55 protein-coding genes and 1 tRNA gene (2 of these 56 cut by a window edge) are annotated in these 56,365 nt (G+C 71.0%); 30 read left to right on the top strand and 26 right to left on the bottom strand.

Annotated features, from left to right (window positions below; genetic code table 11):
• A protein-coding gene (locus tag DEI85_RS03555; protein ID WP_027464452.1) for a carbohydrate ABC transporter permease crosses the window boundary here: on the bottom strand, nucleotides 1–135 show its beginning. 888 nt of this gene lie to the left of the window's left edge; 135 of the gene's 1,023 nt are visible here — the first part of the coding sequence; its start codon is at nucleotides 133–135; its stop codon lies beyond the left edge, outside the window.
• 2 nt (nucleotides 136–137) lie between these two features.
• Nucleotides 138–1,433, bottom strand: coding sequence for an ABC transporter substrate-binding protein (locus DEI85_RS03550; protein WP_110862647.1), 1,296 nt, complete (start codon nucleotides 1,431–1,433; stop codon nucleotides 138–140).
• 146 nt (nucleotides 1,434–1,579) lie between these two features.
• On the opposite strand from DEI85_RS03550, the gene DEI85_RS03545 reads away from it, so the two are divergent.
• Nucleotides 1,580–2,623 (top strand): LacI family DNA-binding transcriptional regulator, encoded by a 1,044-nt coding sequence (locus DEI85_RS03545; protein WP_181420176.1) that lies wholly within the window; start codon nucleotides 1,580–1,582, stop codon nucleotides 2,621–2,623.
• A 13-nt stretch (nucleotides 2,624–2,636) separates the two neighbouring features.
• On the opposite strand, the gene DEI85_RS03540 is transcribed toward DEI85_RS03545, so the two are convergent.
• The gene (locus tag DEI85_RS03540) at nucleotides 2,637–3,620 is read right to left on the bottom strand and encodes an AraC family transcriptional regulator (protein ID WP_111091415.1); all 984 of its coding nucleotides are present in this window, start codon (nucleotides 3,618–3,620) and stop codon (nucleotides 2,637–2,639) included.
• A 121-nt stretch (nucleotides 3,621–3,741) separates the two neighbouring features.
• Here DEI85_RS03540 and DEI85_RS03535 point away from each other — a divergent pair, with 121 nt between their 5' ends.
• Complete coding sequence (locus tag DEI85_RS03535; RefSeq protein ID WP_110862645.1) at nucleotides 3,742–4,188, top strand: MarR family winged helix-turn-helix transcriptional regulator; 447 nt, start codon at nucleotides 3,742–3,744, stop codon at nucleotides 4,186–4,188.
• Between the two features lie 95 nt (nucleotides 4,189–4,283).
• On the opposite strand, the gene DEI85_RS03530 is transcribed toward DEI85_RS03535, so the two are convergent.
• From DEI85_RS03530 to DEI85_RS03515, 4 genes are all read right to left on the bottom strand, one after another.
• Nucleotides 4,284–5,132, bottom strand: coding sequence for a carbohydrate ABC transporter permease (locus DEI85_RS03530; RefSeq protein ID WP_258370004.1), 849 nt, complete (start codon nucleotides 5,130–5,132; stop codon nucleotides 4,284–4,286).
• Nucleotides 5,132–6,100 carry a carbohydrate ABC transporter permease gene (locus tag DEI85_RS03525; protein WP_176708257.1) on the bottom strand — a complete coding sequence of 323 codons (969 nt, stop codon included), beginning with the start codon at nucleotides 6,098–6,100 and terminating at the stop codon, nucleotides 5,132–5,134. The genes DEI85_RS03530 and DEI85_RS03525 overlap by 1 nt, the downstream gene beginning before the upstream one ends.
• Nucleotides 6,097–7,416, bottom strand: a complete 1,320-nt coding sequence (locus DEI85_RS03520) for an ABC transporter substrate-binding protein (RefSeq protein ID WP_111123861.1) — start codon at nucleotides 7,414–7,416, stop codon at nucleotides 6,097–6,099. The genes DEI85_RS03525 and DEI85_RS03520 overlap by 4 nt, the downstream gene beginning before the upstream one ends.
• Nucleotides 7,417–7,644: 228 nt before the next feature.
• A complete protein-coding gene (locus DEI85_RS03515; protein WP_258370002.1) occupies nucleotides 7,645–8,661 on the bottom strand; it encodes a LacI family DNA-binding transcriptional regulator in 1,017 nt (338 codons plus the stop codon).
• 201 nt (nucleotides 8,662–8,862) lie between these two features.
• On the opposite strand from DEI85_RS03515, the gene DEI85_RS03510 reads away from it, so the two are divergent.
• From DEI85_RS03510 to DEI85_RS03475, 8 genes are all read left to right on the top strand, one after another.
• Nucleotides 8,863–10,098: a sugar ABC transporter substrate-binding protein gene (locus DEI85_RS03510; RefSeq protein WP_111091417.1), complete on the top strand. Its 1,236-nt coding sequence runs from the start codon at nucleotides 8,863–8,865 to the stop codon at nucleotides 10,096–10,098.
• A gap of 2 nt (nucleotides 10,099–10,100) precedes the next feature.
• Nucleotides 10,101–11,066 carry a carbohydrate ABC transporter permease gene (locus tag DEI85_RS03505; RefSeq protein ID WP_111033625.1) on the top strand — a complete coding sequence of 322 codons (966 nt, stop codon included), beginning with the start codon at nucleotides 10,101–10,103 and terminating at the stop codon, nucleotides 11,064–11,066.
• Nucleotides 11,059–11,946: a carbohydrate ABC transporter permease gene (locus tag DEI85_RS03500; protein WP_027464442.1), complete on the top strand. Its 888-nt coding sequence runs from the start codon at nucleotides 11,059–11,061 to the stop codon at nucleotides 11,944–11,946. Before DEI85_RS03505 ends, DEI85_RS03500 begins: the two co-directional genes overlap by 8 nt.
• A gap of 32 nt (nucleotides 11,947–11,978) precedes the next feature.
• A complete protein-coding gene (locus tag DEI85_RS03495) occupies nucleotides 11,979–12,770 on the top strand; it encodes a ThuA domain-containing protein (protein WP_110862640.1) in 792 nt (263 codons plus the stop codon).
• Between the two features lie 5 nt (nucleotides 12,771–12,775).
• Nucleotides 12,776–13,870, top strand: coding sequence for a Gfo/Idh/MocA family protein (locus DEI85_RS03490; protein WP_111123873.1), 1,095 nt, complete (start codon nucleotides 12,776–12,778; stop codon nucleotides 13,868–13,870).
• Between the two features lie 181 nt (nucleotides 13,871–14,051).
• Complete coding sequence (locus DEI85_RS03485) at nucleotides 14,052–15,422, top strand: sensor histidine kinase (RefSeq protein ID WP_111123860.1); 1,371 nt, start codon at nucleotides 14,052–14,054, stop codon at nucleotides 15,420–15,422.
• The gene (locus tag DEI85_RS03480) at nucleotides 15,419–16,042 is read left to right on the top strand and encodes a response regulator (protein WP_111123859.1); all 624 of its coding nucleotides are present in this window, start codon (nucleotides 15,419–15,421) and stop codon (nucleotides 16,040–16,042) included. The genes DEI85_RS03485 and DEI85_RS03480 overlap by 4 nt, the downstream gene beginning before the upstream one ends.
• A gap of 114 nt (nucleotides 16,043–16,156) precedes the next feature.
• A complete protein-coding gene (locus tag DEI85_RS03475) occupies nucleotides 16,157–17,038 on the top strand; it encodes a hypothetical protein (RefSeq protein ID WP_111123858.1) in 882 nt (293 codons plus the stop codon).
• A 65-nt stretch (nucleotides 17,039–17,103) separates the two neighbouring features.
• Here the strand turns inward: DEI85_RS03475 and opgC are convergent, their stop codons facing one another.
• From opgC to DEI85_RS03460, 3 genes are read right to left on the bottom strand one after another with little or no spacing between them, the layout of a single operon-like run.
• Nucleotides 17,104–19,593: an OpgC domain-containing protein gene (gene opgC, locus DEI85_RS03470; protein ID WP_146249007.1), complete on the bottom strand. Its 2,490-nt coding sequence runs from the start codon at nucleotides 19,591–19,593 to the stop codon at nucleotides 17,104–17,106.
• Complete coding sequence (locus tag DEI85_RS03465) at nucleotides 19,590–20,000, bottom strand: ATP-binding protein (RefSeq protein WP_110862635.1); 411 nt, start codon at nucleotides 19,998–20,000, stop codon at nucleotides 19,590–19,592. Before DEI85_RS03465 ends, opgC begins: the two co-directional genes overlap by 4 nt.
• Nucleotides 19,997–21,952, bottom strand: coding sequence for a glycosyltransferase (locus DEI85_RS03460; RefSeq protein ID WP_258370008.1), 1,956 nt, complete (start codon nucleotides 21,950–21,952; stop codon nucleotides 19,997–19,999). The genes DEI85_RS03465 and DEI85_RS03460 overlap by 4 nt, the downstream gene beginning before the upstream one ends.
• Nucleotides 21,953–22,289: 337 nt before the next feature.
• On the opposite strand from DEI85_RS03460, the gene DEI85_RS03455 reads away from it, so the two are divergent.
• Nucleotides 22,290–23,216 (top strand): NAD-dependent epimerase/dehydratase family protein, encoded by a 927-nt coding sequence (locus tag DEI85_RS03455; RefSeq protein ID WP_111123856.1) that lies wholly within the window; start codon nucleotides 22,290–22,292, stop codon nucleotides 23,214–23,216.
• 53 nt (nucleotides 23,217–23,269) lie between these two features.
• Here DEI85_RS03455 and DEI85_RS03450 read toward each other — a convergent pair whose 3' ends face one another.
• From DEI85_RS03450 to DEI85_RS03440, 3 genes are all read right to left on the bottom strand, one after another.
• Nucleotides 23,270–24,619, bottom strand: coding sequence for a fibronectin type III domain-containing protein (locus DEI85_RS03450; protein WP_146249006.1), 1,350 nt, complete (start codon nucleotides 24,617–24,619; stop codon nucleotides 23,270–23,272).
• Nucleotides 24,620–24,937: 318 nt separating this feature from the next.
• Complete coding sequence (locus tag DEI85_RS03445; protein WP_110862632.1) at nucleotides 24,938–26,758, bottom strand: DEAD/DEAH box helicase; 1,821 nt, start codon at nucleotides 26,756–26,758, stop codon at nucleotides 24,938–24,940.
• Nucleotides 26,759–26,849: 91 nt separating this feature from the next.
• Nucleotides 26,850–27,314, bottom strand: a complete 465-nt coding sequence (locus DEI85_RS03440; protein ID WP_181420175.1) for a MarR family winged helix-turn-helix transcriptional regulator — start codon at nucleotides 27,312–27,314, stop codon at nucleotides 26,850–26,852.
• 96 nt (nucleotides 27,315–27,410) lie between these two features.
• Here DEI85_RS03440 and DEI85_RS03435 point away from each other — a divergent pair, with 96 nt between their 5' ends.
• A complete protein-coding gene (locus DEI85_RS03435; protein WP_258376367.1) occupies nucleotides 27,411–29,630 on the top strand; it encodes an MDR family MFS transporter in 2,220 nt (739 codons plus the stop codon).
• 76 nt (nucleotides 29,631–29,706) lie between these two features.
• On the top strand, nucleotides 29,707–30,294 hold the full coding sequence (locus DEI85_RS03430) for a TetR/AcrR family transcriptional regulator (RefSeq protein ID WP_111123854.1): 588 nt from the start codon (nucleotides 29,707–29,709) through the stop codon (nucleotides 30,292–30,294).
• 296 nt (nucleotides 30,295–30,590) lie between these two features.
• Here DEI85_RS03430 and DEI85_RS03425 read toward each other — a convergent pair whose 3' ends face one another.
• A complete protein-coding gene (locus DEI85_RS03425) occupies nucleotides 30,591–31,349 on the bottom strand; it encodes an SDR family NAD(P)-dependent oxidoreductase (RefSeq protein WP_027464432.1) in 759 nt (252 codons plus the stop codon).
• A gap of 68 nt (nucleotides 31,350–31,417) precedes the next feature.
• Between DEI85_RS03425 and DEI85_RS03420 the strand changes: the two genes are divergently transcribed.
• A complete protein-coding gene (locus DEI85_RS03420) occupies nucleotides 31,418–31,996 on the top strand; it encodes a TetR family transcriptional regulator (RefSeq protein ID WP_110862629.1) in 579 nt (192 codons plus the stop codon).
• A 49-nt stretch (nucleotides 31,997–32,045) separates the two neighbouring features.
• On the top strand, nucleotides 32,046–32,456 hold the full coding sequence (locus DEI85_RS03415; RefSeq protein ID WP_110862628.1) for a VOC family protein: 411 nt from the start codon (nucleotides 32,046–32,048) through the stop codon (nucleotides 32,454–32,456).
• 19 nt (nucleotides 32,457–32,475) lie between these two features.
• Here the strand turns inward: DEI85_RS03415 and DEI85_RS03410 are convergent, their stop codons facing one another.
• On the bottom strand, nucleotides 32,476–32,745 hold the full coding sequence (locus DEI85_RS03410) for a hypothetical protein (RefSeq protein WP_071245932.1): 270 nt from the start codon (nucleotides 32,743–32,745) through the stop codon (nucleotides 32,476–32,478).
• A 94-nt stretch (nucleotides 32,746–32,839) separates the two neighbouring features.
• On the opposite strand from DEI85_RS03410, the gene DEI85_RS03405 reads away from it, so the two are divergent.
• Nucleotides 32,840–33,715: a DUF808 domain-containing protein gene (locus tag DEI85_RS03405; protein WP_110862657.1), complete on the top strand. Its 876-nt coding sequence runs from the start codon at nucleotides 32,840–32,842 to the stop codon at nucleotides 33,713–33,715.
• 95 nt (nucleotides 33,716–33,810) lie between these two features.
• Here the strand turns inward: DEI85_RS03405 and DEI85_RS03400 are convergent, their stop codons facing one another.
• Nucleotides 33,811–34,692 carry an SDR family oxidoreductase gene (locus tag DEI85_RS03400; RefSeq protein WP_110862627.1) on the bottom strand — a complete coding sequence of 294 codons (882 nt, stop codon included), beginning with the start codon at nucleotides 34,690–34,692 and terminating at the stop codon, nucleotides 33,811–33,813.
• Between the two features lie 84 nt (nucleotides 34,693–34,776).
• Here DEI85_RS03400 and DEI85_RS03395 point away from each other — a divergent pair, with 84 nt between their 5' ends.
• From DEI85_RS03395 to DEI85_RS03385, 3 genes are all read left to right on the top strand, one after another.
• On the top strand, nucleotides 34,777–35,355 hold the full coding sequence (locus DEI85_RS03395; RefSeq protein ID WP_110862626.1) for a TetR/AcrR family transcriptional regulator: 579 nt from the start codon (nucleotides 34,777–34,779) through the stop codon (nucleotides 35,353–35,355).
• 37 nt (nucleotides 35,356–35,392) lie between these two features.
• Nucleotides 35,393–35,827, top strand: coding sequence for a VOC family protein (locus tag DEI85_RS03390; RefSeq protein WP_111123853.1), 435 nt, complete (start codon nucleotides 35,393–35,395; stop codon nucleotides 35,825–35,827).
• A gap of 62 nt (nucleotides 35,828–35,889) precedes the next feature.
• Complete coding sequence (locus DEI85_RS03385; RefSeq protein WP_111123852.1) at nucleotides 35,890–37,275, top strand: FAD-binding oxidoreductase; 1,386 nt, start codon at nucleotides 35,890–35,892, stop codon at nucleotides 37,273–37,275.
• Between the two features lie 119 nt (nucleotides 37,276–37,394).
• On the opposite strand, the gene DEI85_RS03380 is transcribed toward DEI85_RS03385, so the two are convergent.
• Complete coding sequence (locus tag DEI85_RS03380; RefSeq protein ID WP_110862623.1) at nucleotides 37,395–37,790, bottom strand: hypothetical protein; 396 nt, start codon at nucleotides 37,788–37,790, stop codon at nucleotides 37,395–37,397.
• A 277-nt stretch (nucleotides 37,791–38,067) separates the two neighbouring features.
• On the opposite strand from DEI85_RS03380, the gene DEI85_RS03375 reads away from it, so the two are divergent.
• Nucleotides 38,068–38,751, top strand: coding sequence for a hypothetical protein (locus tag DEI85_RS03375; protein ID WP_110865654.1), 684 nt, complete (start codon nucleotides 38,068–38,070; stop codon nucleotides 38,749–38,751).
• 141 nt (nucleotides 38,752–38,892) lie between these two features.
• Nucleotides 38,893–41,316: an excinuclease ABC subunit UvrA gene (locus tag DEI85_RS03370; protein ID WP_110895287.1), complete on the top strand. Its 2,424-nt coding sequence runs from the start codon at nucleotides 38,893–38,895 to the stop codon at nucleotides 41,314–41,316.
• A gap of 64 nt (nucleotides 41,317–41,380) precedes the next feature.
• On the opposite strand, the gene DEI85_RS03365 is transcribed toward DEI85_RS03370, so the two are convergent.
• From DEI85_RS03365 to DEI85_RS03355, 3 genes are all read right to left on the bottom strand, one after another.
• Nucleotides 41,381–41,536: a hypothetical protein gene (locus DEI85_RS03365; protein WP_181419963.1), complete on the bottom strand. Its 156-nt coding sequence runs from the start codon at nucleotides 41,534–41,536 to the stop codon at nucleotides 41,381–41,383.
• A gap of 215 nt (nucleotides 41,537–41,751) precedes the next feature.
• Nucleotides 41,752–42,459: a 5'-methylthioadenosine/S-adenosylhomocysteine nucleosidase gene (mtnN, locus tag DEI85_RS03360; RefSeq protein ID WP_110858911.1), complete on the bottom strand. Its 708-nt coding sequence runs from the start codon at nucleotides 42,457–42,459 to the stop codon at nucleotides 41,752–41,754.
• 57 nt (nucleotides 42,460–42,516) lie between these two features.
• On the bottom strand, nucleotides 42,517–43,437 hold the full coding sequence (locus DEI85_RS03355; RefSeq protein ID WP_110858910.1) for a serine hydrolase domain-containing protein: 921 nt from the start codon (nucleotides 43,435–43,437) through the stop codon (nucleotides 42,517–42,519).
• A gap of 65 nt (nucleotides 43,438–43,502) precedes the next feature.
• Here DEI85_RS03355 and DEI85_RS03350 point away from each other — a divergent pair, with 65 nt between their 5' ends.
• Nucleotides 43,503–43,835: a hypothetical protein gene (locus tag DEI85_RS03350; RefSeq protein ID WP_110858909.1), complete on the top strand. Its 333-nt coding sequence runs from the start codon at nucleotides 43,503–43,505 to the stop codon at nucleotides 43,833–43,835.
• 144 nt (nucleotides 43,836–43,979) lie between these two features.
• Here the strand turns inward: DEI85_RS03350 and DEI85_RS03345 are convergent, their stop codons facing one another.
• Nucleotides 43,980–44,984 (bottom strand): SLAC1 family transporter, encoded by a 1,005-nt coding sequence (locus DEI85_RS03345; RefSeq protein ID WP_111123851.1) that lies wholly within the window; start codon nucleotides 44,982–44,984, stop codon nucleotides 43,980–43,982.
• Between the two features lie 8 nt (nucleotides 44,985–44,992).
• A complete protein-coding gene (locus tag DEI85_RS03340) occupies nucleotides 44,993–46,774 on the bottom strand; it encodes a molybdopterin-dependent oxidoreductase (protein ID WP_111123850.1) in 1,782 nt (593 codons plus the stop codon).
• A 191-nt stretch (nucleotides 46,775–46,965) separates the two neighbouring features.
• Between DEI85_RS03340 and bsh the strand changes: the two genes are divergently transcribed.
• Nucleotides 46,966–47,937 (top strand): choloylglycine hydrolase, encoded by a 972-nt coding sequence (gene bsh, locus DEI85_RS03335; RefSeq protein WP_111091486.1) that lies wholly within the window; start codon nucleotides 46,966–46,968, stop codon nucleotides 47,935–47,937.
• A gap of 49 nt (nucleotides 47,938–47,986) precedes the next feature.
• On the opposite strand, the gene DEI85_RS03330 is transcribed toward bsh, so the two are convergent.
• Nucleotides 47,987–48,280: a hypothetical protein gene (locus tag DEI85_RS03330; protein ID WP_111123849.1), complete on the bottom strand. Its 294-nt coding sequence runs from the start codon at nucleotides 48,278–48,280 to the stop codon at nucleotides 47,987–47,989.
• A 154-nt stretch (nucleotides 48,281–48,434) separates the two neighbouring features.
• Nucleotides 48,435–49,037: a TetR/AcrR family transcriptional regulator gene (locus DEI85_RS03325; RefSeq protein ID WP_110858904.1), complete on the bottom strand. Its 603-nt coding sequence runs from the start codon at nucleotides 49,035–49,037 to the stop codon at nucleotides 48,435–48,437.
• Between the two features lie 154 nt (nucleotides 49,038–49,191).
• Here DEI85_RS03325 and DEI85_RS03320 point away from each other — a divergent pair, with 154 nt between their 5' ends.
• From DEI85_RS03320 to DEI85_RS03300, 5 genes are all read left to right on the top strand, one after another.
• Entirely contained in the window at nucleotides 49,192–50,142 is a 951-nt protein-coding gene (locus DEI85_RS03320; RefSeq protein ID WP_111123848.1) for an alpha/beta hydrolase family protein, read from the top strand.
• Complete coding sequence (locus DEI85_RS03315) at nucleotides 50,139–51,116, top strand: SDR family NAD(P)-dependent oxidoreductase (RefSeq protein WP_110858902.1); 978 nt, start codon at nucleotides 50,139–50,141, stop codon at nucleotides 51,114–51,116. Before DEI85_RS03320 ends, DEI85_RS03315 begins: the two co-directional genes overlap by 4 nt.
• A 61-nt stretch (nucleotides 51,117–51,177) precedes the next feature.
• Nucleotides 51,178–51,633 carry a GNAT family N-acetyltransferase gene (locus DEI85_RS03310; protein ID WP_258376366.1) on the top strand — a complete coding sequence of 152 codons (456 nt, stop codon included), beginning with the start codon at nucleotides 51,178–51,180 and terminating at the stop codon, nucleotides 51,631–51,633.
• 30 nt (nucleotides 51,634–51,663) lie between these two features.
• Nucleotides 51,664–53,130, top strand: a complete 1,467-nt coding sequence (locus DEI85_RS03305; protein ID WP_111123846.1) for an SDR family NAD(P)-dependent oxidoreductase — start codon at nucleotides 51,664–51,666, stop codon at nucleotides 53,128–53,130.
• 97 nt (nucleotides 53,131–53,227) lie between these two features.
• Complete coding sequence (locus DEI85_RS03300; RefSeq protein WP_111123845.1) at nucleotides 53,228–53,410, top strand: hypothetical protein; 183 nt, start codon at nucleotides 53,228–53,230, stop codon at nucleotides 53,408–53,410.
• Nucleotides 53,411–53,853: 443 nt separating this feature from the next.
• Here DEI85_RS03300 and DEI85_RS03295 read toward each other — a convergent pair.
• Nucleotides 53,854–53,925: transfer RNA gene (locus DEI85_RS03295), tRNA-Gln, on the bottom strand.
• Nucleotides 53,926–54,004: 79 nt separating this feature from the next.
• Here DEI85_RS03295 and DEI85_RS03290 point away from each other — a divergent pair.
• Complete coding sequence (locus tag DEI85_RS03290) at nucleotides 54,005–54,499, top strand: MarR family winged helix-turn-helix transcriptional regulator (protein ID WP_111123843.1); 495 nt, start codon at nucleotides 54,005–54,007, stop codon at nucleotides 54,497–54,499.
• 47 nt (nucleotides 54,500–54,546) lie between these two features.
• Nucleotides 54,547–55,023: a VOC family protein gene (locus DEI85_RS03285; RefSeq protein WP_111123842.1), complete on the top strand. Its 477-nt coding sequence runs from the start codon at nucleotides 54,547–54,549 to the stop codon at nucleotides 55,021–55,023.
• A gap of 6 nt (nucleotides 55,024–55,029) precedes the next feature.
• On the opposite strand, the gene DEI85_RS03280 is transcribed toward DEI85_RS03285, so the two are convergent.
• Nucleotides 55,030–56,365: the 3' portion of an ABC-F family ATP-binding cassette domain-containing protein gene (locus DEI85_RS03280; protein WP_502868687.1), read on the bottom strand. It continues 20 nt past the right edge of the window; the window shows 1,336 of its 1,356 coding nt (coding positions 21–1,356); its start codon lies off the right edge, out of view; the stop codon is at nucleotides 55,030–55,032.

Here is a 56,365-nt window from a genome sequence, read left to right as displayed (position 1 = left end):
CTTCCGCCAGTCCGCGATGCGGCGCTTGGTCCGCCGACCGGCGGGGAGCGGCGAACCGCTCCCCGCCGGGGACGTCCCCGCGGCCGTGTCCGACCCGGTGGTCGGAGTCGTACCGAGCGAGGTGTCGAGGGTCATGCTCAGCCCTTGGCCGCAGCCTGGTTGGTGGTCTCGACGATGTCCTTCGCGTCGCCCTTGCCGGCGAGCAGGTCGACCACGCTGGTGTTCAGCGCGTTGCCGACGTTCTGGCCGTACAGGGTGTCGAGGTACTGCGAGACGAACGGGGCCTCCTGGTAGGCGGCCAGGGCCGACTTCAGGTAGTCCGAGTCGACGACCGACTGGGCTTCCTTGTTCACCGGGATGGCGTTGAAGGCCTTGTAGTAGCCCTCCTGGTTGTCCTTCTGCACGATGAAGTTCAGGAAGTCGGTGCACGCCTTCTTCGGGGCCTGCGCCGAGCAGGAGTTGCCGTCGACACCACCCATCATCGACTTCGGGTCACCCTTGCCGCCGTCGATCGCGGGGAACGGGAACCAGCCGAGGTCGGGCAGCGGCTTGGCGTCCGGCGTCAGCGATGCGATCACGCCCGGGTCCCACGCACCCATGAGCTCCATCGCGGCCTTGTGGTTGGCGAGGAGACCGGCGGAGCTGCCGGCGCCCTGTTGTGCGGCGGTGGTCAGGAAGCCGTTGTTGAACGGCTTGGTGGCGTTGAAGTCCTCGAGCTGCTCGCCCGCCTTCGTCCAGCAGGCGTTGTCGAACTTCAGCGACTCCGCGGCGTCCTCGAGCGTCTTCTGGCTGCACTCGCGGAGCGCGAAGTTGTAGTACCAGTGGGCGGCCGGCCAGGCGTCCTTCGCGCCGACGGCGACCGGGTCGATGTCCTTGGCCTTGAGCTTCGTGATCGCGTCGTTCAGCTCGTCCATGGTCGTGGGCGTGCCCTCGATACCGGCTTCCTTGAACAGGTCCTTCGAGTACCAGATGCCCTCGGGGAGCACCGCGCCCGGCATGGCGTACGTCTTGCCGTCCTTCTCGTACCCGGCGAACGTGCCCGCACTGATGGACTTCTTCGCGTCGGCGCTGATGGAGTCGGAGATGTCCATGAGCTGCCCGGCAGCGATCATCGCGTCCATCTTGCCGCCGCCGCGCTGCAGGAACACGTCGGGGGCATCGCCGGAGTTGAGGGCGGTCTGGAGCTTGCCGTCCAGGTCCTCGTTCTGGATCGCCTGGGTCTTGATGGTGACGTTCGGGTACTTCTCCTCGAACGCCTTGACCGTCGAGGCCCAGTAGGCCTTGCCCGGTCCGGTGGTCGAGTTGTGCCAGAAGGTCATCGTGACCTTCCCGCCGTCCTCGGAGGCATCGCTGCCCGCCGAGCACCCACTGGCCACCAGTGCTGTCGCCCCGATCAGCGCGATGGCTGCCGCGGCACGGATCTTCCTCGTCATCGTGGAACTCCTGAAGTGTCGTCGTTGACATGCGCGACATCGACTGCCGCTGCGGAGAGCATGCCTGCTGCTCCGTGCCGGTGTCAATCGATATCGATAACGTTTTCTTACTCGATTGCATGGTGCCGCAGCGGTACGGTGTGCACATGGACTCGGCACTCGGCGCGCGTCCCGGTGCCGGCCGGGTGACGATCGGCGACGTGGCGCGGGTGGCCGGGGTGTCGATCCCGACGGTGTCCAAGGTGATCAACCAGCGGGACGGCGTCGCACCCGCCACGATGCTCCGCGTGCAGCAGGTGGTCGAGGACCTGGGGTACGAGACCTCGCTGGTCGCCCGGAGCCTGCGGAGTTCGCGGACCGGGGTCGTCGGCATCCTGGTGCCCGAGTTCGAGCCGTTCTCGACCGAGCTGCTCCGCGGCATCTCGCGGGCGGCCACCGGCACCGGCTACGAGCTGCTCGCCTACGCCGGCCTGATGACCGGCGCCGACCGACCCGGGTGGGAGCGCCGGTCGCTGTCCCGCCTCTCCGGCACCCTGATCGACGGCGCGATCGTCGTCACCCCGACCACGGCACTGTCGAGCTCGTCGATCCCCGTCGTGGCGATCGACCCGCACACCGGGCCGGAAGGGCACGCCACCGTCGACGCCGACAACGAGGCCGGCGCGGTGCAGGCCGTCGAACACCTGCTCGCACTCGGACACACTCGCATCGCGCACCTGCAGGGACGCGCCGACCTGGCCTCCGCCCAGCTGCGCGCGGCCGGGTACCGCTCGGCCCTGACGGCCGCGGGCATCACGGTCGACGAGTGCCTGCTGCGTGACGGCGGCTACCAGGAGGACCAGTCCGCGGCCGTCGCCCGTGAGCTCCTGGCCCTCGCCGACCGCCCCACCGCGGTGTTCGCCGCGAACGACTCGTCGGCGATCGGCGTGCTCCGCGCCGCGGCCGAGTTCGGGCTCCGCGTGCCCCAGGACCTGTCCGTCGTCGGCTTCGACGACGTGCCGCAGGCGTCCACCACGACCCCGCCGCTCACCACGGTGTCGCAGCCGCTCGCCGAGCTCGGGTCACACGCCGTGCAGATGCTCCTGACGATGCTCCGTGGCGAACCGACCACAGACCACGTCCGGCTCCCCACGACCCTGCGCGTGCGGGCGAGCACGGGCCCCGCGCCGAGGCCGGCACCCGGCCGCTGAGCACCCGCCGTCGTCAGCGGCGCAGGGTCTGCTTCGGGTACTCGCCGAACCGGGCAGCGTACGCCGCCGAGAACCGGCCGAGGTGGGCGAACCCCCACCGTCGGGCGACGTCGCCGACGACCCCGGCCTGCGGGTCGAGCTCGAGCAGTTCCCCGCGCACCCGGTCGAGCCGGACCTCGCGCAGGTAGGTCAGCGGCGACACGTCGAACACCCGGCGGAACGACTCCTGGACCGACCGCACGCTCAGGCCGGCGACCTCGGACAGCTCCTGGACGGTGACCGGCTCGGCGGCGTGCGCGTGGATGTACTCCACTGCTGCCCGCAGCCGGGCGTTCCGGGGCAGGCCGAGCACCGCGGGCAGGTCGTCGGCCTGCGGCGGGAAGGTGTCCAGGAACGCGGTGGCCGCCGACCGCTTGGCCTCGTGCCACGCGTCCGAGTCGGGCCCCTCGGCGCGCAGCGCCCGGGACAGCGCCAGGAGCGCCCCCTGCCAGCGCTCCGCCGTGTCGGGCTCCGGCGCGCGGGTGGGGTCGAACCGCAGTGGTGCGGCGTCGACCTCCAGGTGCTCGAACGCGACGCGGTGCACGTACTCCCGCCCGAAGTGCACCAACCGCTGGTCGTGGTCCTCGGCCGTGAACACGAAGTCGTCCTCGGGCGGCAGGAGCACGGGGACGTCGCGGCGCAACTCCATCCGGACGCGCCCGGAGTCCAGGTGCGCGGTCCCGCTGGTGATCCAGGTCACCACGTAGTCGGTGCCGACGGGCACCGAGCCGCGCACGGCACCGCGGAGCTGCGAACGCCGGATGCTCACGTCGGAGTCCCCGACGGCCGTGTACCGGTAGGAGAAGTCGTCGTCGATGCGCCGGACGGACCACCGATCGGCGCCGTGGACGGCGGCGAGGTCGCGCTCGGCCGAGTCGGGGTCCCCGCCGGAGACCTCGAAACGGACCGGTTCACCGGCGCGGGAAGCGGACTGCGGAGTCGGGACGGGGTCAGCCACGGTGCCCCGAATCCGTCATCGCCACCTGAACCGTTCCACGCTTCGCGTTATGTGGATACGCTGGGGCGGTGACTGCGGCGTATCGTGATCCGGACGAGACCCGTGCAGAGGGGGCGTTGTCGTGAGCGATGTCGACCTGGACGCGGCTCTGACCCGGCTCGAGGCCGCGGTCTCCGAACTGCGCGGGCGCCTGCGCGACGAGCTCGGCGTCTCCGGCGGCGACCTGACGCTGCTGCAGTTCGTCTCGCGCGCCGAGGAAGCGGGCCGGACGGTGCGCGTGAAGGACCTGTCGAAGCACCTGGGGCTCACCGGCCCGGCGGTCACCGGCATGGTGGACCGACTCGAGCACAGCGGACACCTCAGTCGCATCCCGAACCCGGATGACGGCCGCAGCCGGCACATCGAGCTGACCGATGCTGCCCGCCGCGACTACGCGCGCGCGATGGACGGCACGAACAAGCACCTGCACGACCTGATGGCCTCCTTCTCGGAACGGGAGCGGGCCAGGTTCGTGCGGATCATCGACCGCATCGTCGCGGCCGTCGATCTCGGCGCACCGAGCCCCTGACGGCAGGTTACGGGCGGTCAGGACGACGCCCTGACGAATGTCCAGCATGCGCAGCTAGGTAAGTTCCCTACCTATCTCCGCATGCCGGACACCCGTCACCCCTTCACCGCGCCGGAGGTCAGACCGGACACGATCGAGCGACGGAACACGAGCACCAGGATGACGATCGGCACCGTCGCAGCGACACTCGCGGCGAAGATCTGCGCGAACGGCACCGTGAACTGCGTCCCGAAGAGCGCGATGCCGACCGGGATCGTCCGGAACGAGTTCTCACTGTTGAAGGTCAGCGCCATCAGGAACTCGCTCCACGACGCCGTGAAGGTGAAGACGCCGACCGTGAACAGGCCCGGCTTCGCCATCGGCAGGATCACCGACAGCACGGTCCGCCATGCCCCGGCGCCGTCGATCTCGGACGCCTCCTCGATCGTCGACGGGATCCCCTGCAGGTAGTTCCGCATGATCCAGATGGCGAACGGCAGGTTGAACGCCACGTACGGCACGATCAGGCCCGGGTACGAGTTGAGCAGCCCCAGGTTGCGCTCGAGCAGGTACAGCGGCGTCAGCACCGCGATCGCCGGGAACACCGACAGCATGAGCAGCGAGGTCATGATCACCGTGCGCCCCCGGATGAACCGGCCTGCCAGGGCGTACCCGGCGAGGAACGCCAGCGCGAGCACGATCACCGTGGTCGACACCGACACGATGACGCTGTTCACCATGTACTGGCCGAGCGCGTTGTCGCGGAAGGCCACCACGAAGTTGTCGAAGGTGAACGACTGCGGCCAGACGGTGGGCGGCGACTGCCCGATCTCGGACGCCGGCTTGAGCGACGTCGTGACGAGCCAGTAGAGCGGCAGTGCGGTGAGCACCGCGATGACGACACCGCTGACGTTGACGGTGTTGACCCACTTCCGCCAGCCCTTGCGCACACGTTGACGGGGCATCAGTCGTCCCCTCCCTTCGCCTGGTTCCGGAACGCCCGGAGGAACAGCAGACACCCGGCCGCGACGATGACCGCGGTGGAGGTCGCGATCGCCGCGCCCGGTCCGATGTTGATGTCCTGGAAGAGCACCTTGTAGCCCATGATCGCGAGCGACTGGGTGGCGGTGCCCGGTCCGCCGTTCGTCAGCACGAACGGCAGGTCGAAGACGCCGAAGGCCTGCAGGATGCGGAACAGCACCGCGATCGTCAGGGTCGGCGTGAGCTGTGGCAGCACCACGCGCCAGAACGTCTGCCAGGTGCTCGCGCCGTCGAGCTCGGCGGCCTCGTAGTGGTCCTCGGAGATCTGCACGAGCCCGGCGAGCAGGATGATCGCGACGAACGGCGTCGTCTTCCAGATGTCCGCGACCATCAGCCCGGTGATCGCGGGCACCGGTTCGCCGAGGATCACCGGGGCGTCCCCGAACAACCCGAAGAACCAGGTCGCGACGCCGTAGGTGCTGTCGTAGATGTACTTCCACAGCTGCGCGTTCACGATGGTGACGAGCGACCACGGGATGAGCATGAGCGCGAGCATCCAGCCGCGGGTGGCCCCGAGGCGCTCGAGCACCAGCGCGACGAGCATGCCGAGCACGAGCTCGACCGACACCGTCACCACCGTGTAGAGCACCGTGAAGCCGAGCGCCCGGTACCAGTCGGCGCTCTGCAGCAGGGCCGCGTAGTTGTCGAGCCCGAACGACTGGATCGTGAAGCCCTCGTAGCCGACCTCGACGTCCGCGAAGCTCAGGACCACCGAGTACACGACCGGGAAGATCGTCACCGCCGCGACCACCAGGAGCGCCGGGGCCGCGAAGCCCCACGCGCCCCGCGAGCGGATGCGGTCGAGACGCGACCGCCCCGTCGGCCGGGGCGGCGGATCGACGCGACCCGTGCCTCCAGGCCGTGCCGGTCGTGTCGCCGTGCCGGCGCTCACAGCGCCGCTCCCTGCAGGGCGAGCGAGATGGCGGAGGCCATCGCGCTGGTACCGCCGTCGACGGACGCCTGCCCGCCGAGGATGCTGTTGCCGTTCTGGTAGACGCCCTGTGACACCTTCGGGTAGTAGGCGGTCGAGGTCGGACGGGGCACGAGCGTGATGCCCGCCGCCGTGTCGTAGGTCGGGCGCTCCTGGCGCTTGGCGTCCGCACTGACGAGGCTCGCCGACCGGGCCGGCAGGACACCGCCCTCACGGGTCAGGAACTGCTGTGCGGTCTCGCTCGACATCCAGCGTGCGAAGGTCAGTGCCGCCGCGGGTTCCTGCGTGTGCGGGTTGATGTAGTTCCCCCACCCGCCGATCGTCGAGTGGTGCTCGTCCATGCCGTCGAACGTCGGCCGGGCGGCGAGACCCACCTTGCCGGCGACCCGGCTGTCCGGGCCGTTCGCGATCCCCCACGCGTACGACCAGTTGCGGAGGAACGCCGCGCGGCCGCCGGAGAAGGCGTCGTTGGTGTCCTGCTCCTGGTACGTCAGGGTGGCCCGTGGCGACGCTCCCGATGTCACCAGCGACCGCATGAACTCGAACGCGCGCTTGGTCTCGGAGCTCGTCGTCGCAGGCGCCGTGAGGTCGTCGTTGAGCAGTGAACCGCCGGCGTCGGCGACGAACTCGGTGACGTTGCAGGTCAGTCCCTCGTACACGTCGCCCTGGAACGCGAACCCGTACGACACGTCGCCGGTGTCGACGAGCTTCGCGGCGGTCTCGCGCACCTCCTCCCACGACCCCGGCACCTGCAGGGAGTGCTTCGCGAGCAGGTCCTTCCGGTACAGGAAGAACGACTCGTCGATGTACAGCGGGAACATGTAGTAGGTCCCGTCGACGCTCGCCGCCAGCCGCAGGCCCTCGGGGAACTGGTCGAAGAAGTCCTCGCCGACGAGCTGGTTCACGGGGGTCGCGAGCTTGTTCTTCGCGAACTGCCCGGGCCAGGCGACGTCACCGAGGTAGACGTCCGGTGTGCTGCTGCCCGCCGCGATCTGGGTCGTCAGGCTGGTGCGGTTCGTGTCGGTGTCGCTCGGGGCGCTGACGATCCGGACGCGGATGTTCGGGTGCTCCTCCTGGAACTCCGCGATGAGCCGGCGCCGCAGGTCACCGCCGTCCTTCGAGGCGACCTGCCCGGCCCACCAGCTGATCGTCGCCTCACCCTCGGGCGGTTCGGTCGGCCAGTCCTCGACCCGCGTGCGCTCGGGTCGGGTGGAGCAGCCGGCGAGCAGCAGCACCCCCGCTCCCCCGAGCATGAACGTCCTCCGGTCGATTGCCATCCGTCCTCCTCGACGTGTGGTGCTGCGAACCTGTACGTCCACACAACCAGGCGGAGCCTGGTCTGTCCGGCAGGGGCGCCGGCGGCGGTGCCGTGCCGGGCACCTTTCGGTCTGGACGACCCCTCACGCGCTCGGGGATCCGTGGACTGTCGCGCAGCCCGGAACGTGGCCGGCGGCTGCCTGGAGGCGCGTGGCGGCGCCGACCCGTGCCTCCAGACCGGCAGGGGGTCAGGCGGGGGCGGGGGCCGTCGATCCGGCGAGGTGCAGGGCGCACGGGATGAGCGTGTGCGTGCGCTCGGTGCTGCCGCCCTCGAGGCGGTCGACCAGCGACTCGACCGCCAGGCGGCCGAGCTCCGGGCCGGGGGCGTTCAGCGTCGTGAGCACCGGTTCGGTCGCCGCGCCGGCGCCGTCGGAGGACACGATCGCGATGACCGAGACGTCCTCCGGCACCCGGCGCCCGCCGGCCCGCAACCCGCTGACGAGCCCGAAGTTCGAGTCGTCCTTCATGATGATCGCGGCCGTGACGTCGGGGTCGCGCGCCAGCAGGTCCCCCGCCGCACGGCGCCCTCCCTCGGCGGAGGCACCGGCGGCGACCACGGTACCGGTGAGGCCGCGGCTCGCGATGCCGGCGCGGAACGCCGCCTCGGACCGGACCTTCGGGCCGTAGTCGGCCATCGACGTGCCGTCGAGGTCCTCGACCACGAGGCCGATCCGACGGTGCCCGAGCCCGGTGAGGTGGTCGAGGGCGTCCTCGACGGTGCGCTCGAAGTCGATGTCCACGTACGAGATGCCCGAGGGGTCGGCGGTGCGGCCGATCGCGACGAACGGGACCTCGAGTTCGGTCAGGCGGCCGATCCGGGGGTCGTGCATCGTGACCTCCATCACCACGACCCCGTCGGCGAGACCGCCCGAGATGAGGTCCTGCACGTCGTCCGCCGTCGTCACCGCCGGCCAGAGCACCAGGTGGTACCCGAGCTCCGAGGCGCGGCTCGCGGCACTCGTGAAGAACTGCAACGCGGTCTGGCCGAGCCGGTGCTCGAGCACCGGGAACACGAGCGCGAGGATCCGGGTGCGGCGCGACGCCAGTGCCCGGGCGACCACGTTGTTCCGGTAGCCGAGCTCACGCATCGCCGCCGTGACCCTGGCACGGGTGTCGGCGGACACGCGCTTGTTGCCGTTCACGACGAAGGACACCGTCGCGATCGAGACGCCCGCCCGGTCGGCGACCTGCTGCATCGTCGCCATGCCGCTCCCTCACCCTGTCCCGCTCACTGTAGCGGGGGCGGTGCCCGAAAAAGATCGTCTAAGCGCTTTACCATCTAACCGCTTCGATGCTAGTTTCGACCCCACTCGGGACGCGACGGAGCGGTTCTGGTCCGGTCGTCCCCGATCCACGAGCGACACGTTCGACTCGTGTCCGGCAACCACTCAGAGAAGAGCGAAGCAATGAAGCCTCGACACCGCAGGATCGCCCCGGTCCTCAGCGCGGTCGCCATGCTGGCGACCGTCCCCCTCGTCCTCGCCGGCTGTTCCGGCGGCTCGTCCGCGAGCTCCGGCGGCAAGGTGGACTCCATCACCGTGCTCGACTACTACAACCAGGGCAACGACAAGAAGGTCATCGGCGAGTACCTCGACAAGTGCGGGGCCGAGAACGACGTCACCATCAAGCGCAGCCTGGTGCCCGGCTCGTCGCTCATCCAGAAGGTCCTGCAGCAGGCGTCGTCGAAGACCCTGCCGGACGTCCTGATGCTCGACAACCCGGATCTGCAGCAGATCGCCGAGACCGGTGCGCTGTCGCCGCTGTCCGACTACGACATCTCGACGGACGGCTACGCCAAGGGCGTGCTGCAGGCCGGGACCTACGAGGACCAGGTCTACGGCCTCGCCCCCACCGTGAACACCATCGCGCTCTTCTACAACAAGAAGGCGCTGTCCGACGCCGGTGTCACCCCGCCGAAGACGTGGGACGAGCTGCAGTCCGCCGCGGCGAAGCTGACCGAGGGCGACCAGTACGGGTTCGCCGTCGACGCCAACGCCACGTACGAGGGCACCTGGCAGTTCCTGCCGTTCATGTGGTCGAACGGCGGCGACGAGAAGGACATCGCGACCCCGGAGACCGAGGAAGCGCTGTCGCTCTGGAAGGGCCTGGTCGACGACGGCTCGATGTCGAAGAGCGTCGTGAACTGGACCCAGGCCGACGTGAACGACCAGTTCATGGCCGGCAAGGCCGCGATGATGATCAACGGCCCGTGGCAGATCCCCGGCCTGAAGGAGTCGAAGGTCGACTACGGGATCGCCCAGATCCCCGTGCAGTCCGCCAGCGACAAGGCCGTGGCCCCGCTCGGTGGCGAGGTCTGGACCGTCCCGAACACCGGTGACAAGGCGAAGCAGGCCGTCGCCGCCAAGATCGTCGACTGCATGAACAGCGACGCGAACCAGCTCGCGATGGCGAAGCTGCGGTACACGATCCCCTCGAAGACCGACGTCGCCCAGCAGTTCGGCAAGGACGTCCCCGAGGAGCAGGTGTTCGTCGACCTCGTCGCCGACGCCCGTGCCCGCACCGGCGAGCTCGGTGCCGACTGGCCCAAGGCCGCGACGAAGATCTACACGGCCGTGCAGTCGGCGCTGACCGGGCAGGACTCCCCGGCCGACGCCCTGCGGAACGCGCAGTCGAGCAACTGAGCATGACGAGCACCGCGACCCCCGTCGCCCCACGGCGGGCCGCCGGGGACGGAGCACCCGCTCCGTCCCGGCGGCCCCGCCCGGGCCGCTCGCTGCGCTTCGAACGGATCGCGCAGCTGCTGTTCCTGCTGCCGGCCGTCCTCTTCCTGCTGCTGTTCTTCGGCTACCCCGTGGTCAAGAACATCGTCATGAGCTTCCAGGCGTACACGACGTCGACGTTCTACACGGGCGAGGCACCGTGGGTCGGCCTGGCGAACTACGCCTCGGTCGTGTCGTCCCAGCTGTTCGGCACGGCGATGCTCAACACGGCGCTGTTCACGATCGGGTCGATCGTCGGCCAGTTCGTCCTCGGCCTGCTGCTCGCCCTGTTCTTCCGCCGGAACTTCCCGCTGTCCGGCCTCCTGCGCTCCCTGCTCCTGCTCCCCTGGCTGCTGCCGCTCATCGTCTCGAGCGCGGTCTGGAAGTGGATGCTCGACCAGGACTCGGGCGTCGTCAACCAGTTCCTCGGCACCTTCGGCATCCCGTCGGTCCCGTGGCTGACGAGTCCCGCCGTGGCGCTCATCACCGTCATCGCGGTGAACATCTGGATCGGGATCCCCTTCAACACCACGATCCTGTACGGCGGTCTGCAGGACATCCCCACCGAGCTGTACGAGGCAGCTGCACTCGACGGCGCGACCGGGTGGAAGGCCTTCTGGGCGATCACCTGGCCGATGCTGCGACCCGTCGTGAGCGTCACGCTCGTGCTCGGCGTCGTCTACACGATCAAGGTGCTCGACATCATCCTCGGGTTGACGAACGGCGGGCCGGCGAACGCCACCCAGACCATCGCGACCCAGTCCTACGACCTGTCGTTCAAGCAGTTCGACTTCGGGCAGGGCGCCGCGCTGAGCAACATCCTCATCGTGATCTCCGCGCTGTTCGCGATCGTCTACCTCCGCCTCAACAGGAAGGCCGTCGATGACTGACGCAGCGTCCACCAACGACGTCCTCCGGACCCGCGCGGTGGTCACCCGCGGCACCCGGCGACCCGTCCGTCCCACGAGCGCGAAGCAGTGGGTGCTGTCCGGCGTCGGGATCCTGATCCTCGCCGTGATGCTGTTCCCCGTCTACTGGATGATCAACATCTCCCTGCAGCCGGCCGGTTCCGCCATCGAGGCCGCCTGGTTCCCGATCAACGCGCAGCTCGGCGGTTACGCGCAGGCGATCGCCGACCAGGGCGGCGCCCTGGTCACGAGCCTGGTGATCGCCCTGGGCAGCGTCGTCGTCAGTCTGCTCATCGCGACGCCGGCGTCGTACGCGCTCGCCCAGTTCAAGGTCAAGGGCATCAACGCGGTGCTGTTCGGCATCCTCATCTCGCAGATGATCCCGGGCATCGTCGTCGCGAACGCCCTGTACGCGGCGTACAACGACCTCGGTCTGCTCAACACCGTGCCGGGGCTGATCCTGGCCGACAGCACCGCCGGCGTGCCCTTCGCGATCCTGATCATGCGGGCGTTCATGCAGAACATCCCGCCGTCGATCATCGAGGCCGCGAAGGTCGACGGTGCCGGCAACTTCCGGGCCTTCCGCTCGGTCGTCGTGCCGATCAGCGCCAACGCCCTGATCACCGCCGGACTGTTCACGTTCCTGTTCACCTGGAGCGACTTCCTGTTCGCCCTGACCCTCACCACCACCGAGGACGTCCGGCCGATCACGCTCGGCATCTACAACTACATCGGCACCTTCACCGCCGACTGGTCGACCGTCATGGCCGCCGCGGTGATGGCCTCGATCCCCGCCATCGTGCTGCTGCTCGTGGCGCAGAAGTTCATCGCCGCCGGGGCCACCGGCGGCGCAGTCAAGTGACCGGGTCCCACCACCCCCGAAAGGCACACACCATGACCACCACCCCGCTCCGCATCACCGTCTGGGGCGAGAACGTCCACGAACAGGTCGAGCAGCACGTCGCCGAGCGCTACCCCGACGGCATGCACGGCGCGATCGCGGACGGCATCCGCGAGCACCTGCCCGAGGCCGTCGTCCGGACCGCCACCATGCAGGAGCCCGAGCACGGCCTCACCGACGAGGTCCTCGCGAACACCGACGTCCTCACCTGGTGGGGGCACGCCGCACACCAGGACGTCGACGACGCCGTGGTCGACCGGGTGCACCGGCACGTGCTCTCCGGCATGGGGCTGCTCGTCCTGCACTCCGGCCACTGGTCGAAGATCTTCGGCAAGCTGATGGGCACCACCTGCACCCTCCGCTGGCGCAGCGAGCACGACCAGGAGCTCGTCTGGACCGTCAACCCGCAGCACCCGATCACCCGGGGGGTGCCGAACCCGATCGTCATCCCCGAGCAGGAGATGTACGGCGAGTACTTCGACGTCCCGACGCCCGACGAGCTCGTGTTCATCTCGGGTTTCACCGGCGGCGAGGTGTTCCGGAGCGGCATGACGTACCGCCGCGGACTCGGGAAGATCTTCTACTTCTCCCCCGGTGACCAGGACTTCCCCGTCTACCACCACCCGGACGTCCGTCGCGTGATCGCGAACGGCGCCGAGTGGGCCCGGCCCGAGCGCGAGCGGGAGATCCCGACGCTCCGCCGCTACGACCTGGGCGAGTACTTCGACGGGCAGCACTACCGCGGCCCGTTCGACGACGCCGAGCCGGAAGCGGTCGACGCGTGAGCCCGCTGCGCGTCCTGCAGGTCGGCGCCGGCGGGATGGGGCGGGCCTGGCTCGCCACCGTCGCAGCCGACCCCGAGGTCGAGCTGGTCGGCATCGTCGACCTCGACCTCGACGCCGCCCGCGCGGGGGCCGAGCACACCGGTGACCCGTCGATCCCGGTCGGCACGGACCTGACCGTGCTGGCCGCCGAGACCGGTGCCGAGGCCGTCCTCGACATCACCGTGCCGGTCGCGCACCACCCGGTCACGCTGCAGGCGCTCCGTGCAGGGCTCCCCGTGCTCGGCGAGAAGCCGGCCGCGCAGACCGTCGCCGAGGCGCTGTCGCTCGCCGCCGCCGCCGAGGCCACCGGCAAGCTGTTCATGGTGTCGCAGTCCCGCCGCTACAACGACCAGCTCGTCGCGTTCCGGCAGCACGTCCGCGACCTCGGTGCCGTGGGCGGGCTGAGCACCCGGTTCGCGAAGGCTCCGCACTTCGGTGGTTTCCGCGAGGAGATGGACGACGTCCTGCTGCTCGACATGGCCATCCACGCCTTCGACTCCGCCCGGTACGTGCTCGAACGCGACCCGGTGTCGGTGTACTGCGAGTCGTGGAACCCGTCGTGGTCCTGGTACCGGGGCGACGCGGCCGCGGCAGCCGTCTTCACGTTCGAGGACGACGTCCGCTACGTCTACGACGGCTCGTGGTGCGCGCCGGGTGCCGAGACCTCGTGGAACGGCGACTGGCGTGCCTCCGGAGCGGCCGGCACGGCACTCTGGGACGGCGACCACGACCCGTCGAGCGACCTCGACGGCACCCCCGGTTCCCCTGCCGCTGCGCCGTCGGTCGGGCACGAGATCGCCGGGTCGTTGGCGTCCTTCGTCCGGGCGGTCCGCTCCGGCGAGGTGCCGGACGGCGAGGTGCACGGCAACGTGATGAGCCTGACCATGGTCGACGCGGCCATCACCTCGGCCCGCAGCGGTCGCCGGGTCGTCATCGACGAGGTGCTCGAACAGGCGCACCGGGACGCCCTGGCCGCCGAGCAGGACGACGCGATCCGCGACCGCCTGGCGGGGTGGGAGTCGGTCCGCGGCGCCCTGCGCGAGCGGCTGCCCGCTTCGTGAGCAGGAACGGTCGGGTCGCGCGCGGCGACCCGGCCGTTCCTGCTCACCACGTGCGGTACGACGCACCCCGAGCAGGCCTGGAGGCCCGTGGCCACGCCGCCACGGGCCTCCAGGCCTGCGTTCTGCGGCGATCCGGGCCCCGCGCGCGCTCGGCGGGGACGCCGCCGGTTACGGTGTCCGGGTGCACGGACAACGGTCGTCGGACAGTGACACGGCGGCGGAGCCGGTCGTGCTCGTCGCGGCCGACCCGCGCCGGCGGACCGGCCGGACTCCTTGGCGGCTCGTCCTGGTCGGCGTCGTGCTCGCCGCGGTCGTCGGCGGCGCCGCGGTCGCGACCGCCGGCACGCTGGTGGCGCAGCGCATCGCGGAGTCGTTCGCCGTCCGTGACGCGACCAGCGACACCGCGGCGCTCGCACGCGTCGTGGTCGAACCCGCACTGCTCGACGCGGTCGCCGACCCGTCCCGGTCCGCCGTCGACCGGGCTGCCGCACGGACGCGCCTGGACGACGCGGTGGCCGGTGAGCTGCGCACCGGATCGGCGGTCCGGATGAAGCTCTGGGCGGCCGACGGCACGGTGCTCTGGTCGGACGAACGTCGACTGGTCGGCGAGCGCTTCCCGCTGTCCGACGAGGACCTGGAGGCGCTGGAGTCGGACCGGTCCGACGCCGAGGTGTCCGACCTGACCGAGCCGGAGAACCGTTACGAGCGCGGGCGCGGGCCGCTGCTCGAGGCCTACCAGGCGGTGCACACGCCGTCCGGCGAGGCGCTGCTGTTCGAGGCGTACCAGCCGTACGACCAGGTGCTCGCGCGCGCCGCGGACCTGCGGCGGTCGTTCGCCGTCCTGGCCTTCGGCACGGTGGCGGTGGTGCTCGCGCTCCTGGTGCCGCTGCTGCTCGGGTTGCTGCTGCGGATCCGTTCGGGGCAGCGCCTGCGGGAGCGGCTGCTCGGTCGCGCGCTCGACGCCGAGGCCGCGGAACGCCGTCGGATGGCCGCCGAACTGCACGACGGACCGGTGCAGGACGTCGCCGGACTCGCACTGTCCCTCGGTGCCGATCCCGCCACGCGCGACGCCGCCACCGTGCTCCGGGGTGCAGTGTCGTCGCTGCGGACCTCGATGGCGACGATCCGGCCGGCGGCGCCGACGCCCGAGGGACTCGGCGCCGCCCTCGACGACGCCTGTGCCCGCGCGCGCGCAGCGGGGCTCGCGACCACCGTGCGGGTGCCGGACGCGGTCGACGCGTCCCCCGGCGCGCTGCTCGCGGTCGTGCGCTTCGTCCGTGAGGCCGTCTGGAACGTCGTCAAGCACGCCCATGCGGGCCGGGTCGACGTCACGGTGACGCAGGCCGGCGGCTCGGTCCGGGTGGTCGTGCACGACGACGGGGCGGGCTTCGACCCCGCCGTGGTCGTCGAGGGCGGCACCGGACACCTCGGCACGACGCTGCTGCGCGAGGTCGCCGAGGACACGGGCGGGTCCCTGCTGCTCCGGACCGCTCCGGGTGCCGGCACCACCTGGGACCTCGAGGTCCCCGTCGACGCGGAGGCCCTGCGGTGAGGATCCTGCTGGTCGACGACCACGCGCTGGTCCGGAGCGGGCTGCGCGCGGTGCTCGCGACCACGGACGACTGCGAGGTCGTCGGCGAGGCAGCCACCGGCGAAGCGGCGGTGTCGCTCGTGCCGACGCTCCGGCCCGACGTCGTCGTGATGGACCTCTCGATGCCCGGTGCCGGCGGCGTGGAGGCGACCCGGCAGGTGCGGGCGCTCCTGCCGTCGGTCCGGGTCCTCGTCATCACGACGTTCTCGGACGACCACCGGGTGCGGGCCGCGTTGGCGGCCGGCGCCACGGGCTACCTGCTCAAGGACGCCGCGCCCGACGACGTGGTCGCGGCGGTCCGTGCCGCAGCGCGCGACGAGACGCCGATCGACCCCCGGGTGGCCCGGGCGCTCCTGCCCGGTGCAGCCGCCGGAGCCGTCGCGGACCGGGGCCCGGAGCTCCCGCCCCGGGAACGGGACGTGCTCGTCCGCATCGCCCGGGGCATGTCGAACCGGCAGATCGGCACGGAACTCGGCATCGCGGAGCGCACCGTGAAGGTGCACGTCGGGTCGCTGTTCCGGCGGATCGGCGTCGCGGACCGCACGAGCGCCGCGCTGTGGGCGCGCGACCACGGGTGGTGACCGTGCCCTGCCGAACGCTGCTGACCGGGTACTAGTACCAAGGTCCGATGGTGCGGAGTCGGGCTGGCGACGACGATCGTCGTACCGGCCAGACAGGCCCACCAGGAGGCACCCATGCACACCCAGCGCTCACGCAGGATCGGCAGCGGCATCGTCGCCGCGATCGCCCTCGGCACCGTCGCCGCCGCTGCCCTCGTCGGGGTCTCCCCCGCGAACGCGTCCGGCAAGACCTCGACCGGTGGCGACTACGCCGTCACCGTGAACGGGGTCACGACGAACCCCGCCCAGGGCAAGGAACTCAGGGTGCGCGACACCCCGGTCTCCGACACGATCGCGGTACGGGGCAAGCACAACGGCTTCGACATCCGGATCGCCGACCTCGGCGTGTACGACTACACGCTGACCGGCGCTCCGGACACCCAGCGGATGGTGACGAAGCCGACCGTGGTGTTCGCGTCGAAGGTCCCGTCGCTCACCGCCGCGCAGCTCGCCAGCACGAAGCTCTCGTCACTCGAGGTCAAGGACGACACCCTCGTGGTGATCTTCTCGACGGGGGCCGGGAAGCTCAAGGTCCAGGCGAAGGACGGCGCCCAGGGCGGCGTCTTCCAGATGGAGACGGAGTTCGCGGGGCCGGTGACGTTCACCCACACCCTCGGCGCAGGCCTGTTCTACTTCACGAACCCGTACACGGGCAAGATCAACTTCGGCGACGGCACGGCCGCGGTGTCCGCGGGCAGCGGTGCCCAACAGATGCTCCTCGGCAAGGACAGCCCGCAGGTCGCCACGAAGACCTCGCAGACCACGACCACCACCACGTGGACGGTCCAGCCCGGTGGGCGTCTGGGCGGGGTGCTCGGCGAGGACGCCGTCGAACTGTCGCAGGGTGCGACGAACTGCACCAGCGACTGCCAGGCGCAGAACCAGATCCGCGGGTCGCTCCCGGTCCCGCCGGACCCCGTGGACCCGACGCCGCTGGGCGTCACGCGGATCGCGTGAGCGCATGACGGACAGGAGGCCCGTGGCGACGCCGCCACGGGCCTCCTGTCCGTCCGTGCTCGTGATCAGCGCGGGATGACGGAGAACAGGAACTTCTTGCGGACCATGTACCAGGCCAGCAGGATCAGCGCCGTGTGCACCACGAACCCGATCCAGAAGTTGCCCCACGGCACTCCGGGGATCGACGCGATCGCCAGGGCGAAGAACACCTGCCAGACGAACACGTACAGGCTCGCCTGCCCGAGCGGGATCCAGAGCCAGCCGATGGTGGCGGCGATGGGCTTCCAGAACACCGTGAGGATCGCGTAGGACACGATCGCGAAGAACGCGATGTCCACGAGGCGGCCCCACTGCAGGTCCACCCGCTGGTACGCCGTGTTGTACAGCGACTCGTACATCGTCGCCGGGAACGGCACCGGGGTGAACCCGAAGTGGTCGCCGGCCCACACGTAGACCAGGAACGCCGCGTACCCGACGACGGCGACGCCGACCAGGACCTTGCCGAGACGCCCGGTGAGCGCACCGACGATCTGCCGCCGGTAGTACCCGAGCACGAGCCCGTGGGTGAACACCACCTGCCAGGTGAACAGGGGGAACACCGCCTCGAACTGGGAGTTCAGCGGACGGAACTCCGGGTTGAGCGCCTGGAACACGTACAGCGCCCAGCTGGCGGCGAGGAGCGCCCACCAGAACCCGCGGCGGATCACCCAGATCAACACCGGGATGAACAGGCTCAGCACCACGAACAGGCCCATGATGTTGAACGGCCACGGCCCCATCTCGAGCAGCAGGAACTGCCGGATCGCGTACCAGGGCGGCGGGTAGGCGAGCAGCTGCATCGCGTTCGGGTACAGGTCGTAGACCCGGCCCTCCGCATCGACACCGCCGGTCCCCGTGCCGCGGTCGGTGAACGTGGTGATGGCGTCGGTGTTCAGGAACGGGACGAAGCTCAGCGCGAATACCACCAGGATCACCACGAGCGTGACGACGTACTGCTTGCGCGCGCGCTTCCACGCACCGACGGCCGCCGCCCACTCGCCGAACTTCTTCACGGCGAACGGGTACGTCATGCCGAGGACCATGCCGGACAGGAACACGAACATCTCGGCGCCGGTGATCGCCCCGACGGCGTGCAGCGTGAGGTACGAGTACGGCCCGCCGATCTCGATGTGGGTGATCACCACGGCGAGGATGATGAACCCGCGGAACAGGTCGAGCCGCAGGTCACGGCCGGGCTTGCCGTCGTCGGGGTAGCGCCAGCTCGGCAGGAGCCGGCCGAACACCCCGCTCAGCAGGAACACGATCGCCAGGCCGGCGGCCAGCCAGACGATCCACGCCATCTGCTCGCCGCCGGTCTCGTACTCCTGGGAGATCGCGGCGTTGCCCTGCTGCACGGTCACGCGGTCGGTGACCGGACCGAAGGCGAAGTCACCGGATCCCTCGAGGTCGGCGCGGAAGGACTCCGCGACGCCCGGGTCCGCGGTGAGTCGCCAGTCGGCCACGCGGTTGCCGGCCTCGGGCTCGCGTCGCTCTGCCTCGAGCACGGTCATGCCCCGGATCAGCGGACGCTCCTGCACGGCGGCGAGCACCTGCCGCCACCAGCTCCGCTTGACCTGGAGCTCGGCGTCGCCCTGCAGCTCGCGGTTGTACAGGGCGCCGGTGTCGAGGAGCATCGGGCGGTCGTCGGCCGCCGCGAACCGGTCGTAGAACGTGCCCGACTGGGGTTGGTCGTACCCCCAGTCCTCGTCGAACCGGGCCTCGACCTCACCGCTGCGGGTGAGCGGCACGGCGCGACCGGCGGCCTCGGTCGGGTCGCCCTTGCCGTACGAGAACATCGAGAGCCCGACCCAGTCGACGGCCTCGGCTCCCGGCCAGTACGGCCCGTACGGGTCGTCAGCGGCGGTGAGCTGTCCGTCGCCGTTCGTGTCCGCCTTCGCGACGTCGACGGGGGACAGGTTCCGCAGCCGCCCGGCGGACTCGCCGAACGGGTAGCCGGCACCGTACGACGGCGACCACACCATGAGCGCGTCCGACGTGCCCGCGTGCACGGTCGTGCCGAGCGCCCGGAACGCCCGGACGAACTCGGTCGGCTGCTGGCCCCAGCGGACCCACGTGCCGTTCATCTGCGGTGCGAACCGGACGAGCACCTGGGTGTCGTACTGGTCGTGCAGGTCCTCGAACACGGTGTTGACGGCACGGGTGTCCGCGGTGTCGAGCGACCGCAGTTCGCGGTCGGGTTCGAGGCTCACGACGAGCACCGCACCCTGGGTCGCCGCCGCACGCGCCGAGCGGAGGAGTTCCTGCTTCGCCGTGCGGTCGAGCGGGTAGTCGACGGAGACCCCGTACATCGACGGCGTCGCGCCGAGCCGCCCCTCGTACCCTTCGGGCGAATCGCTGGCCCAGTCGAGGTCGGGGCCGAACCACGTCGACCCCTCGGCCGGCTGCACGGCGGCCGTCGGGTGCACGGACGCAGCGGACGCCGGCAGCGCACCACCGAGCAGGAGCGTGGCGATCGTGACGATGAGGGCGACCGCGCGGGCCACCGGCTTCTTCACCGGTCGCACGCAAGCGTCCAGACGTTGTGGCCGGGCTCGTGCCGGTGCTCGAGCCGGTCGAGCGCCGCGATGGCGAGCGCCAGACCGCGCCCGCTCTCCTGCTCGACGTCGGCCATGGTGACGGCACTCAGGTCGATGTCGGCGGGCATCCCGTTGTCGGTCAGCACCGCGGTCAGGGCCTGCTCGGTGGCCTCGAGGTGCACGGTGTACCGGCGCCCGGTCCCCCGGTCGGCGCGGACGGTGTGCTCGACGATGTTCGCGGCGACCTCGGCCAGGGCGGTCTCGAGTGCGAAGCGGAGCCGGACGTCGTCGATGCCCAGGCCGTCCCACCACGCGGCGAAGCGGTCCTGCACCTCGTCGAGGGAGTCGGGCGTCGCGGCGACCTCGAACGTGGTCTCGGTGCTCACAGGGGTCCTCCGGCGGTGCTCGACTCGTGTTCGGACTGGGCTGGGGTGGCCGGGCCGCGGTACCGGACGGCCCGGATCACGATGCTGAAGATGAACAGGTCGAAGACGACCCACGCGGTGTTCACGAGCGGTGCGATCCCCTCGGCCTGGCCGGTCAGGTAGCGGATGCCGATCATGATCAAGGCCGCGACCAGGGCGCCCATCGCGTACAGCTGCGGCTTGACCAGGTCCCACCGCGGCTTCTGCTCGGTCTCGTCGCGCACCTTCGGGGTGACGCGGAACCCGAGCGGCTTGCCCCGGAAGACGTTCTCGAACGCGCTGGTCACCGACTCGATCCAGACCGGGAACAGGGCGAGCGAGTACTGCTGCCCGCGCCAGGTCGGTCTGCCGGCGGCCACCACCCAGAACAGCAGCTGGTTCAACACCAGGAACGGGATGAGCCGGGCGAAGAAGTCGACGCTGTAGGCCTGCACGGGGATGACCCCGAACGACAGGCAGAGCACCGGGGCGGCGATGTAGACGATCGCAGCGAACCCGGACAGGTAGCTCCACATCGTCGAGAAGTACATGAGCCGCTGCCCCCACGACAGCCCCTTCTGCACCAGGGGGTTCTCGCGGAAGAACACCTGCATGGTGCCCTGCGCCCAGCGGAGTCGCTGCACGAGCATCGTCGGCAGGTCCTCGGGAGCCAGGCCCTTCGCCAGGATCTCGTCGTGGTACGCCGACTTCCAGCCGAGGCCGTGCAGACGCATCGCCGTGGCCATGTCCTCGGTCACCGAGATCGTCGCCAGCGGCATGATCGGCTGCGCCTCGTCGTCGCGGTTGACGTCGAGGGCACGGGCGAGCACGGCGATCGACTCGATGGCGGCGACCGGTGAGGCCTCGCGCCGGCCGAGCACGTCGAGCGCGGCGTCGTCGAGACCCGCGAAGGTGTTGGCGTCGGTGGACATCGCCGCGAGCTCCTGCAGGTCGTTCCGCACGGACTCGAGGTCGGCGGCGGCGAACCGGAACGCGATGGCGTCGATCCCCCGCTGGAACGCGTACGTCACGTCACCGAGGGGTTCACCGGCGCGCACCTGGTCGCGAGCCTGGTCCACCACGATCTCGGCGTCGTCGAGGGCGGCGAGCACGCGCGGGTCGGTCTCGGTCTCGCGGGAGCGGGCGAGGAGCTTGCGCGAGGTGGCGAGGGTGCGCTGGACGGACGCCTCGACCTCGGCCACGTAGCGCGAGATGCCGAGCTGCATGAGCGCCTCGCGCCGCAGGATGGCGTTCGACCCGCAGAAGAACGCCGCGTTCCAGCCGTCCTTCGACTGCTGGATCGGACCGTAGAACAGCGGTGCCTGGCTGCCGAGGGGGTCGTCGTCCGGCACGTTCTCGAACCACTGCGGCGTCTGCACGAGCGCCATCCGCGGGTCCTTGAAGTAGCCGAGGGTGCGGTCGAGGATCGCGGGGTCCGGCACCTGGTCGGCGTCGAGGATGAGCAGGAACTCGCCCTGCGTCGCGAGCAGGGCGTTGTTGAGGTTGCCGGCCTTGGCGTGCCGGGGCCGGTCCACCCAGTCGGCGCCGCGCGTGATGACGCCGATGCCGAGCGCCTCGGCCGCCGCACGCATCTCGGGACGGTTGCCGTCGTCGAGGATCCAGGTGGTGTGCGGGTGCGTGATCGCCTTCGCCGCCCGGGCGGTGCGCTCGACCAGGTCGATCGGCTCGTTGTAGGTCGTGATGAAGACGTCGACGGTGACGTCGGTGGACGGCTTCGCCGGTGGTTCGCCGCGCTCCCGGAGCCGCCAGGCCCCGAGGGCGAAGAGCAGCGAGTCGATGACGCTGTAGGTCTCGGCGAGGATCAGCGGCACCGCGATCCACCACGAGTGCCAGTTCACCGAGGCAGCCCAGCGCCAGACGATGTAGTTGACACCGGCGAGGGACGCCAGGAGTGCCACCGTCCGCACGGTCACCAGGCGTCGGCGGGCGGTCCCGGTGGCCAGGCGGCGGCGGTCCTGTCGGCTGACGTCGAGCGCGGTCACCGGGTCTCCCCGTCCGCGGCGTCGCCGGACGTGCTGCGTCGCAAGCGTTCCTCCTGATCCACCCTGCCGGTCCCGCTCCGGTCGTCGGTGTCGACCTCGGCGTAGGGACCTGTCTACCCCAGCCACGGGCCTCCTGTCAGTCCCCTGCCCCGATCTGGGGACGGACGGACACCACACGGCACGCAGCGCTCGCCTTCCGGTCACCGGCAGGGCATGCTGCTGACGGGGCACCGCGGTCGCCGGGCCCGACCGACGGAAGCGGGACACCATGTCACACCACCTCGTGATCGGCGCAGGCCCGGTGGGCCGTCACGTCGCTGCCCTGCTCACGGAGCGCGGCGACCGGGTCACGGTCGCCACCCGCTCGGGTCGCGACACCGGCCTGGAGGCAGTGGCTCACGTCGCCCTCGACGCATCGGACCCCGACGCACTCACCCGGGCCGCCGACGGCGCCGCCGTCCTCTACAACTGCGCGAACCCCGGCGCCTACCCGGAGTGGGAGCGGGCATGGCCACCACTCGCCGCGTCGCTGCTCACCGCAGCCGAACGGACCGGTGCCGTGTACGCGATCACCGGCAACCTGTACCCGTACGGTCCGGTCACCGGGCCGATGCACCCGGGTCTGCCCGATGCCGCGACCGACCACAAGGGCGCCCTCCGTGCCCGGATCTGGGCGGACGCCCTGGCGGCTCACCGTGCTGGTCGGATCCGCACGGTCGAGGTCCGCGGTTCGGACTACGTCGGCCCGGGCATCGGCGGGAACGGCCACGTCACCCGGGTGCTCCCGGCGGCCCTGCGTGGGAAGCCCGTGACGATGATCGGCCGGACCGACCTGCCGCACACGTTCACCGACGTGCTCGACGTCGCTCGCACCCTCGTCACGACGGCGGCCGACGACTCCGCGCACGGCCGGACCTGGATGGTGCCGAGCAACCCACCACGGACGCAGCAGCAGGCGCTGACCGAGGTGCTGGCGGCGGCCGGGAAGCCCCCGGTGCCGGTCCGACGCCTGCCGGCCGGCGCGGTCCGTGCCCTCGGGCTGGTGTCACCGATGCTGCGCGAACTCGCCCAACTGGGCTACCAGTGGACGGCCCCGTACGTGGTCGACGACACCGAGACCCGGACCCGCTTCGGCCTCGAGCCCACCCCGTGGGACGAGGTGTGCCGGCGGACGGGCGCCGGGATGACCGCATGAGGGCGGGGCGGGACGCGCCGTTGCGTCCCGCCCCGCCCCGCTCGTGCCGCGGCTCAGGACACCTGGAGCCGCGAGTACTGCGCCGACGAGAGCTGCTCGGCGGCACCGCCGTCGGCGCCCACCCGCCAGAGCCCGGGCGTCGGACCGCCGTCGATCACGACGAACACGTCGCCGTCCTCGTCGGCGGCGCCCACGAAGGCACCACGACCGTTCGCGGTCGGACCGCTCATCGTGTGCTCGCTGAGCGTCCCCGCGGCGTCGCGGGCGACCAGGTGTGTCAGGGTCTGGTCGACGTGGCAGCCCTTCGGACTCCCCTCGCTGGCCGACGGGCACCACTCCGCCGACTGCAGCTGCGTGAGGTGAGTCGAGTTCACCGCGGCGTACTGGAACGCGGTGCGGGGTTCGAACAGCGTGATCGTCGTCGATGCCGCGGCGATCGCGTACCAGCCGGAGTACCCGGACCCGCCGAACGCCTGGAAGCTGACGTAGAGCGTGCCCTGGCCGTCGGCGAGCAGGCCGTTCAGGTACCCGAGACCGCTGCCGTTCGGCGCGACGACCGTCCGCTTGGTGACGGTGCCTGCCGGGCTGGCGGTGTTCACCACGCCACCGCGGCTCGTGCTCGAGAACGTCGACACCGTGCCGTCACGGCCGACCGCCCACAGCGTGCGCGTCGCCGAGCCCTCGGGCGGCGCGAAGGCGACCACGCTGGCAGCAGCACCGCCGCGCACGGACAGCTTCTGCACCGCACGGGTCACGGAGTCCACCCAGTACAGGTTGCCCTCGGCGTCGGAGCGCAGGTCCGGGGTCAGGTGCAGACCGGACGCGATGGTCTCGGTCTCGCCGCCGTCGGCCCGGTGCAGCAGGATCGCGGTGCCGTCCGCCGACGGTGTGAAGACGTCGCCGTCGGCGTTCGCGGTGAAGCCGGCGCCGTCGGTCGCGACCGTGGTGGGCTCGTCCGTGCCCGAGGTCGGGAACCGCACGACGTCGCCGTTGCCGTCGAGGGCGAACAGCGACTGCGTCGTCTCCGGCTCGGGCGCCGGCGGTGACGTCCACCGCAGCGTAACCGTGCGACCGGTCCCCCGGTGGCCGAGGGCACGCACCGAGAAGCGGTACGTGGTCGCGGGCGAGAGCTCGTCGAAGCGGTCGGAGCGGGCGCGCGGGTGGAGTCGGTGGACCTGGTGGTCGTGCCGGTTCGCGACGGCGTCGACGGCGACCTTCCAACCGGTCACCTTGGCGCCGCGGTCCGGGCCGCGCCACGTCAGCGTGGCACTGTCCGCGTCGCCGGTGACGCGGACGGCGGTCGGTGCTCCCGGCACCGACGGAGAGGTGTGCGCCGTCGCCGGCACCGCACCTCCGAAGACGAGCGCCGCGGCGGCCACCGCGGTGATGAGTGCTCGGTACACGATGGTTCCCCTGCCTTCCCCGCGGCTCCCTGCGTCACGGCTCCGGGTATCACAGCACCCTGCGGACTCCAGGGGAACGCCTGCGGGCGGGATCTGCGGTTCCCCGCACCGCAAGATGCCGCAGGCCCGGACCGGCAGACGCCGTCGTGTTCCCGAGACACCGCCGAATCCGACGGCGTCTCGCCGACTCGGCGGCGTGGAACCGACACGACGGCGTCTCGGGGCCCGGGACCCGCACCGACGACGGACGGGAGGCCCGGTGCCAGCCGGCACCGGGCCTCCCGTCAGAAGGGGGTCGCGTCTCGGACGCGGCGCGTCTCAGTAGCGCGGCTTGCGCTCCGGACGGTCGTCACGGTCACCGCGCGGCGCGCGGTCCTCGTACCGGCGCCCGCCACCACGGCGGTCCGGGCGGATCTCGATGAGCTTGCCGCTGATCCGGGTGTCGGTCAGGCGGTCGAGCACACCGGCGTCCATGTCCGCCGGCAGTTCCACGATCGAGAAGTCCGGACGGATCTGGATCGCACCGAAGTCGTCACGGCGCAGACCGCCCTCGTTCGCGAGGGCACCGACGATCTGGCGCGGCTCGACGCGGTGGCGGCGGCCGACCTCGATGCGGTACGGGGTCATCGGCTGCGAACGACGCGGTCCGCGGTCACCACGGTCGCGGTCGCCTCCACGGTCGCCGCGGTCGCTGCGCCCACCACGGTCGTCGCGGGCACCACGCTCGTCGCGCTCGCTGCGACGGGCGTCGCGCTCCATCTGGGTGCGGAGGGCGTCGTCGGCTGCGGTGAGGAGCAGCGGCGAGTCACCCTGCGCCACGACGGCCAGGGCTGCGGCGACGTCGTCCGAGGGGACGTCGTGGTGCTCGACGTAGTGCGCGATGACGTCGCGGAAGGCCGCGATCCGGCCCTGGTCCTCGAGCGCCGCGGTGATGGCGTCGTCGAAGCGGGTCAGGCGCGTCTCGTTGACGTCGTCGATGGTCGGCAGCTGCATCTGCGTGAGCGGCTGCTTGGTGTGGCGCTCGATCGCGGACAGCAGGCGACGCTCACGCGGGGTGACGAAGCTGATCGAGTCACCCGAGCGGCCGGCGCGACCGGTCCGGCCGATGCGGTGCACGTAGGACTCGATGTCGACCGGGATGTCGAAGTTCACGACGTGCGTGATGCGGTCGACGTCGAGACCACGGGCGGCGACGTCGGTGGCGACCAGGATGTCGAGCTTGCCCGACTTCAGCTGGTTGACGGTGCGCTCGCGCTGGGCCTGGGCGACGTCACCGCTGATCGCGGCGGCGGCGTACCCGCGGGCACGGAGCTTCTCGGCCAGGGTCTCGGTCTCGCTCTTGGTGCGGACGAAGATGATCATGCCCTCGAAGTCCTCGACCTCGAGGATGCGGGTGAGTGCGTCGACCTTCTGCGGGTACGAGACCATCAGGTAACGCTGCGTGATGTTCGCGGCGGTCTTCGTCTTGGTCTTGACGGTGATCTCGGCCGGGTCGGTCAGGTACTGCTGCGAGATGCGGCGGATCTGCGCGGGCATGGTCGCCGAGAAGAGCGCGACCTGCTTGTCGTCCGGGGTGTCGGCGAGGATCGTCTCGACGTCCTCGGCGAAGCCCATCTTGAGCATCTCATCGGCCTCGTCGAGCACCAGGTACTTGAGCTCGGACAGGTCGAGCGTGCCCTTCGCCAGGTGGTCCATGATGCGACCCGGGGTGCCGACGATGACGTCGACGCCGCGGCGCAGGGCGGAGAGCTGCACGCCGTACGCCTGGCCGCCGTAGACCGGCAGGACGTGGACGTTCTTCATGTGCGACGCGAACTGCTCGAACGCCTCGCAGACCTGCAGGGCGAGCTCACGCGTCGGGGAGAGCACGAGCGCCTGAGGCTTCTTGCTGCCGGACTCCATGCGGGACAGGATCGGCAGCGCGAAGGCCGCGGTCTTGCCGGTGCCGGTCTGCGCCAGGCCGACGACGTCGCGCCCGGCGAGGAGCGTGGGGATGGTGGCTTCCTGGATGGCGGAAGGGGTCTCGTAGCCGATGTCCTTGACGGCCTTGAGCACAGCGTCGCTCAGGCCGAGATCGGCGAACGTCACCACGGGCCCGTCGTCGAGGGTCTCAGTGGTGGGGGTGGTGTCCGTGCTCATACCACCAACGGTATCTCGAATGCGCGCTCCGCAGGGACGGGAGGCCCGTGGCGACGCCGCCACGGGCCTCCCGCCCGTCCCCCTGGTCACGTCACGAGCGCGTGGTGCCGATCCCCAGGACCGCGTCGGCCCGGTCGTTCAGTCGCGTCAGCATCTCGGCGAGCGAGCGCAGCTCGTCCGAGGCGAACTCCCCCGTCAGGTCGTCGAACACCTCGGCGCCGGCGGCGTCCAGCTCGTCGAGCAGTCGGCGGCCGGCGGGGGCGAGGGCGACGAGCGTGGCGCGGCCGTCGGCGGGGTCGGGCGCCCCGACCAGGTGCTCGGCCTCGATCAGCGAGGCGACCCGGCGGCTGATCACCGGGCGCGACAGCCCGGTCGCGTCGGCGATCGCGGTCGCCCGGACCGGGCCGTGCCCGGCGACGGCTCGCAGGATCACGCGGGCCGTCGGGTCGAGCCCGCCCCGGGACTCGATGAGCGAGGAGCGCAGGGTCTGCCGGACCCACAGCCGGTCGAGCTGGGATCGCAGGAGTCGCTCGGCGGCACGCCGGTCGTCGGTCACGCGCTCAGCGTAGCGGGCACATTTAGTTGCTTGCCGGAAGCAACAGATGTATCGTTGCGCGGTCTGCAAAGTTTCACAGCCAGAAAAAGGAGTTCGATGACCGCCACCGCACCCGTCCCGGTGCAGCACGGTCGGCACACCGCCGAGGCCCCCGCGGCCTCCGGGGGCGCCGGCCAGCAGCCGCTGATGACCCACCGTCAGATCCTCCTGGTGATCTACGGCCTGATGGCGGGCATGTTCCTGTCCTCGCTCGGCCAGACGGTGTTCGGCACGGCGATCCGCACGATCGGCGACGACCTGCACGGGCTGGACCAGCAGGCCTGGGTGACGACCGCGTACCTCATCACCTCGACGATCGCGACGCCGATCTACGGCAAGCTCTCCGACATCTTCGGCCGCCGCCCGCTGTACATCTTCGGCATCGTCGTCTTCATCCTCGGCGCCGTCCTGTCGTCGATGTCGACCTCGATGCTCATGCTCGCCGCCTTCCGCGCGGTGCAGGGCATCGGTGCCGGAGCGCTGATGTCGCTGCCGCTCGCGATCATGGGCGACATCCTCGCCCCGCGCGAGCGCGCCAAGTACCAGGGGTACTTCCTCGCCGTGTTCGGCATCTCGTCCGTCATCGGCCCGCTCATCGGCGGTCTGCTCGCCGGTTCCTCCGAGATCCTGTGGATCACCGGCTGGCGCTGGGTGCTCCTGATCAACGTGCCGATCGGTGTCGCGGCGCTCCTCATGGTCATCGTGTTCCTGCACCTGCCGAAGGTGCACGGCGCCGGCGACGCGAAGCCGAAGGTCGACTGGTGGGGCGCGACCGCCGTCATCGTCACCCTCGTGCCGCTCCTGCTCGTCGCCGAACAGGGCCGCATCTGGGGCTGGGGCTCCCCCGCCGCCATCGCCTGCTACGTCGTCGGTGTCGTCGGCCTGATCGGTCTGCTGCTCATCGAGTCGAAGATGGGCGACGCGGCGATCATCCCGCTCAAGCTGTTCCGCTCGGGCACGTTCTCGATGGCGACCGTCATCGGGTTCCTGGTCGGCTTCGCGATGTTCGGCGCGATGCTCACCATCCCGCTCTACCTGCAGATCGTCGTCGGACTGACCCCGACCGAGTCCGGCTTCGCGACGCTGCCGCTCGTCGGTGGTCTGATGATCGCCTCGATCACCTCGGGTCAGATCGTCGCCCGCGTCGGCCGGTACCGGATCTTCCCGGTCATCGGCACCGCGCTCGTCTCCGCCGGCTACGTCGTCCTGACCTTCATGACGATCGACAAGCCGCTCTGGTTCCTGATGATCGGCATGTTCCTCATCGGGCTCGGCCTCGGCTCGGTCATGCAGTCGCTGACCCTGGCGTCGCAGGGCTCCGTCGAGGCTCGTGACATGGGCGTCGCCACGTCGTCCGCCACGTTCTTCCGCCAGATCGGTGGCACACTCGGCACCGCCGTGCTGCTGTCCATCCTGTTCTCGGTGATGCCGGCGAACATCCTGACCGCGACCGCGAACCAGAAGGACCTCGGTCCGGCGCTCGACGCCGCGCTCAACCCGACCGTCGCCAGCGCGAAGGCGAACCAGGGCGCCATGGACAAGATCTGGACGCCCGTCGTCACCCCGCTGACGAAGACCGTGCAGTCGCAGCTCGACGCCGCCTCGGCGAAGGCGAAGCAGGCCGCCGACGCCGCGGTCACCGAGCAGGTCACCGCGGCCGTGCAGCAGCAGGTCACCGCCGGTGCCGTGCCCGCCGCAGCAGCGCAGACCGTCATCGACCAGCAGGTCGCCGCGGCCACGCCCGCCGCCGAACGGTCGGCACTCGAGCAGGTCGCCGACCAGGCGCACGCCAGCGTGCAGGACGGCACCGTGTCCGTCGACTGGGCGGACGCCGGACAGCGCTCCTACTGGGTCGACGAGCTCACCCCGGAGCTGGCGAAGAAGATCGACGACGGCAACACCACGAGCGACAGCGCCACCAGCACGAACGACACCTCGTTCCTGACCGGTGCGGACAGCCGCCTGACCCGGCCGTTCATGGCGGGCTTCAACGCCTCGTCCGTGACGATCTACTGGGTCGGTCTCGGCGTCATCCTGCTCGCGTTCGTGCTGACCTGGTTCTTCCGGGTGCCGCCGCTGCGCCAGCGGTCCGCCCTGCAGGAGCAGGCCGACATGTCCGCCGAGGCGCAGCTCGAGGCCGAGGCGGGCGCCGCCGCAGCCGAGGCCGGCTCGTTCACGGGCCCGATGACCGGGTCCGTGCCGACCGGTTCGGGTTCGACCGGTTCGGGTTCGACCGGATCGGGTTCGACCGGATCCACGCCGACGCACCGTCGGTGACCGACCGGGGCGTCCGTCCGTGCCCCCTTTCCGGGCGGGCGCCCCGCCCACACACACCAACCCACCAGGAGTCCACGTGATCACCACCCCGGCAGCGGCTGCGGCAACGGAGCCGTGCACGCTGCGTGAACGGAAGAAGCAGCAGACCCGGCAGGCACTGCACGACGCAGCGCTCACCCTGGTGTCCGCGCACGGGCTCGACGGCGTCACGGTCGAGCAGATCTGCGCCGACGCCGACGTCTCCCCCCGCACCTTCTTCAACTACTTCTCGTCGAAGGCGCACGCCGCGCTCGGGCTCGACTCCGTCGAGGTCCCGGAGCACTCCGCGGCCTGGTTCGCCGAGGCCGACGGTGCCCTGGTCGACGACCTGTGCAGCCTGGTCGCGGCCACCGTCCCGCTCTCGCAGGACCGCCTCCGCATGAAGGAGCTGCTCGTGCTCCGGCCGGAGATGTCCTCGATGGTGATGCAGTGGATGGCCGAGTCGCGCCAGTCCCTGCTCAGCGTCGTCGGCACCCGCACGGACGCGCAGACCGCCCGCACCGCGGTGACCCTGGTGATGTCGGCGCTCAGCGAGGCGGCGCACCGCGAGACCGTGCGGAGCAACGACGAGCTCGCGGACCGGCTCCGTGCCGTCGTGCGCGAGATGGCGGCGCTCGTCTCCTGAGCTGCCGCCGCCGGCCGGCTCACCTTGTCGAATCGGGCGTACCTGGCAGGAAGTTCCTGCCCGGTACGCCCGATTCCGCTTTCCAGTGCACCCGTTCTGGGAAGGAACGTCGCGCCGTGCGCGTGCCCGGAGCCGGACGGGAGGCCCGTGACGGTGTCGCCACGGGCCTCCCGTCCGTCAGGTGTCCGGGTGGCGAACACGCCGTCGTGTCTGCCCGACGCCGCGAAGTCGTCGAGACGCCCCCGTTCCCGGAGGCGTCTCGACGTGACGACGGCGTCTCGTGCCGCAGCAACGGGTCAGACGACGGACCAGCCACCGTCGCTCGGCAGCACCGCACCGTTGACGTTCGCCGAGTCATCGCTCAGCAGCCAGGTGATGGCGGCGGCGAGCTGCTCGGGCTGGGCGACCGGCGGGATGGTGGTCTGCATGATCGGACCGACCCGGCGGGCCGCGTACTCGCTGCGCATCGGTGCCTCGATGTTCGTGGCGACCGCACCCGGTGCCACGGCGTTCGCCCGGATGCCCTGCGGCCCGTGGAAGAACGCGACGCTCTTGGTGTACCCGGCGATGGCGTGCTTCGACGAGGTGTAGGCAGCACCGGCGGCCGAGGCCTTCAACGCGGCCTCGGACGCGACGTTCACGACCGAGCCCTTGCCGGCGGCGATCATCAGCGGCAGCACCGCACGCGTCAGGCGCATCGGGCCGGTGACGTTGACGCTGAAGACACGCTCCCAGGTGGCGTCGTCGACCTCGTCCGGCGGCAGGAACGCGTCCATGATGCCGGCGACGTTGGCGAGCCCGTCCACCCGGTCGCCGGCGGCGGCGATGAGTGCGTCGATGGTCTCGCTCGCGGCGACGTCGCCGACGACGGTCTCCACGGCGAAGCCCTCGAGCTCCGTGCGGAGTGCGTCGAGCCGCTCGGCCACGACGTCGGTCGCGATGACGCGCCCGCCCTCGTTCGCGATGCGCGTCGCCGTGGCGCGTCCGATGCCGGAACCCGCTCCGGTGACGATGATGGTCCTGCCGGTGAACCGTCCGGCGGTGGTGTCGGTCATGTCGTCTCCTCGATGAGAGGCGCTCACTGCGCCACACCGGTTATAGCACTCAGTGCCGAAAGGTCTCCATGAGCTCGACGAACGACCGTCCGACGGGGCGCCCGCGCACCATCGACCCCGACGCCGTGTCCCTCGTCGCACTCCGGCTGTTCGACGAGCAGGGCTTCGACGCGGTGTCGATGGAGGACGTCGCCTCGGCGGCCGGGGTGAGTCGTCGGTCGCTCTTCCGGCTGTTCCCGAACAAGGCGGCGCTGGTGTGGGGCGGTCTCGACGAGTTCGCCGCACGGTTCCGCGAAGCCCTGCGGTCACGGCCGGCAGACGAGCCCTCGGCGGTGGCGCTCCGGGCGGCCTACCGGATCGGAGCGACGTTCCCGGACGACGCGGTCGAGGTCACCCGACACCGACTCCGGGTCATCCGCGCGAACCCGTCGCTCGAGCACGTCGGCGCCGCCACGGTCACGGCCCTGACCGACGAGATCCTGCGGTACGTGGCCGAGCGGGACGGGGTCACCGCCGACGACCTCGTCGTGGCCGTGCGCGCCCACACGCTGGCCGCCGCCGCGAGCGCCGCACTCACCTGGTGGGCACTGCACGGCGACGGACGGCCGGAGGACGTCGTGGAGCGCGCACTGGCGCTGCTCGGCTGACGAGTCCCCGGGGTTCCCCCACTCCGCACACCGGAGTACCTTGCCGGGCATGCACACGACCGGACCCGCGCCGTACTTCCAGTTCGCCGGCGCCGCCAGGCAGGCCCTCGAGCACTGGCAGCGGGTGTTCGGTGGCGAGGTGCAGATCGCGACCTACGCGGACTTCTCCCGCACGGACGGTCCGGCCGACGCCGTCGCGCACGGCCAGCTCACCGGCGAGCTGCAGCTGTTCGCCGCGGACCCGAGCGAGCGCGACACCCCGTTCTCGGCGACGGGGCTGCTCTTCTCACTGCTCGGCGCTGCGGAACCGGGCGTCCTGCGTCGGTGGTTCGACCAGCTCGCCGAGGGCGGCACGGTCGTCGACCCGCTGCAGCAGCGCCCGTGGGGCGACTGGGACGGCACCGTCCGTGACGCGTACGGGGTCACCTGGCTGATCGGGTTCGAGGACTCGGCGCGCTGAGTCCCGCCCGCTGCAGCGCCTACTGCTGGTCGGACGGCAGCAGCGGCGCCCAGAAGGCGTCGGGACCGTCGGCCTGCACCGCGTCGCGCTCGAACCGGAACCCGTAGTCGCGCACGAAGTCGAGGGCCGCGGCCTGCTCGTCCTCGGCGTCGTCGTGGTCCGCGTCGAACAGGTACACCCCGTGCCCCATCGCGACACCGGCGTCGCTGATGACGGAGAGGTCCCAGCGCCCCTGTTCGGAACGCTCGATCCGGACGACGGCGGCCTGGGATGCGGTGAAGTCAGCCATGTCGCGAGCCTACGGACGCCCCGTGGCTGGCGTTCAGGATGCTCCGCGGCCACTACGCTGTGCACGGTCACAGGTCAGACGAGTGGAGAACGAATTGTCAGTCGGATTGCTCGCCGTGGTGGACGACATCCTCTCCGCAGCCCTCAAGGCCAGCGCGAAGACCGCCGGGGTCGTGATCGACGACGCCGCCGTCACGCCCCAGTACGTGCAGGGCCTCGAGCCCGCTCGTGAACTCCCGGTCGTCGGGCGCATCGCCCTCGGCAGCCTGTTCAACAAGTTCATCATCATCATCCCGCTGGCCTTGCTGCTCACGGCCTTCGCACCCGGGGTGCTGCCGTGGCTGCTGCTGCTCGGCGGCACCTACCTGTGCTTCGAGGGTGCCGAGAAGGTCACCGAGTGGTTCGGTGTCCACCACGAGGGCGGGTCCGACGAGGCCGTCACCGAACCGAAGCTCGTCTTCGGCGCCATCCGCACCGACCTCATCCTGAGCACCGAGATCATGCTCATCGCACTGGCGGGCCTCGATCCAGACCTGGGGCTCTGGCCGACGCTCGGCGCCCTGATCGTGATCGGTCTGGTCATGACCGCGGTCGTCTACGGCGCCGTGGCACTGCTCGTGAAGGTCGACGACATCGGCCTGCAGATGATGAAGAACTCCGTCCGCCGCACCCGCCGGATCGGTGCCCGCATCGTGCGTGCGATGCCGATGGTCTTCCGGGTCATCAGCGTCATCGGCACGGTCGCGATGCTGTGGGTCGGTGGCCACCTGGTCATCGCGAACCTCGCCGAGACCTTCTGGCACGGTCCGTACGACCTGCTGCACGTGATCGAGCACGCGCTCGAAGCCGCAGGCCCCGTCGTCGTCTGGATCGCCGACACGGCCGTGTCGGCCGTGGTCGGCCTCGCGCTGGGCATGGTCGTCGTCGGCATCGTGCTGGGCATCGGCCGCCTGCGCGGCAAGCGGCACTGACGCGGCTGCACGGCGGACGGGAGGCCCGTGGCGGTCCGACGCCGCGCCTCCCGTCCGGCGCACCGCGCGCCCACCGCTGACGGTGCGAGCCGCACTCAGCGCTGCACGTTCTCCAGGTCCTCGAGCAGGCTCGGGTGCGTCGGGACCCAGCCGAGCGCTCCGCGCGTGTGGGCACTCGACGCCGGCTGGTCCATCGCGAAGATCGGCGCGAACGCGCCGAACGTCTCGTCGGCCACCCGCTCGACGGGCAGGCCGAGCCGACGCCCGATGACCTCGGCCAGGTCACGCACCCGGTCGCCCTCGTCGGCGACCGCGTGCCAGACGGTCCCCGCCGGAGCACCTTCGAGCGCGAGCCGGAACAACACCGCGGCGTCCGCGGCGTGCACGGCGGGCCACCGCTGCTCGCCGTCGCCGGGGTAGCCCGCGACCCCCGCCTGTCGGGCCGCCTCCGTCAGGATCCCGGCGAACCCGCCCGTGCCGTCCGCGTGCACGGTGCGCGGCAGCCGGATCGCCGAGACCCGGACACCCCGTGCCGCCAGGTCGAGGGCGGCGAGAACGGATCGGGCTCGCCCCGCGACCGGCCCCTCGAGCGGGAGCGGGTCGGTCTCGACCGATGCCCGACCAGGCTCCCACGGTGTGCCGGAGACGACGACGAACGGGCGGTCGCTGCCGACGAGCGCCTCGCCGAGTGCGGCCATGGCGGCACCTTCCTCGGCGATGCCCCGCTCGAGCGCCTCCGCCGAACTGAAGTCGTTCGAGAACGCGAGGCTGATGACCCCGTCGGCGGCGCGTGCGCCCTCGCGCAGCACGTCGAGGTCGGTGAGTGCACCGCGGGTGGGGGTCGCCCCCGCGGCGACGAGGGCAGCGGTCGACCGGTCCGACCGGGCCAGGGCCGTGACGGTGTGCCCGGCTGCGATGAGTTCGGTGACGACCGCGGTGCCGATGGTGCCGGTGCCGCCGGTGACGAAGACGTGCATGGTGCTCCTCAGAAGTGATGGGACTTTTGTACCGTCACCGTACACCTGCGATGGGACAATTGTCCCGTCGCGTATGATCGTCCCATGGTGCGATGGCAACCCGGGGCCCGGGAACGACTGGTCCTGGCCGCGGTCGACCTGTTCTCCGAGCAGGGCTACGACGAGACGACCGTCGCGCAGATCACCGACCGCGCCGGTGTCACGAAGAGCACGTTCTTCCGGCACTTCCCGGACAAGCGCGAACTGCTCGTCGCCGGGCAGGAGACCCTGAGCCGGCTCCTGGCCGAGGGGATCACCGGTGCACCGGCCGGCGCCACCCCGCTCGATGCCGTCGCCGCGGGACTGGAACGGGCCTCGGACGAGATGGGACCGCTCAACCGCGAGCTCGGACCACGACTGCGAGCGGCCGTCGCCGCCAGCGCCGAGCTGCAGGAGCGCGACGCCCTGAAGAGCGTCGGGATGGCCGCGGCCATGACCGACGCCCTGGTCGGCCGCGGTGTCGCCGACGCGCCCGCTCGGCTGGCCGCCGAGATGGGTGTCCTGGCATTCAAGCAGGGCTTCGAGCGGTGGTCCGGTGTGGGGCGCGCGGACGACGACCGGCTGGCCGACCACGCCACGGCCGCGCTCGCGGAGCTCCGAGCCGCGGCCGCCCAGCTCGGCTGAGCGGACGCCGGTCGCGCATCGTCGTATCCTCGGCGCCATGGCAACGGTGCGACAGGTCCAGGTGACGTTCGACTGCGCCGAGCCGGAGCGTGTCGCCCGGTTCTGGTGCGAGGTCCTCGGGTACGTGGTGCCACCGCCCCCACCGGGGTTCGCCGACTGGGACGCGTTCGACCGGTCGCTGCCGCCGGAGCACCGAGGATCGGCCTTCGCGTGCGTCGACCCGACGGGTGCCGGGCCCCGCCTGTTCTTCCAGCGCGTCCCCGAGGGCAAGACGGCGAAGAACCGGGTGCACCTGGACGTCCGGGTCGGCACCGGGCTGGTCGGTGCCGAACGGCTCGCGGCCCTCGACGCCGAGAGCGCCCGACTGGTCGGACTCGGCGCCACCCAGGTCCGTCGCATGACCGCGGACCAGGTGAACGAGTCGTGCATCGTCATGCAGGACGTCGAGGGCAACGAGTTCTGCCTGGACTGACCGGCGTATCGTCGACGGACCCGAAACCGCACCGCCGCGCCACGGAAGGACCCCCACCCCGAATGACCGTCACCACCGCATCCGACGCCACCGCCCTCGAACACCTGCTGGGGTCGGACCAGGTGCTCCGCGACCCGGAGTCGCTCGAGCGCTACCGTCACGACGACGCCGAGTGGGCCGACTCCACCGCGCCGCTCGCCGTGGTCCTGGCACGCAGCACCGACGACGTCGTCACCGCCGTCCGCTGGGCAGCAGCCGCGGGTGTCCGGGTCGTCCCCCGTGGTGCCGGCACCGGCCTGTCCGGCGGCGCGAACGCGATGGCCGACTCGATCGTCGTGTCGCTCGAGCGGATGAACCGGGTGCTCGAGGTGAACACCGACGAGCGCTACGCCGTCACCGAGCCCGGCGTCATCAACGACGCACTCCGCGCGGCGGTCGCCGAGCACGGCCTCTGGTACCCGCCGGACCCGGCGAGCTCGGCCATCTCGACGATCGGCGGCAACGTCGCGACGAACGCCGGCGGCATCTGCTGCGTCAAGTACGGGGTCACCCGCGACTACGTGCTCGGCATGACCGTCGTGCTGGCCGACGGATCGGTGGTCGAGCTCGGTCGCCGGACGGCGAAGGGCGTCGCCGGGTACGACCTCACCGGGCTGATGGTCGGTTCTGAGGGCACGCTCGGCATCGTCGTGTCGGTCACCGTGAAGCTGCTCCCCCTGGCCGGCCGTGACGAGCGGGCGGTGATCGGGTACTTCCCCTCGCTGACCGCAGCGGGCGACGCCGTGGCCGCGATCTCGCGCGCGGGCATCATCCCCGCGGCACTCGAGATCGTCGACCGCACCTGCCTGCGAGCCGTCGACGCCTGGATGCACCTCGGGCTGCCGGCGGACGTCGACACCCTGCTGCTCGCACGGGTCGACGAGCGCGGTGCGGCCGGCGACGGGATCGCCGACCACGTCGCCGACGTCTTCGCGCGGGCCGGCGGCACGGACGTCGAGCGGGCCACCGATCCCCAGGACATCGACCGACTGTTCCAGGCCCGCCGACTCGCCTACCCGGCACTCGAACGGCTCGGTCCGGTGTTGACCGAGGACATCTGCGTGCCGCGGAGCGCGGTGCCCGAGATGCTCCGGCGGATCCAGGTGACCGCGGACGCACAGGACGTCACGATCGCCAACATCGCGCACGCCGGCGACGGCAACCTGCACCCGCTGATCATCGCGCCCGAGGGCGACGACGCCGCGAAGGCCCGTGCGAAGACCGCGTTCGACCAGATCGTGGCGGACTGCCTGGCGCTCGGTGGGACCGTGACCGGTGAGCACGGCGTCGGGCTGCTGAAGCTGCCGGGCCTGCGGGTCGAGCTCGGCGACCGCGTGCTCGCGATGCACCGCTCCGTCAAGGACGCGCTCGACCCGGAGGGGACCCTGAACCCGGGCAAGGCGTTCTGACCGGGCAGACGACGGACGGGAGGCCCGGTGCCAGCTGGCACCGGGCCTCCCGTCCGTCAGGTGGTCGCGTTCAGCGACCGGTGTGCGTCACGCAGGAGCGCATCCGCACGCCCGCCCGCTCAGTGGCGACGGAAGTACCCGTTCGCGCCACCGACGTACATCAGGATGGTCGCGATGAGCACCGCGATGCCACCGATCCAACCGAAGGCGTTGCCACCCGAGGCCGCGCCGACGCCGACACCGATGAGCTGCAGGATCGCGAGGACCGTCAGCACGATGCGGGCCCAGTTGCGGCCGTCGCGCATCTTGAAGACGATGATGAGCTCGATCACGGCGAGGATGAACGCGAAGATCGCGCCGCCGACGAGCGGGGCGGTGCCGACGTCCTGTGCGGCGGACGAGCTGCCACCCGAGACCAGACCGATGATGCCCTGCAGGATGTTCGCCAGGACCACGACGAGCCAGATGACGAACGAGACGGTGACGGAGGTGGGACGACTGGACGTCGATGCCATGGGGAATGCCTTTCTCTATGGACCACGTTCAGCGGCCTCTCAGAGAACGTACTTGCAGGCGCGCTCGCTGTCCGGATGAGCCCGAAGGTCACAGAGCGGTAACGACGGCGAATCCGTCCAAACCCTTCGCCGCAGGGTGCCGAATCACCTGCAACGACCGGGAAACACCCGGAGCGCTCACCAGCCGCACATCGCTGGTTCTCCACCCCACCGAGGGTGTGTTCGGCGCGCACACAGCAGCCGCGCCGAGCGCGACAACAGCAAAGGAATGATCACGATGCGTAAGAGCCTCAAGACCTCCATCACCCTCGCCACGACCGGCGCCCTCGTCCTCGGCGGTGCCGCGTTCGGGATCTCCTCCGCACAGGCCGCCACCCCGAACGTGCACACGGTGTCCTCGTCGTCCGAGTCGAAGATCCCCGCACCCGTCGCCTCGGTCCCCGAGGTCCTCGGCGGCTCCACCGCCGTGAAGCTCGACTCCGGCTTCACCGACGCCCTCACCGCCCTGAAGCTCACCCCCGGCGTCTCCGGCGACGCGACCCTCGCCGACGGGTCGGTGTCGTTCCCGATCACCGCCGGGTCGGTCACCTACTGGTCCCCGGACGGCAACTACCGCCCCTACGTGCAGGGCCTGCTGAACCACGACGACTCGGGTCTGACCCTGAAGGCCGGCGACACCACCGTCACGCTGGAGAACTTCGTCGTGAACCCGGGCTCGTCCAAGCTCTACGGCGACGTCCTGGTCAACGGCAAGGTCGCCGCGGCCAACGCGTTCCTGTTCGAGCTGCACGGCGGCTCGCTCAAGCCCCTCCAGCTCGAGGGCGACAACGCCATCCTGACCGGCACCACCGTCCACATCTCGGAAGACGCCGCCGGCCTGCTGAACAAGACCTTCGGCACCGACGCCGTCAAGCGCGGCCTGCTCGTCGGCACCGCCACCATCACCGCCCAGATCAAGTAACACCTGCCGCACCACCGCAACACGAGCACCACCGCACGACGCGAAGAGTCGCTCCGCCGATCAGGGCGGAGCGGCTCTTCGTCGTTCGCGGTTCCGCCGGCGGTCCTGCTCCTCCCAGTGGCCGAGCCTACGATCGAGCGAATGCCCGCTCCTCGCTCGACCCCCACCGACGACCGACCCGGGCCGGACGACTTCATCCGCGTCCGAGGCGCCCGCGAGAACAACCTGCGTGACGTCGACGTGGACATCCCCCGCGACCGGATCGTCGCGTTCACCGGCGTCTCCGGCTCAGGCAAGTCCTCGCTCGCCTTCGGCACCGTCTTCGCCGAGGCCCAGCGCCGGTTCCTCGAGTCCGTCGCCCCGTACGCGCGGCGGCTGATCGCGCAGGGGTCCACCCCGCACGTCGACTCCATCACCGGACTGCCGCCCGCCGTCGCCCTGCAGCAGCGTCGCGGCGCCCCGAGCTCCCGCTCCACCGTCGGCACCATGACCACGCTGTCGAACTCGATGCGCATGCTCTACTCGCGCGCCGGCACCTACCCGTCCGGCGCCGACCGGCTCGAGTCGGACTCCTTCTCGCCGAACACCGTCGCCGGCGCCTGCCCCCGGTGCCACGGCATCGGGACCGCGCACGAGGTCACCGAAGCATCGGCCGTGCACGATCCGTCGCTGAGCATCCGCGACGGCGCGATCACCGCCTGGCCCGGTGCGTGGCAGGGGAAGAACCTGCGCGACGTCACCGCCGTGCTCGGCTACGACATCGACCGCCCGTGGCGCGAGCTGTCGCGCAAGGACCGCGACTGGCTGCTCTTCACCGAGGAACAGCCCGTCGTGCAGGTGCAGCCGAAGCGTGACCGCGTGGCGAAGCCCTACAAGGGACGCTTCTGGAGCGCGCGCCAGTTCGTGCTGCACACCCTCGCCGACTCGCAGAGCGAGACCCAGCGCAAGAAGGTGCTGCAGTTCGTCGAGTCCGGCCCGTGCGGGCTCTGCGGCGGCACCGGCCTGACCCGAGCGGCACTCGCCGTCACGATCGGCGGCCACTCGATCGCCGAGCTGAACGCCCTGCCGCTGACCGGCCTGGCCGACGTCCTGCGCCCGATCGCGGCGATCACCGACGCGGCAGCGGCGACGTCGCGAGCATCGTCCGGTGAGCACACCGAGGTCGCCGTGGCGATCTCACGCGACCTGCTCACCCGCGTCGAGGTCCTGGTCGGTCTGGGCCTCGGCTACCTCGCGCTCGACCGCGCCACCCCGACGCTCTCCCCCGGCGAGAGCCAGCGGCTGCGGATCGCGACGCAGCTGCGCTCCGGCCTGTTCGGCGTCGTCTACGTGCTCGACGAACCGAGCGCCGGGCTGCACCCCGCCGATGCCGAGTCACTCGTCGACGTCCTCGACGACCTGCGCGCCGGCGGCAACAGCGTCTTCGTCGTCGAGCACGACATGAGCATCGTGCGCCGAGCCGACTGGATCGTCGACGTCGGCCCCCGCGCGGGCACCGGCGGCGGCACCGTCCTGTACAGCGGCCCGGTCGCCGGCCTGGCCGAGGTCGAGGCCTCGGTCACCCGGCGCTTCCTGGAGCCCCGGCAGCCGACCGCCGACCGCGCGGTCCGGACCCCGATCGGCACGCTCGAGCTCCGCGACCTCACCCTGCACAACCTGCGGGGGCTCGACGTCGACCTGCCGCTCGGTGTCCTCACCGCGGTCACCGGAGTGAGCGGCTCCGGCAAGTCGTCGCTCGTCGGCGGCGTCCTGCCCGGGGTCGCCACGTCGCACCCGCTCATCGACCGCGTCGTGCAGGTCGACCAGAAGCCGATCGGCCGGACACCCCGCTCGAACCTCGCCACCTACACCGGCCTGTTCGACGCGGTCCGGGCCGCCTTCGCCCAGACCGACGACGCGAAGGCCCGGGGCTGGACCGCCGGACGGTTCTCGTTCAACGTCGCCGGCGGACGGTGCGAGGTCTGCCAGGGCGAGGGGTCGGTGTCCGTCGAACTCCTCTTCCTGCCGGGCAGCTGGGCTCCGTGCCCCGAGTGCCACGGCTCCCGCTACACGGCCGAGACGCTCGAGGTCCGCTGGAACGGGGCGTCCATCGCCGACGTCCTCGGCATGACCGTCGACGAAGCGGCGCCGTTCCTGGCGTCCCTGCCCGCGGCCGGGCGGGGACTCGAGACCCTCCGCGAGGTCGGCCTCGGCTACCTGCGGCTCGGTCAGCCCGCCCCGGAGCTGTCCGGCGGTGAGGCGCAGCGCATCAAGCTCGCGACCGAGCTGCAGCGCGCGCGGACCGGCCACACCCTGTACCTGCTCGACGAGCCCACCACCGGCCTGCACCCGGCCGACGTCGAGCTGCTGACCGCCCAGCTCGCCCGTCTGACCGACGCCGGCAACACCGTCGTCGTGGTCGAGCACGCGATGGACGTCGTCGCGAGCGCCGACCACGTCATCGACATGGGTCCCTCGGGCGGTGACGACGGCGGCCGGGTCGTCGCCGCCGGTACGCCCGCCGAGGTCGCCGCCTCGACGACCAGCCGGACCGCGCCCTACCTGCGGGACCAGCTCGGAGGCTGAGCGCCCCGAACGCAGAAGTGCCCGCCAGGATCACTCCTGACGGGCACTTCGTGGCTGCCGCTGGTTACCGCTGGACCGCTTCCGGGGCGTCATCGCGGAAGAAGTCGCTGCCACTGTGCGTGTAGCCGACCTCACCCGTCCGGCGCCACTGCTTGCGGACGCGCTTGAAGGTGGTGATGCGTGCAGGTTCGACGTTGTCGTCGCTCGTGTAGGCGCTCATGGCTGATCTCCCTGTGTGATTGGCCGTGGTTCCTTGGCCCCCCGAAATGGAGGCTAGCGAGAGGCTCCGTGCCGGGTTCGCGAATCGTCCCGGAACGTCCGTGGAACGCAATTCCGGCCCGCGCGCGACGAAGCAGGGACGAACGTGAGGCCCGGATCACCGCCGCCGGACCGGCGGCGGCGAGTCGCGCCTCCAGGCCGGTGCACGGGGCGGACTCAGGAACGCAGGCCGAGCACCAGGTCGTGGACCACGCGCGCTGCGCGCGCCGCGGCGTCGTCCAGGTGCTCGCGGAACTCGGCGCCGTCCGGCGCGCAGAGGTCGCTGATGCACCGGACCGAGACGAACGGCATGTCGTGCACGTGGGCGAACTGCGCGATCGCGGCCGACTCCATGTCGACCGCGGCCACGTCGGGGAACGCGACCCGGAGCGCACGAGCGCGGCCCTCGGTGACGAAGACCTCGCTCGAGCCGATCGTCGCCGACCGCAGGGGCCACGCGATGTCGGCCCCCATCGCGAGCTCGACGAGCCGGGCGTCCGGCGCGTAGCCGGTCGGCATACCGGGCACCTGGCCCAGGGCGTAGCCGAACGCCGTGGCGTCGGCGTTGAGGTTGACGTACCGGTCGCCGACCACGACGTCACCGATCGCGATGCCGTGCATGAGGCCACCGGCGGTCCCGACGCTGATGACCGGGATGCCCGGGCCGAAGTCGTGGAAGCCGTGGGCGACGGCGGCCGTGGCGTTCGTGAAGCCGATGCCGCTGCGGCGCACGACGACCGTGGCGCCGCCGATGTCGAGCAGCTGGTGCGGGTCGTGCCCACCGACGGGGCCGTCGAGGACGGGGACACCGCCGAAGAGGTCGGCGAAGGCCGAGACCTCTTCGCTCATGGCCGCGATGATGATCGCGACGGGTTGCTGCTGCACTGATCGATCCTCCCACGCCGGGCGCGCGCGGACGTGCAGGCCGGGTCGTCGCAGGTGCTACCGGCGGGGGTCCTGGCGGGCCAGCTCGTCGGCGACGAAGGCGGCGAGCGCGTCGGCGCCGAAGTGGTCGTCGGCGGTGATGGTGACGACGGTGCCGGTGTCGTCGTCGCCCTCGGTCTCGTCGAACAGCAGCATCTGACCGTACGCACCGTGCAGCCGCCAGAGTCGACCGGGGCCACCCCACCCGGCCATCGCGTACCGCTCGTAGCCGATGCCGGTGCCCTCGCGCTCCACCCACTCGGAGTGCATCGCGTCGCACCACGGTGCACTGACGATCCGCTGTCCGTCGACGACCCCGCCGTCGCGGATCAGGCGTCCGACGCGAGCGAGTTCCTCGGTGCGGAGCGACAGCCCCTCGCCCGCGGCGACGAACCCGTTCGGGCAGCGTTGCCACGCGACACCCTGGATGCCGAGCGGCGCGAACAACCGGTCCGCGACGAACGCGCCGACGTCGCCGATCCGGGTCTCGAGCACGCGCATGGCGGCGTAGGTGCTGGCGTTGGCGTACTGGAACACCCGGCCGCGGGACGGTCGCCGCAGGAACTCCGCCGCCAGGTCCGGCCAGTCCGTCAGCTCGGTCGCCGACCACGGCATGTCGATGCCACTCGTCATGGTGAGCAGGTGCCGGAGGGTGACGTGCTTCACGCCGTCGCCGAGCGCGAGGCCGGGCACGTACCGAGCGATCGGCTCGTCGACGTCGACCAGGCCGTCGTCGGCGGCGATACCCGTGGCCAGGACGCAGACGCCCTTGGCGGCGGAGTGGACCTCGCGTCGGACGTCGGGGGTCCAGTGGTGCTCGGCGACGTCGTCGGTACCGACCGCACCGGTCCGTGTCCGCACGTGGACGCCGTGCGCGTCGAAGCCGGTGGCGTCGACCTGACGCACGACGGCGTCGAGGATGCTCGCTGCGGTGTGCACGCCCCATCTTCTCGCGGTGGGGCGCCTGCGGGGACGGGCAGTCGCCACCGCGTACCGTCCGGCTCGTGTCCGACGAACAGCCCCGCCGCCCCGATCCCTACCGCGTCGGCGACCAGCCCGCACTCCGGACGGCGTCCGGCTCGAACTGGCTCGTGTGGGGAGCCGTCACGGCCGTGATCGTCGCCGCGGTGATGGTCCTCATGGCGATCCGTGCGCCGGCGATCGGCTGGCCGGCACTGGTGCTCGTGGTCGTGCTGTTCGCGGTGATGGTCGTGGTCCGCGCCGCCGTGCGGCCGCAACGCACGCGGCTCGTCACGCTGGCCGTGCTCGACCTCGGCATCGTGGTCGTCGGGCTGGTGGCGACCCTCGCGGTGCTGTACTCGACGCCAGCAGCCTGAGCCGATCCGGAGACGCGACCGGAGGACGCGGGAGACGCGACCCGGTGACGGACGGGAGGCCCGGTACCAGCTGGCACCGGGCCTCCCGTCCGACGTTCGGTCACGACCTCCGCCGTTCCTCGTCTCGTGGTGACGGGTGCGTCCTCACCCGCCACCGCGTGCGTCGCCCGGTCGGTCCCGGTCCGGCTGCAGTGCTCGGACCACGGCGACGACGGCGAGCGCTGCGACGACGGCCCAGGCGGCGACGGCGACCCAGCGGCTCGCGCTCCCGACCGTCACGAGGACGACGAGACCGGTCGTCCGCCCGAAGACCGTGCTGGCGGTCGAGTACATCCCGAGCGGGAAGACGATGCTCCAGAGGGCAGTGACGTACCGCACCGGCAGGCGGAGCACGATGACCTGCCGGATGCCGATGCCGACCAGGAACGGCAGGCACCACGTTCCCCAGGCCCACAGGACGAAGGACGCGCCGCCGACGAAGTGCGCCGCGGCCGGCAGACCGTTCTCGAGCAGGCGAGCGCCGGCGAGCGTCGTGATCGCCGTCGCGCCGGAGACGACCCACGCGGTGGGGGCGACCACGAGGGGTCCTCCCCGCGAGCCGACCATGCGGACGAGGACCACGGCGGCGAGCAGCAGGTACAGCACGAGGCCGACGCCCCAGAGCGCGAGCGCGACGACGTCGAAGTGCAGCGTCGAGGTGGTGATCGCGAGCGATTCGGTCCCGACCACCCAGAGGAACCACGCACCGTCGGCGTGCGCGCTCAGCGGCCGCGCGCCGGTCCGGAGGAACAGCCACGGGAGGAGTCCGTAGGTGAGGAGCAGCCAGAGCGGCCCGCCGACCACGAGCGCCACGACCGGAGCAGCGCCGACGCCGAGCGTGGCACCCAGGGTCCCGCAGACGCCGACGGCCGCGAGCAGGGTCCACCACCCGAAGGCGGCATCCGGGTCGACGAGCGTGCCGGTGAACCAGGACGGCTGGTGGACGCGCTGGCGGACCAGGAGGACGACGCCCCCGACCAGCAGGGCCGTGGCGACGGTGAACGCGACGACGCCGACGGGACGCAGCCCGGTGGTGGCACAAGCCGTGCCGACGATCCCGGTCGCCATCACCGCAGCAGCGGCGTTCGTGGGGAGGACGGTCCAACGCATCGGCGAGGTCAGATCGGCTGCCGGTACCCGAAGAACTCGTGGTCGTTGTTGTACCCACCGAGCCCGCTCCCGACGTCCTCGAACCGCTCGACGAACTCGATGCCCTGCAGCCACTTGACCATCTTGAACCCGAGCTGCAGTTCGTTCCGGAGGCGCAGGGGCGCCCCGTGCGCGAAGTTCAGCCGCTCGCCGTTCATGTCGTACGCGAGCATGACCATCTCCGAGCGCATCTGCTCGATGTCCTGCGCGTCGTAGTACAGGCCTCCGTCGGCCCCTTCAGCGAAGGAGTAGAAGACCACCCACCGTGCCTTCGGGTCGGGACGGACCAGGTCGAGGATCGCCGACATGGGGACGCCGCCCCACTTGGCGACCCCCGACCACCCCTGGATGCAGAAGTGCTGCGTGATCTGTTCGCGGTGCTCCAGACGGTGCAGGTCGTCGAGCGAGAGGGACGCCGGTTCCTCGACGAGCCCGCCGACCGCGAGCCGGTAGTCCCGGAACTCGTCCGACTGCAGGGCGCGGTACTCCTCGCTGTCCGGCGTCCGTCCGTTCGGCCAGAAGAACGGTGAGATGTCGTCCTCGCTGTAGGCCCCCGGCTTCGCGTCGACGTGCTCGAACCACCGTTGGACCGGCCCGAACAACGCCAAGCCGAACCGACGGACGGGTCTCGGGAACCGGTACGTGAACGGCGAACCGCCGACCCACACGACGGCGAGGACGACGGTGGTGGCGAGGAACACCCAGAAACCCGTCCACGCCTGCGTGTCGTTCCCCGCGTACATGTGGTTGAGGTTCCGCAACGCGCCGGTCATCAGGACCATGCTCACGTGGACCGTGACGAAGGCGACGTACCAGCAGAGGACCAGGAAGTGCAGGGACCGGGCGAACTGGATGCTGAAGACGCGGCTGATCCTCCGGAAGCGCGTGGACAGGGCCGGTGACATCCCGAGCCCGGTCAGGAGTGCGAGCGGGGCGGCGATGAAGACCGTGACGAAGTACGAGAGCAACTGCAGCGCGTTGTAGTTCACCCACCCGTCCTCGACCGGCCAGGAGAGTGAGAGGTACCTGATCGCCGTCGTCAGCGCGTTCGGGAACACGTCCCAGCTGGTCGGGACGATCCGGGCCCACTGTCCGGTGACGACGAGCAGGACGACGAACACGACGCCGTTGACCAGCCAGAGCACGTCGAAACCGAAGTGCCACCAACGAGCCAGCCCGATCGAGTGCCGTCTCCCCGGGAGTCCGACCTGGTCGGGAAGCGTGATCGAATCCCCCTTCGCGGTGTAGTTCGGGTCGTCCGGAACAGGTCGCTGGAAGCGCAGCCACTCGTGGCCCGGCGTCGAGTGTCGGGTCCAGTACAGGCGGGGATGGTCGGCCAGGATGCTCAGTCCTGCTCGCATGATCGAGAACATGAACAGCGCGTTGAGCCAGTGTTGCCACTGGAGCCAGGCGGGGAAGCCCTCCGGTGTGCCGGCCGGCAGACGCGACTCGCCGGGGTAGGTCCGCATGAAGTCCCGGACGGCCGGCACGTCGACGATCTCCCGTGCGACCGCGATGCCGACGACGAGCGCTGCGGCAGCGAGCGGTACCAGCCACAGCAGGTTGAACCACCGGTCACGCCCGAGTCGGAGTCGCGGCGCCACGCCGTACTGCGCCGGCAGGCCGCCGGCCCAGTCCGCGCCGACCCGGTCGTGTCGTCGGTCGTCGAGCTGTGCGCGGAAGCGCGGCGACACCTCCGCCAACTGCTCTGCACGCTGCTGCCGCGAAGATCGTCCCTGAGCCCCACTCATGGGCGGACCATACGCTCAGGAGCGGCCGGCGTCCAGGACGAAGGTCCCGTCACGGTGGGCCGGCGGTGCTCGGTGCTCGTCAGGGTCGTTCGCCTCTGTCGTCCGCCGCTGTCGCTCGCCACCATGAGGGACCAACCTGGTCCTGCGCGACCGACACCGCGCCGCGCGGTCCACACGAGAAAGGACTCGACATGTGCACTGCCATCAGGTTCTCGGACGAGAGCGGTCACCTCTTCCTGGCGCGCAACCTCGACTGGTCGACCGGGTACGGCGAGCAGGTGGTCGTCACCCCGACCGGCTTCGTTCCGCGCTCACCGTTCGGCGCCGTCGCCGGCATCCCGCACGCGGTCATCGGCATGGGGATCGTGGAGGACGACACGCCCCTCTACTTCGATTGCGGCAACGACGCCGGGGTCGCGGTCGCCGGCCTCAACTTCCCCGGGTACGCCCACTACCCCACAGGACCCGTCGAGGGTGCGACGAACGTCGCAGCGTTCGAGTTCCCGTTGTGGGTCGCTTCCCGGTTCGCCGACGTCGACGCGGTGGAGGCAGCGCTCGCAGACGTCGTCATCGTCGACCGGCCGATCAACGACGAGTACCCGAGTGCCTTCCTGCACTGGATCATCGGCGACCGCGACCGTGCGATCGTCGTGGAGCAGACCGAGGACGGCCTGCACGTGTTCGACGACGACGTGGACGTCCTCACGAACCAGCCCGGGTTCGCGTGGCACCACGAGAACCTGCGCAACTACCTCAACACCTCGCCCGAGGTCCCGGACGAGCGCGTGCTCGGCCGAGCCCACCTGGTGCCGTTCGGTGCGGGTGCGTCGATGCGTGGGATCCCCGGGGACTACTCGTCGCCGTCGCGGTTCGTGCGCGCGGCGTACGTCCACGGGCACCACCCGGTCAAGGCGGACGAAGCAGAGAACATCAGCCGCGCGTTCCACACCCTCCAGCAGGTGGCGATGGTGGACGGCAGCGCGGAGATGCAGTCGGGTGACTACGAGAAGACCATCTACACCGGACTGTTCTCGTCCCGTTCCACGAGCTACTCGTGGAACTCCTACGACGACATGACGATCCGGACCGCGAGGCTCGCTGACCATGCACCGAGCGGAACCGAACTGGTGGTCGTCGGCTCCGGGCGGGCGTCGTCGGTCTGACACCTGCCGGGGAGGAGCCGCAGCGTGAACCCTGCACGTCCGCGGGCGGTCAGCGCCGGATGAGCACCCCGGCGACGAGTCGGAGCAACAGGGCGACCACGCCGACCGCCGCGATCGCGACCGAGACGATCGTCGCGATCAGCAGCCGCACGTCGACGGGCACCGCGGTCTCGTCGGCCGGAGGGATGAACGCGTTCACGACGAACACGCACACCGCGGCGATCAGGAACAGCACCCCGATGATCGTCACGGCCCGCAGCGCTCCCGGCACCGGTTCGTGGTCACCCGGCCGAGCCGGACGAGCCCTGGCCCCCTCGGTCTCCCAGTCCGCCAGTTCGGTCATGGTGGTCCCCCTTCGTCGGGACGATCGTAGGGGGCGGACCGCTCCGACGCCGCTGGTGCGGCCCGAGACGGTCGTGACGCCGGACGGGAGGCGCGTCACGGGCCCGCACCGCGCCTCCAGTCCGGTGCCGGTCGTGACCAGTGCGCGTGACCGGCTACGCGCTGTCGGTCACCGTCGGCTGCGCCTGCCGCAGCCCGGTGACCAGGAGGGTCACGATCGTCCGGACGTTGTAGTCGGGGTCCTGGGGACTCCACGCCACCAGGTCGCCGACGGCCCGGAGCAGCTGGTAGGGCGGGGTCGGTGCGGCCACCTCGCCGGACGCCCGCGCGGCGTCGAGCAGCCGGCCGAGCACGGGCACGAGCTCGTCGACGAACAGCGTGTGCAGCGCCGTGAAGCCGTCGGCGTCGCCCTCCCAGACACGCGCCAGGCCGTGCTTGGTGCTGAGGAAGTCGACGAACTGGTGCACCCAGTGCAGCAGGGCGGCGAACGGTGTCGGCTCGGAGTCGAGCAGCGCCGGCCCCGCGTCGACCAGGGCCTCGATCTGGTGCCGGTAGACGGCGACGACCAGGTCCGAACGGGTCGGGAAGTGCCGGTAGAGCGTGCCCACCCCGACACCGGCGGCGGCGGCGACCTCGCGCACCGGTGCGCCGACGCCCGAGGCCGTGAAGACCGCGGCAGCGGCGTCGAGGATCGTGCGCTCGTTGCGCTCGACGTCGCGACGGCGACGCGGCACGGGGTCGGTCGACGGGGTGCTCATGCGTCGATCATCGCACGACGCAGACGGAATGCGGAACAACGCTCCACTTCCTCTTGCAATCCGGATCGTTGTTCCGTATCGTTCCGGAACGTCGCTCCGTTTCGGACGACGATCGCTCCGACCACGGGCGACACCGCATCCCGGAAAGGCCCACATGGCACCCACAGCACCTCGACCGCAGGTCATCAGCGTGCGCCCCGTCACGCTTCCCGCACCCTCGCGCGGTCAGGACCTCGAGGTCCGGATCACCGCACCGACGACCGGCACGGACCTGCCCGTCATCGTCTTCGCCCACGGCTTCGGCCAGTCCATGACCGGTGGCGACCCCCTGGTCGACCACTGGACCGCGAACGGCTTCGTCGTCGTCCAGCCGACGTTCCTCGACGCGAAGGCCTACGGGCTGACGCTCGAGGACCCGCGCTACCCGACCATCTGGCAGACGCGCGTCGACGACCTCGAGCGGGTGCTCGACGAGCTCGACCAGATCATCGACGCGGTCCCCGGCCTGAGCGGGCGCGTCGACACCGCGCGCATCGCCGCGGTCGGACACTCGTGGGGCGGACAGTCCGTGGGCATGCTGCTCGGGGCCCGCGTCCTGGACGCCGACGGGCGGCCGGGCGAGGACCGCACCGACCACCGCGTGCGCGCCGGGGTCCTGCTGTCCACCACCGGGATCGCGCGCGGCGACCTCGCGCCGTTCGCGCAGGAGCACTTCGCGTTCATGAGCCCCGACTTCAGCCGGCTGCACACCCCGTCACTGGTCGTCGCCGGCGACCACGACCAGTCTCAGCTCTCGACGCGAGGCCCGGACTGGTTCACCGACGTCTACCACCTGAGCCCCGGCGCGCGGCATCTGGTGACACTCCACGGCGGCGAGCACCTGCTCGGCGGGATCCAGGACTACGAGTCGACCGCCACCACGGACGAGAGCCCCGAGCGTGTGGACCTCGTCCGCCACACCACGACGGCGTTCCTCCGGACCGAGCTCGGCCTCGACCCCGACGCGTGGTCGGCGATCACCGACGCCGTCGGCCCTGACACCGCCGACGCGGCCGGCCCTGCTGCCGCCGTCGGCCACATCGAATCGAAGGAGCACCACTCGTGATCACCGACCAGCACCCCCTGCCCAGCGGCTTCACTGCCGCGTCCACCGCCGCCGACGTCCTGGACGGCGTCGACCTGACCGGCCGGAACGTCGTCGTGACCGGCGGACACAGCCGCCTCGGCCGTGAGACCAGCCGCGCCCTCGCGGCGGCCGGCGCCGACGTCACCGTCGCCTCACGTGACGTCAACCGGGCATCCGCAGCAGTCGCCGACATCCCGGGCATCCACGTCGAGGCCCTCGACCTCACCGACCCGTCGTCGGTCGATGCCTTCGCCGCGCGCTGGTCGGCCTCCGGCCGCCCGCTGCACATGCTCGTGAACAGTGCCGCGATGCTCTTCACCCCGGACCGCCGACTCGACGGCCGCGGCAACGAACTGGCGTTCTCGACGACACACCTCGGGCACTTCCAGCTCACGCGGGCGCTCCTGCCCGCCCTCCTGGAGGCCCGTGGTGCGCGGGTCCTGACCGTCACCTCCGGTGCGGCGCGGTTCGGGCAGATCCGGTGGGACGACCTGACGTTCGCGCACGGGTACGACCCGGTCACCGCGTACGGCCAGTCGAAGCGCGCCAACGTCCTGTTCACGGTGGAGCTCGACCGGCGGTACGCCGACCAGGGCATCCGAGCCTTCGCCGCGCACCCGGGCGTCATCATCGGACCCGGCCCGCACGACCAAACGGTGCTCGCGTCGTACCGCGAGCAGGGACTGGTCGACGACCACGGGGTGACCGTCATCGACCCCGAGGTCGGCAAGAAGACCGTCGAGCAGGGCGCAGCGACGCTCGTGTTCGGTGCCGCGAGCCCGCTGCTCGACGGCGTCGGCGGGGTCTACCTGAAGGACAGCGACGTCGCCGTGATCGACGACCGGGTCCTGCCCCTCACCGCGGACCGCATCCCGTCGGACGCGAACTCGGCGATGCTCGACGCCGACGATGCCCGGCGACTGTGGGAGGTCAGCGAGGGACTCCTGGCCTGATCGCCGTCGGCCGGGGGCCTCGTCTGCCCACTGTTCTCGTCGTCCTCACTACTGTGTGGCGGTGCTGACCGTGCAGATCGAGAGCCCCCGGCAAGACGACGTCCTGCACCTGCTGCAGCAGGGTGACGACTACGGACTGAGCCTCTACGCGGCCGAGAACTACCACGCCCTCGACGTCGACGACCTGGACCAGCCCGACGTCACGTTCCTGGTGGCGCGTGAGAAGGGCACCGCCCTCGGCACGGTGGCGCTCGTCGACGCCGGCGACGGCACCGGCGAGGTCAAGCGCATGTTCGTGAGCGACGCCGCGCGTGGGCTCGGCGTGGGGACGCGGCTGCTCGACGCCCTGCACGACCGAGCCCGCGCGATCGGCATCGGGACCGTCCGGCTCGAGACCGGCCTGCCGCAGGCCGCGGCGATCGCGCTGTACCGGAAGGCCGGGTACGCGGACATCCCCCGGTTCGGCCCGTACGTCGACGACCCGACGAGCGTGTGCATGGAGCAGCAGCTCGTCTGATCGGTGCTCGGTCCCGACGTAGGATCGCGTGTGAGCTCCGAGCACCCCGAACCCAGCGGCATCGACCCCGACGACCTGAGCGTCGCGCTCCGGGTGCTCGAGCAGCTGACCGAGATCGACGAGACGCATCCGGACTTCATCCGGGTCCGCCGGGCCACCGCGAAGATGTTCAAGGCCGTCAAGCGTGCGCACCGTCTCGAGAAGCGCAGCGTCATCGCCGAGGCCGACCGCCGTGTGATCGCCGCCACCGCCACCGGGGCCGCCGACCGGATCGACGACGAGACCCGCGGCGTCCTGATCAGCGCCTCGACCGCGTCGACCACCGCGGGCACCCTGCTGAAGTCACGGCCCTGCTACATGTGCAAGCAGCACTACACGGTCGTCGACGCGTTCTACCACCAGCTCTGCCCGGCGTGCGCTCGTATGAGCCACGCGAAGCGCGAGGCCCGGACGGACCTGACCGGCAAGCGGGCGCTGCTCACCGGCGGCCGCGCGAAGATCGGCATGTACATCGCCCTCCGGCTGCTGCGCGACGGGGCCCACACCACCATCACCACGCGGTTCCCCCGCGACGCGGTGCGCCGCTTCGCGAGCCTGCCGGACTCCGCCGACTGGATGGACCGCCTGAAGGTCGTCGGCATCGACCTGCGCGACCCCGCCCAGGTGATCGGGCTCGCCGAGGACGTGGCCGCGGCCGGTCCCCTCGACATCCTGATCAACAACGCCACGCAGACCGTGCGCCGGTCGACCGGCGCCTACCAGCCGCTGGTCGACGCGGAACTCGCGCCGCTGCCCGACGGACCGCTGCCCGAACTCGTCACCTTCGGGCACACGAACGACCAGCACCCGCTGGCGCTCGCACGATCGGTGGCCGCGCACCCGATCCTCGCGGCCGCCGCAGCCCGAGCCGACGAGCTGACCGAGCAGGCGATGGCGCCGGGATCGAGCTCGCTCGAACGGCTCGCCCTGGGCGCCGCGATCGACGCCGGCGGCCTGGTCCCCGACCTGCACGACGAGAACTCGTGGACCCAGCAGGTCGACGAGGTCGACCCACTCGAGATGCTAGAGGTCCAGCTGGCCAACACGACCGCACCGTTCATCCTGATCTCGAAGCTCCGCCCCGCGATGGCCGCGAGCACAGGACGCCGCACCTACGTGGTGAACGTCAGCGCCATGGAGGGGGTGTTCGGCCGCGCGTACAAGGGGCCGGGACACCCGCACACGAACATGGCGAAGGCCGCCGTGAACATGCTCACCCGCACGAGCGCGCAGGAGATGTTCGAGACCGACGGCATCCTGATGACGAGCGTCGACACCGGCTGGATCACCGACGAACGCCCGCACCCGACGAAGGTCCGGCTCGCCGAAGAGGGCTTCCACGCACCGCTCGACCTGGTCGACGGGGCAGCCCGCGTCTACGACCCGATCGTCCGGGGCGAAGCCGGCGACGACCTGTTCGGTGTCTTCCTGAAGGACTACGCGCCGAGTTCGTGGTGACGAGCGGCTGACCGTTGGATCCGTCGCCATCCGCACAGGATCGACATCGGATCAATCCGTTCAGACAACGTCAGCGGAGCCAACCCGGAGTTCTGAAATGCTTGAAGTCTTCTTCCTCTCGTCCATGGACAGCAAGCGGTTCTCGACCGTCTTCCGGTGCACGGTGGAACGACCGATCGAGCTCCCGAACGGTCACGATGCGCTGATGGTGAGCTGCGATCCGCCGTTGAACGGTCAGGAACTCGGCCACCCGCTCGGCGTCGGAGAGTTGTTGCTCTGAAGTCGGTTCGAGGACGAAGACCTCTGGACGTTCCCCGCCTTCCCGCACTTCGTGCAGATCAGCCTGCCTGACGCGGACGTGCGTCCCCATGCCATGCCCGCGAGCATCGCATGGGGCGAGATCTACAAGACCGAAGCAGACGCGCACGCCCATGAGATGAGCGCTCGCCCGCGCTCCTCGCCCGAGTGATCGAGTTGCTCGGCAAGCGCCACCAGTCACGCGAACCTCGCGACGAGGCAGCAGGAGGCGATCCGAATCGAGGTCACGACCATGCCCCTGGACATGCCCGTGGCGGCCTGACCCCGGGCCCGCTCCGAACTGAACAAGCCAGCCGCAGTCGCTCGGCGCTGAAGATGCCACGGGAGGTCCGAGCACGTCCGGAGGCTCCACGGAGCGAACACACCGAACTGATTCCGCCGATAGACCGATCACCCCGTCGTCCGCTCCGCCTCCAGGATTCGAACCCGGACCTAACGGCACCAAAGGCCGTCGTGCTGCCATTACACCAAGGCGGAACGCACCCGGAGGTGCTCCTCCATCTTCCCACGACCGACGAGGCTGGCTGTCCGCTCCGGGTTCGGCCAAGATGGAGGGATGCCGCATGAGGACGAGGTCGATCGCATCGTCGCGGCGTGGGGTCGTGAGCGTGCCGACCTCGACTTCGGCCCGCTCGAGGTCCTGTCCCGCGTGGACCGGCTCGCCCGGCACCTGGACCGCGCCCGGCGGACGGCGTTCGACGCGAGCGACATGGAACCGTGGGAGTTCGACGTCCTGTCGGCCCTGCGGCGGGCGGGTGAGCCGTACGAGCTGAGCCCGAAGACCCTGCTGCAGCAGACCCTGGTGTCGAGCGGCACGATGACGAACCGGGTGGACCGCCTGGCGGCCCGCGGCTTCGTGGGGCGACGGACCGACCCGAAGGACGGCCGCGGCATCCTCGTCTCGCTGACGAGCAAGGGCCGGGTGGCGGTGGACGCGGCGATCGCGGACCTGCTGGCCGCCGAGCGCGACATCCTGTCCGGGGTCTCCGCCGACGAGCAGGGCCACTTGGCCGGGCTGCTCCGCCGACTCATCCTGGGCCTCGGGGACTGACCGACAGCGTGACACGGGCCGAGCGGCCCCGGCGTAGCGTGCGCCGCATGCACGCCATCACCCTCGCCGTCGCCGACGTCGCTCGATCGGCCGAGTTCTACCGCGCCCTGCTCGGCATCGAGGGCAGCGGCGTCATCGCGACCGAGTACCCCGCCACGGAAACGCAGGCCGGCGGCACCACGGCGATGTTCACCCTCAACGACGGACTGATCATCAGCGTCTACGGCCGTGACGACATGGCGAAGGACTCCGGCGTGCAGCTGGCCACGGCACCGAGCAGCACGATCGGGCACTTCACGGGCAGTCAGGCCGAGGCCGAGGCGTTCCTCCAGCGGGCGCAGGCAGCGGGCGCCACGATGCTCGAACCGCCGTACACGCGCCCGTGGGGCATGTGGTCCGGCTTCTTCCAGGACCCGGACGGCCACCTGTGGGAGGTCGTGGCGAACCCCGGCGGTGGGGCGCCCGAGGACGCCACACCGGCGGACAGCGGCCAGGACGCGGTCAACCCCGCGTCCGTCGAGTAGACCGGCTCAGACCCCGAGCAGCTCCGCGACCTCGAGCCAGCGCTCCTCGAGCTGCTCGACCTCGGCCTCCAGCGCAGCGAGCTTCGACTGGAGTTCGCCGAGTCCGGCGTAGTCGGACTGGTCGTGCGTCGCGAACTGGTCGAGCAGCTTCTTGCGGTCCGCGCCGACCTTCGCGATCTTGCGGTCGAGCGCCGACATCTCCTTCTCGGCCGTCCGCCGGTCCGCTCCCGACAGGGCGGACGCACCAGCGGCCGTGGACCCGGCCACGGCACCGGCCGAGCCGGTCCCGCCGACGGTGTCGGGCCTCCCGGCAGACGCGGCGGCAGCCGCAGAGGCGGTCCCGCCCCCGGTTCCGGCCTCGCGCAGACGCATGTACTCGTCGACGCCGCCGGGCAGGTGGCGCAGGTGACCGCCGAGCACGGCGTACTGCTGGTCGGTGACGCGCTCGAGCAGGTACCGGTCGTGGCTGACGACCAGCAGGGTGCCGGGCCAGGTGTCGAGCAGGTCCTCCATGGCGGCGAGCATGTCGGTGTCGAGGTCGTTGGTGGGCTCGTCGAGGATGAGCACGTTCGGCTCGTCGAGCAGGATGAGCATGAGCTGCAGGCGCCGTTTCTGCCCGCCGCTGAGGTCGCGCACGGGGGTGGAGAGCTGCTCCGAGGTGAAGCCGAGCCGCTCGAGCAGCTGCGACGGCGTCATCTCCTTGCCGTCGGCGACGTAGCTCGTCTTCTTGCGCGCCACGACCTCGCGCACGCGGTCGTCGGCGAACTGCTGCAGGTCGGCGAGCTGCTGGTCGAGCACCGCGACCTGCACGGTCTTGCCGGTCTTCACCCGCCCGCTGGTCGGCTGCAGCCGACCGGAGACCAGGTTGAGCAGGGTCGACTTGCCGGCACCGTTCGGGCCGAGGATGCCGGTCCGCTCCCCCGGTGCGATGCGCCACTCGATGCGGTCGAGGATCTGCGTGCCGTCGAACGAGACGCTCACGTCGAGCAGGTCGACGACGTCCTTGCCGAGGCGCGCGGTCGCGGTCCGGGACAGCGCGACGGTGTCGCGGATCGGCGGGACGTCGTCGATCAGGGCGTTCGCCGCGTCGATGCGGAACTTGGGCTTGCTCGTGCGGGCCGGGGCGCCGCGGCGGAGCCATGCGAGCTCTTTGCGGGCAAGGTTCTGGCGGCGCTGCTCGATCGTGGCCGCCTGCCGGTCACGCTCGACGCGCTGCAGGATGTACGCGGCGTAGCCACCTTCGAAGGGGTCGACGACGCCGTCGTGGACCTCCCACGTGTCGGTCGACACGGCGTCGAGGAACCACCGGTCGTGCGTCACGACGACCATGCCGCCCTGGTTC

The organism is Curtobacterium sp. MCBD17_026 (genome assembly GCF_003234895.2).
GTDB lineage: Bacteria > Actinomycetota > Actinomycetes > Actinomycetales > Microbacteriaceae > Curtobacterium > Curtobacterium flaccumfaciens.
The sequence above is the reverse complement of the archived record's forward strand: the minus strand, read 5'-3'. Positions and strand labels throughout refer to the sequence as shown.

Bases quoted from the DNA above. Each gene is read 5' to 3' on its own strand.
- DEI85_RS03550 (WP_110862647.1), bottom strand. From the start codon at position 1,433: ATGACGAGGAAGATCCGTGCCGCGGCAGCCATCGCGCTGATCGGGGCG.
- DEI85_RS03545 (WP_181420176.1), top strand. From the start codon at position 1,580: ATGGACTCGGCACTCGGCGCGCGTCCCGGTGCCGGCCGGGTGACGATC.
- DEI85_RS03530 (WP_258370004.1), bottom strand. From the start codon at position 5,132: ATGCCCCGTCAACGTGTGCGCAAGGGCTGGCGGAAGTGGGTCAACACC.
- DEI85_RS03520 (WP_111123861.1), bottom strand. From the start codon at position 7,416: ATGGCAATCGACCGGAGGACGTTCATGCTCGGGGGAGCGGGGGTGCTG.
- DEI85_RS03515 (WP_258370002.1), bottom strand. From the start codon at position 8,661: ATGGCGACGATGCAGCAGGTCGCCGACCGGGCGGGCGTCTCGATCGCG.
- DEI85_RS03510 (WP_111091417.1), top strand. From the start codon at position 8,863: ATGAAGCCTCGACACCGCAGGATCGCCCCGGTCCTCAGCGCGGTCGCC.
- DEI85_RS03505 (WP_111033625.1), top strand. From the start codon at position 10,101: ATGACGAGCACCGCGACCCCCGTCGCCCCACGGCGGGCCGCCGGGGAC.
- DEI85_RS03500 (WP_027464442.1), top strand. From the start codon at position 11,059: ATGACTGACGCAGCGTCCACCAACGACGTCCTCCGGACCCGCGCGGTG.
- DEI85_RS03495 (WP_110862640.1), top strand. From the start codon at position 11,979: ATGACCACCACCCCGCTCCGCATCACCGTCTGGGGCGAGAACGTCCAC.
- DEI85_RS03475 (WP_111123858.1), top strand. From the start codon at position 16,157: ATGCACACCCAGCGCTCACGCAGGATCGGCAGCGGCATCGTCGCCGCG.
- DEI85_RS03455 (WP_111123856.1), top strand. From the start codon at position 22,290: ATGTCACACCACCTCGTGATCGGCGCAGGCCCGGTGGGCCGTCACGTC.
- DEI85_RS03445 (WP_110862632.1), bottom strand. From the start codon at position 26,758: ATGAGCACGGACACCACCCCCACCACTGAGACCCTCGACGACGGGCCC.
- DEI85_RS03435 (WP_258376367.1), top strand. From the start codon at position 27,411: ATGACCGCCACCGCACCCGTCCCGGTGCAGCACGGTCGGCACACCGCC.
- DEI85_RS03425 (WP_027464432.1), bottom strand. From the start codon at position 31,349: ATGACCGACACCACCGCCGGACGGTTCACCGGCAGGACCATCATCGTC.
- DEI85_RS03420 (WP_110862629.1), top strand. From the start codon at position 31,418: ATGAGCTCGACGAACGACCGTCCGACGGGGCGCCCGCGCACCATCGAC.
- DEI85_RS03415 (WP_110862628.1), top strand. From the start codon at position 32,046: ATGCACACGACCGGACCCGCGCCGTACTTCCAGTTCGCCGGCGCCGCC.
- DEI85_RS03410 (WP_071245932.1), bottom strand. From the start codon at position 32,745: ATGGCTGACTTCACCGCATCCCAGGCCGCCGTCGTCCGGATCGAGCGT.
- DEI85_RS03400 (WP_110862627.1), bottom strand. From the start codon at position 34,692: ATGCACGTCTTCGTCACCGGCGGCACCGGCACCATCGGCACCGCGGTC.
- DEI85_RS03395 (WP_110862626.1), top strand. From the start codon at position 34,777: ATGGTGCGATGGCAACCCGGGGCCCGGGAACGACTGGTCCTGGCCGCG.
- DEI85_RS03390 (WP_111123853.1), top strand. From the start codon at position 35,393: ATGGCAACGGTGCGACAGGTCCAGGTGACGTTCGACTGCGCCGAGCCG.
- DEI85_RS03385 (WP_111123852.1), top strand. From the start codon at position 35,890: ATGACCGTCACCACCGCATCCGACGCCACCGCCCTCGAACACCTGCTG.
- DEI85_RS03380 (WP_110862623.1), bottom strand. From the start codon at position 37,790: ATGGCATCGACGTCCAGTCGTCCCACCTCCGTCACCGTCTCGTTCGTC.
- DEI85_RS03375 (WP_110865654.1), top strand. From the start codon at position 38,068: ATGCGTAAGAGCCTCAAGACCTCCATCACCCTCGCCACGACCGGCGCC.
- DEI85_RS03370 (WP_110895287.1), top strand. From the start codon at position 38,893: ATGCCCGCTCCTCGCTCGACCCCCACCGACGACCGACCCGGGCCGGAC.
- DEI85_RS03365 (WP_181419963.1), bottom strand. From the start codon at position 41,536: ATGAGCGCCTACACGAGCGACGACAACGTCGAACCTGCACGCATCACC.
- DEI85_RS03345 (WP_111123851.1), bottom strand. From the start codon at position 44,984: ATGCGTTGGACCGTCCTCCCCACGAACGCCGCTGCTGCGGTGATGGCG.
- DEI85_RS03340 (WP_111123850.1), bottom strand. From the start codon at position 46,774: ATGAGTGGGGCTCAGGGACGATCTTCGCGGCAGCAGCGTGCAGAGCAG.
- bsh (WP_111091486.1), top strand. From the start codon at position 46,966: ATGTGCACTGCCATCAGGTTCTCGGACGAGAGCGGTCACCTCTTCCTG.
- DEI85_RS03330 (WP_111123849.1), bottom strand. From the start codon at position 48,280: ATGACCGAACTGGCGGACTGGGAGACCGAGGGGGCCAGGGCTCGTCCG.
- DEI85_RS03325 (WP_110858904.1), bottom strand. From the start codon at position 49,037: ATGAGCACCCCGTCGACCGACCCCGTGCCGCGTCGCCGTCGCGACGTC.
- DEI85_RS03320 (WP_111123848.1), top strand. From the start codon at position 49,192: ATGGCACCCACAGCACCTCGACCGCAGGTCATCAGCGTGCGCCCCGTC.
- DEI85_RS03300 (WP_111123845.1), top strand. From the start codon at position 53,228: ATGCTTGAAGTCTTCTTCCTCTCGTCCATGGACAGCAAGCGGTTCTCG.
- DEI85_RS03290 (WP_111123843.1), top strand. From the start codon at position 54,005: ATGCCGCATGAGGACGAGGTCGATCGCATCGTCGCGGCGTGGGGTCGT.
- DEI85_RS03285 (WP_111123842.1), top strand. From the start codon at position 54,547: ATGCACGCCATCACCCTCGCCGTCGCCGACGTCGCTCGATCGGCCGAG.